This is a genomic window from Streptomyces sp. NPDC058051, assembly GCF_042885475.1.
In the GTDB taxonomy this organism is placed as follows: Bacteria; Actinomycetota; Actinomycetes; order Streptomycetales; family Streptomycetaceae; genus Streptomyces.
In genome coordinates, this window is the sequence record NZ_JBHVRW010000042.1 from 1 (window position 1) to 47,598 (window position 47,598).

The 47,598-nt window shown below is 69.5% G+C and carries 42 protein-coding genes, 1 other RNA gene and 1 pseudogene; 28 read left to right on the plus strand and 16 right to left on the minus strand.

The annotated features are described in order from the left end of the window. Nucleotides 1–155: 155 nt before the first annotated feature. The gene (locus ACFVUT_RS35680; RefSeq protein WP_389656718.1) at nucleotides 156–923 is read left to right on the plus strand and encodes a helix-turn-helix transcriptional regulator; all 768 of its coding nucleotides are present in this window, start codon (nucleotides 156–158) and stop codon (nucleotides 921–923) included. A gap of 290 nt (nucleotides 924–1,213) precedes the next feature. On the opposite strand, the gene ACFVUT_RS35685 is transcribed toward ACFVUT_RS35680, so the two are convergent. Beyond that, nucleotides 1,214–1,969, minus strand: a complete 756-nt coding sequence (locus tag ACFVUT_RS35685) for an ABC transporter ATP-binding protein (protein ID WP_389656715.1) — start codon at nucleotides 1,967–1,969, stop codon at nucleotides 1,214–1,216. A gap of 2 nt (nucleotides 1,970–1,971) precedes the next feature. Next, nucleotides 1,972–2,763 carry an ABC transporter permease gene (locus ACFVUT_RS35690; RefSeq protein ID WP_389656713.1) on the minus strand — a complete coding sequence of 264 codons (792 nt, stop codon included), beginning with the start codon at nucleotides 2,761–2,763 and terminating at the stop codon, nucleotides 1,972–1,974. Between the two features lie 371 nt (nucleotides 2,764–3,134). Here ACFVUT_RS35690 and ACFVUT_RS35695 point away from each other — a divergent pair, with 371 nt between their 5' ends. The 8 genes from ACFVUT_RS35695 (at nucleotide 3,135) to ACFVUT_RS35730 (ending at nucleotide 9,638) form a co-directional block, all read left to right on the plus strand. Further along, entirely contained in the window at nucleotides 3,135–3,461 is a 327-nt protein-coding gene (locus ACFVUT_RS35695; protein ID WP_389656710.1) for a hypothetical protein, read from the plus strand. 110 nt (nucleotides 3,462–3,571) lie between these two features. Further along, a complete protein-coding gene (locus ACFVUT_RS35700; protein ID WP_389656707.1) occupies nucleotides 3,572–3,805 on the plus strand; it encodes a hypothetical protein in 234 nt (77 codons plus the stop codon). 282 nt (nucleotides 3,806–4,087) lie between these two features. Further along, nucleotides 4,088–4,420 carry a hypothetical protein gene (locus ACFVUT_RS35705; protein WP_389652847.1) on the plus strand — a complete coding sequence of 111 codons (333 nt, stop codon included), beginning with the start codon at nucleotides 4,088–4,090 and terminating at the stop codon, nucleotides 4,418–4,420. 21 nt (nucleotides 4,421–4,441) lie between these two features. Then, nucleotides 4,442–4,753, plus strand: a complete 312-nt coding sequence (locus ACFVUT_RS35710; protein WP_389652849.1) for a pore-forming ESAT-6 family protein — start codon at nucleotides 4,442–4,444, stop codon at nucleotides 4,751–4,753. 67 nt (nucleotides 4,754–4,820) lie between these two features. Next, complete coding sequence (locus ACFVUT_RS35715; protein ID WP_389671122.1) at nucleotides 4,821–5,225, plus strand: DUF6507 family protein; 405 nt, start codon at nucleotides 4,821–4,823, stop codon at nucleotides 5,223–5,225. Further along, nucleotides 5,222–7,747 carry a hypothetical protein gene (locus tag ACFVUT_RS35720; RefSeq protein WP_389652854.1) on the plus strand — a complete coding sequence of 842 codons (2,526 nt, stop codon included), beginning with the start codon at nucleotides 5,222–5,224 and terminating at the stop codon, nucleotides 7,745–7,747. Before ACFVUT_RS35715 ends, ACFVUT_RS35720 begins: the two co-directional genes overlap by 4 nt. Beyond that, the gene (locus tag ACFVUT_RS35725) at nucleotides 7,728–8,375 is read left to right on the plus strand and encodes a pentapeptide repeat-containing protein (RefSeq protein ID WP_389652857.1); all 648 of its coding nucleotides are present in this window, start codon (nucleotides 7,728–7,730) and stop codon (nucleotides 8,373–8,375) included. The genes ACFVUT_RS35720 and ACFVUT_RS35725 overlap by 20 nt, the downstream gene beginning before the upstream one ends. A gap of 279 nt (nucleotides 8,376–8,654) precedes the next feature. After that, nucleotides 8,655–9,638, plus strand: a complete 984-nt coding sequence (locus ACFVUT_RS35730; RefSeq protein ID WP_389652860.1) for a hypothetical protein — start codon at nucleotides 8,655–8,657, stop codon at nucleotides 9,636–9,638. A gap of 426 nt (nucleotides 9,639–10,064) precedes the next feature. Here ACFVUT_RS35730 and ACFVUT_RS35735 read toward each other — a convergent pair whose 3' ends face one another. Then, complete coding sequence (locus ACFVUT_RS35735) at nucleotides 10,065–10,550, minus strand: carboxymuconolactone decarboxylase family protein (protein WP_389652863.1); 486 nt, start codon at nucleotides 10,548–10,550, stop codon at nucleotides 10,065–10,067. A gap of 174 nt (nucleotides 10,551–10,724) precedes the next feature. Between ACFVUT_RS35735 and ACFVUT_RS35740 the strand changes: the two genes are divergently transcribed. Further along, entirely contained in the window at nucleotides 10,725–11,672 is a 948-nt protein-coding gene (locus ACFVUT_RS35740; RefSeq protein ID WP_389652867.1) for an RNA polymerase sigma-70 factor, read from the plus strand. A gap of 154 nt (nucleotides 11,673–11,826) precedes the next feature. Here the strand turns inward: ACFVUT_RS35740 and ACFVUT_RS35745 are convergent, their stop codons facing one another. The 3 genes from ACFVUT_RS35745 to ACFVUT_RS35755 all read right to left on the minus strand — a co-directional run bounded on the left by ACFVUT_RS35745 (nucleotide 11,827) and on the right by ACFVUT_RS35755 (nucleotide 17,443). Beyond that, nucleotides 11,827–12,468: a class I SAM-dependent methyltransferase gene (locus ACFVUT_RS35745; protein WP_389652869.1), complete on the minus strand. Its 642-nt coding sequence runs from the start codon at nucleotides 12,466–12,468 to the stop codon at nucleotides 11,827–11,829. A 147-nt stretch (nucleotides 12,469–12,615) separates the two neighbouring features. Beyond that, a complete protein-coding gene (locus ACFVUT_RS35750) occupies nucleotides 12,616–13,482 on the minus strand; it encodes a GyrI-like domain-containing protein (RefSeq protein ID WP_389652872.1) in 867 nt (288 codons plus the stop codon). Between the two features lie 259 nt (nucleotides 13,483–13,741). Then, nucleotides 13,742–17,443 carry an ABC transporter ATP-binding protein gene (locus ACFVUT_RS35755; protein ID WP_389652875.1) on the minus strand — a complete coding sequence of 1,234 codons (3,702 nt, stop codon included), beginning with the start codon at nucleotides 17,441–17,443 and terminating at the stop codon, nucleotides 13,742–13,744. 522 nt (nucleotides 17,444–17,965) lie between these two features. Here ACFVUT_RS35755 and ACFVUT_RS35760 point away from each other — a divergent pair. From ACFVUT_RS35760 to ACFVUT_RS35800, 9 genes are all read left to right on the plus strand, one after another. Next, nucleotides 17,966–19,351, plus strand: a complete 1,386-nt coding sequence (locus ACFVUT_RS35760) for a hypothetical protein (protein ID WP_389652878.1) — start codon at nucleotides 17,966–17,968, stop codon at nucleotides 19,349–19,351. A 112-nt stretch (nucleotides 19,352–19,463) separates the two neighbouring features. After that, entirely contained in the window at nucleotides 19,464–20,729 is a 1,266-nt protein-coding gene (locus tag ACFVUT_RS35765; protein WP_389652881.1) for a DegT/DnrJ/EryC1/StrS family aminotransferase, read from the plus strand. Beyond that, entirely contained in the window at nucleotides 20,726–21,496 is a 771-nt protein-coding gene (locus ACFVUT_RS35770; RefSeq protein WP_389652884.1) for an SDR family NAD(P)-dependent oxidoreductase, read from the plus strand. The genes ACFVUT_RS35765 and ACFVUT_RS35770 overlap by 4 nt, the downstream gene beginning before the upstream one ends. A gap of 63 nt (nucleotides 21,497–21,559) precedes the next feature. Beyond that, on the plus strand, nucleotides 21,560–22,924 hold the full coding sequence (locus ACFVUT_RS35775) for a class II 3-deoxy-7-phosphoheptulonate synthase (RefSeq protein ID WP_389652887.1): 1,365 nt from the start codon (nucleotides 21,560–21,562) through the stop codon (nucleotides 22,922–22,924). Further along, nucleotides 22,917–24,098, plus strand: coding sequence for a hypothetical protein (locus ACFVUT_RS35780; protein ID WP_389652890.1), 1,182 nt, complete (start codon nucleotides 22,917–22,919; stop codon nucleotides 24,096–24,098). Before ACFVUT_RS35775 ends, ACFVUT_RS35780 begins: the two co-directional genes overlap by 8 nt. Continuing rightward, nucleotides 24,095–24,961, plus strand: coding sequence for a hypothetical protein (locus ACFVUT_RS35785; protein ID WP_389652892.1), 867 nt, complete (start codon nucleotides 24,095–24,097; stop codon nucleotides 24,959–24,961). The genes ACFVUT_RS35780 and ACFVUT_RS35785 overlap by 4 nt, the downstream gene beginning before the upstream one ends. Beyond that, nucleotides 24,958–25,746 carry a hypothetical protein gene (locus ACFVUT_RS35790; RefSeq protein ID WP_389652894.1) on the plus strand — a complete coding sequence of 263 codons (789 nt, stop codon included), beginning with the start codon at nucleotides 24,958–24,960 and terminating at the stop codon, nucleotides 25,744–25,746. The genes ACFVUT_RS35785 and ACFVUT_RS35790 overlap by 4 nt, the downstream gene beginning before the upstream one ends. Before the next feature lie 26 nt (nucleotides 25,747–25,772). Continuing rightward, a complete protein-coding gene (locus ACFVUT_RS35795; RefSeq protein WP_389671124.1) occupies nucleotides 25,773–26,717 on the plus strand; it encodes a phosphotransferase family protein in 945 nt (314 codons plus the stop codon). 250 nt (nucleotides 26,718–26,967) lie between these two features. After that, nucleotides 26,968–28,080: a 3-deoxy-7-phosphoheptulonate synthase gene (locus ACFVUT_RS35800; protein WP_389652899.1), complete on the plus strand. Its 1,113-nt coding sequence runs from the start codon at nucleotides 26,968–26,970 to the stop codon at nucleotides 28,078–28,080. A gap of 89 nt (nucleotides 28,081–28,169) precedes the next feature. On the opposite strand, the gene rnpB is transcribed toward ACFVUT_RS35800, so the two are convergent. Further along, an RNA gene (gene rnpB / locus ACFVUT_RS35805) (RNase P RNA component class A) lies at nucleotides 28,170–28,571 on the minus strand. A 207-nt stretch (nucleotides 28,572–28,778) separates the two neighbouring features. Then, the gene (locus tag ACFVUT_RS35810; protein WP_389652901.1) at nucleotides 28,779–30,221 is read right to left on the minus strand and encodes an RNB domain-containing ribonuclease; all 1,443 of its coding nucleotides are present in this window, start codon (nucleotides 30,219–30,221) and stop codon (nucleotides 28,779–28,781) included. A 289-nt stretch (nucleotides 30,222–30,510) separates the two neighbouring features. Here ACFVUT_RS35810 and yaaA point away from each other — a divergent pair, with 289 nt between their 5' ends. Together yaaA and eda are read left to right on the plus strand one after the other, a co-directional pair. Further along, the gene (gene yaaA / locus ACFVUT_RS35815) at nucleotides 30,511–31,311 is read left to right on the plus strand and encodes a peroxide stress protein YaaA (protein WP_389652904.1); all 801 of its coding nucleotides are present in this window, start codon (nucleotides 30,511–30,513) and stop codon (nucleotides 31,309–31,311) included. Nucleotides 31,312–31,384: 73 nt separating this feature from the next. Continuing rightward, nucleotides 31,385–32,020, plus strand: a complete 636-nt coding sequence (gene eda, locus ACFVUT_RS35820; protein WP_389652906.1) for a bifunctional 4-hydroxy-2-oxoglutarate aldolase/2-dehydro-3-deoxy-phosphogluconate aldolase — start codon at nucleotides 31,385–31,387, stop codon at nucleotides 32,018–32,020. 79 nt (nucleotides 32,021–32,099) lie between these two features. Here eda and ACFVUT_RS35825 read toward each other — a convergent pair whose 3' ends face one another. The 4 genes from ACFVUT_RS35825 to ACFVUT_RS35840 all read right to left on the minus strand — a co-directional run bounded on the left by ACFVUT_RS35825 (nucleotide 32,100) and on the right by ACFVUT_RS35840 (nucleotide 36,159). Continuing rightward, the gene (locus ACFVUT_RS35825) at nucleotides 32,100–33,377 is read right to left on the minus strand and encodes a bifunctional RNase H/acid phosphatase (protein ID WP_389652908.1); all 1,278 of its coding nucleotides are present in this window, start codon (nucleotides 33,375–33,377) and stop codon (nucleotides 32,100–32,102) included. After that, a complete protein-coding gene (locus tag ACFVUT_RS35830) occupies nucleotides 33,377–34,120 on the minus strand; it encodes a zinc ribbon domain-containing protein (RefSeq protein ID WP_389652974.1) in 744 nt (247 codons plus the stop codon). The genes ACFVUT_RS35825 and ACFVUT_RS35830 overlap by 1 nt, the downstream gene beginning before the upstream one ends. Then, on the minus strand, nucleotides 34,117–34,959 hold the full coding sequence (locus ACFVUT_RS35835; protein ID WP_389652910.1) for a Nif3-like dinuclear metal center hexameric protein: 843 nt from the start codon (nucleotides 34,957–34,959) through the stop codon (nucleotides 34,117–34,119). Before ACFVUT_RS35835 ends, ACFVUT_RS35830 begins: the two co-directional genes overlap by 4 nt. A 168-nt stretch (nucleotides 34,960–35,127) precedes the next feature. Next, nucleotides 35,128–36,159: an ABC transporter substrate-binding protein gene (locus ACFVUT_RS35840; protein ID WP_389652912.1), complete on the minus strand. Its 1,032-nt coding sequence runs from the start codon at nucleotides 36,157–36,159 to the stop codon at nucleotides 35,128–35,130. 196 nt (nucleotides 36,160–36,355) lie between these two features. On the opposite strand from ACFVUT_RS35840, the gene ACFVUT_RS35845 reads away from it, so the two are divergent. After that, nucleotides 36,356–37,894 carry a hypothetical protein gene (locus tag ACFVUT_RS35845; protein ID WP_389652915.1) on the plus strand — a complete coding sequence of 513 codons (1,539 nt, stop codon included), beginning with the start codon at nucleotides 36,356–36,358 and terminating at the stop codon, nucleotides 37,892–37,894. Between the two features lie 381 nt (nucleotides 37,895–38,275). On the opposite strand, the gene ACFVUT_RS35850 is transcribed toward ACFVUT_RS35845, so the two are convergent. From ACFVUT_RS35850 to ACFVUT_RS35860, 3 genes are all read right to left on the minus strand, one after another. Then, nucleotides 38,276–39,229: a 3-oxoacyl-ACP reductase gene (locus ACFVUT_RS35850; RefSeq protein ID WP_389652918.1), complete on the minus strand. Its 954-nt coding sequence runs from the start codon at nucleotides 39,227–39,229 to the stop codon at nucleotides 38,276–38,278. Between the two features lie 200 nt (nucleotides 39,230–39,429). After that, complete coding sequence (locus tag ACFVUT_RS35855; RefSeq protein WP_389652921.1) at nucleotides 39,430–40,506, minus strand: Zn-dependent alcohol dehydrogenase; 1,077 nt, start codon at nucleotides 40,504–40,506, stop codon at nucleotides 39,430–39,432. A 43-nt stretch (nucleotides 40,507–40,549) separates the two neighbouring features. After that, nucleotides 40,550–41,446, minus strand: a complete 897-nt coding sequence (locus ACFVUT_RS35860; protein ID WP_389652923.1) for a MaoC/PaaZ C-terminal domain-containing protein — start codon at nucleotides 41,444–41,446, stop codon at nucleotides 40,550–40,552. Between the two features lie 369 nt (nucleotides 41,447–41,815). Here ACFVUT_RS35860 and ACFVUT_RS35865 point away from each other — a divergent pair, with 369 nt between their 5' ends. The 6 genes and pseudogenes from ACFVUT_RS35865 (at nucleotide 41,816) to ACFVUT_RS35890 (ending at nucleotide 46,569) form a co-directional block, all read left to right on the plus strand. Then, on the plus strand, nucleotides 41,816–42,904 hold the full coding sequence (locus tag ACFVUT_RS35865) for an ABC transporter ATP-binding protein (protein WP_389652926.1): 1,089 nt from the start codon (nucleotides 41,816–41,818) through the stop codon (nucleotides 42,902–42,904). Further along, complete coding sequence (locus ACFVUT_RS35870; RefSeq protein WP_389652929.1) at nucleotides 42,904–43,626, plus strand: ABC transporter permease; 723 nt, start codon at nucleotides 42,904–42,906, stop codon at nucleotides 43,624–43,626. Before ACFVUT_RS35865 ends, ACFVUT_RS35870 begins: the two co-directional genes overlap by 1 nt. A gap of 173 nt (nucleotides 43,627–43,799) precedes the next feature. Then, on the plus strand, nucleotides 43,800–44,993 hold the full coding sequence (locus ACFVUT_RS35875; protein WP_389652932.1) for a sensor histidine kinase: 1,194 nt from the start codon (nucleotides 43,800–43,802) through the stop codon (nucleotides 44,991–44,993). Between the two features lie 160 nt (nucleotides 44,994–45,153). Beyond that, complete coding sequence (locus ACFVUT_RS35880) at nucleotides 45,154–45,792, plus strand: response regulator (protein ID WP_389652935.1); 639 nt, start codon at nucleotides 45,154–45,156, stop codon at nucleotides 45,790–45,792. 53 nt (nucleotides 45,793–45,845) lie between these two features. After that, nucleotides 45,846–46,121 (plus strand): annotated as a pseudogene (locus ACFVUT_RS35885) (IS701 family transposase); the annotation flags it as partial. 166 nt (nucleotides 46,122–46,287) lie between these two features. Beyond that, nucleotides 46,288–46,569 (plus strand): hypothetical protein, encoded by a 282-nt coding sequence (locus ACFVUT_RS35890; RefSeq protein ID WP_389652938.1) that lies wholly within the window; start codon nucleotides 46,288–46,290, stop codon nucleotides 46,567–46,569. 9 nt (nucleotides 46,570–46,578) lie between these two features. Here the strand turns inward: ACFVUT_RS35890 and ACFVUT_RS35895 are convergent, their stop codons facing one another. Continuing rightward, entirely contained in the window at nucleotides 46,579–47,349 is a 771-nt protein-coding gene (locus tag ACFVUT_RS35895; RefSeq protein WP_389652941.1) for a transposase, read from the minus strand. Nucleotides 47,350–47,598: the final 249 nt, after the last annotated feature.

The following is a 47,598-nucleotide window of genomic DNA, read 5'->3' on the forward strand; positions in this document are numbered from 1 at the left end:
GGCGCGGGCGGCGCGGGCGCGGGCGGCGCGGGCGCGGGCGGCGCGGGCGCGGGCGGCGCGGGCGCGGGCGTGCCATGAGCGTGATCCGACGCCGTGCGTCACCCAGTGACCGCGGGACGACCACCACCGGGATCAACGCTACGGGGAACAGCGCCTTGCACCAACGCGAGCAGCAGCACGCATCGACCGTCACCGAGCTTCATGTCCTGGTTCATTCGGGACTCAAGCCGTACTTCGACCCACCACGGGCCCTGCTCGGCGCGCTCCGCTCCGGCTTGGACCGGGTCGACTTCATCGACCCGGAGGAACTGACGTCACCCTGCGGTGCGCTGGATCTTCCGGTGCTGATGCCGGTCACCGGCGAGTTCCAAACCGAGGAGTTGCAAGCGGTCAGGGTGCGGCATCCGCTGTCTCTGCTCGTCGCGGTCACCCGTGATCTTTCGGGTTACCGGACGTATGACGCGATCCGTTCAGGTGCGAATTTCGTGCTCAATCTCGCCATACCTTGCGAGAGTCAACGTGACGTGCTGTACGCACAGCTTCGGGCGCATCTCGTGGTCACGTCCGGCAACGCCGTGACTGCCGGGCCGCAGGGTATTCCGGCGGGTGAGGTGGTTCGTCAGCGCTGCCGCTACACCGGCGGGGAGACCGCACCCAGTGTGGAGGCCGACCGCGAGGGCGACATATCTGGAGGGCACCCACCGTCCGCTCTCCCTTCGTACGACGCGGAGTTGATGCGGCTGCTCTGTACGTCCATCACGGTTTCCGAGATCGCGCGCCGCTACTACTACTGCTCGGAGCGGTCCATGTACCGGCGAATCCGCAGGCTCTACGACGATGTGGGAGTCGGGGGCCGTGCCGAGCTGATTTCGCTGGCCGCTGTGCTTGGTCCTCGACAGCCGTTGAGCGCACGCGCCTGCTGAGAACGAGCGGCGCACGCGGGAGCCGGCGCGACGCGGCCCAGGTTCGACCCCAGGTTCAGCGGACCGAATTCCGTATGCACGGACGCGCACGTACGGACGCGCACATGGGGACTCCGTAGGGATGGACTCCGCGCGCTCGCACACTCACATGGACGTGCAGGGACGGGCGCGCGTCTCGGGCCGGGTCCGTCCCTGGGTGGTCGCCGTGGCGTGGGGCTTCGGGGCTGTCCGCCATCCGCCATCCGCCTCGGTCATACGTCTCGGTCATCGGTGTGTGGGTGCGGCGCCGGTCAGCGGATGCCTGCATCGGCGGATTCCAGGAGTCGGAAGAAGCCGGCTTCCACGTCTCCGTCGATGGCGAGGTCTGCCAGTGAGCCTTCGTACTGTGTCCGACCGGCCACCAGTACGTGCACTCGGTCGCAGACTTGGGCGACTTCCGCCAGCTGATGACTGGCGATCAGCACCGCCACGCCCTCGTCGGCCAGTGAGCGAATGATGCCGCGCATCTCGCGGATGCCTACGGGGTCGAGGCCGTTGGTGGGCTCGTCGAGGACGAGCAGCCGGGGTTTGGCCAACAGGGCGACGGCGATCCCCAGCCGCCAGCGCATACCGAGGGAGTAGGCGCCGACCTTCCGGCCTCGTGCGTCGGTCATCTTGACCAGGTGCAGTGCCGGCTCGATCCATGCCTGCGGCACGCCTCGCAGCTTGGCGTGTACCTTCAGCGTCTCGTCGGCCGTCAGTGTCGGCCAGAGCCCGGGAACTTCGATCAGGGCGCCGACTTCCGCCAGCGACTCCCGGCCGACCGACCTGCCGAAGATCTCGATGCTGCCCGACGTCGGGCGTTGCAGGCCGAGCAGGGCCTTCATGAGCGTCGTCTTGCCCGCGCCGTTCGGTCCGAGAAGGCCGTACACCTCTCCTGCCCCGACCGTGAGGTCCACGCCGTCCAGGGCGTGGTGCGAACCATAGTGCTTGTGCAGGCTGCGGATCGTGAGCGCCGGTGTCGTCCGGTCCTCTGTTGTGCCGGTCGTGCCTGTTGTCGCGGTCATGGTCAGATCTCCTTACGGCGCATGTGCATGCTGCCGACGAGCAGCAGGACCACGGTCAGCGCCGCGGCGAGGCCCACGGCGAGCGGAATGGCCGACATGTCGGTGACCGGGCTGTCCTTGGGCAGCGGCACCCCGTTGGGTCCGATCCCGGCCAGCGGCAGGACCACCCGCATGGGCCAGGCGAACGGAACGGCGTACCAGAAGACCTTGTCCGAGACGAGCGCCCCGCACAGCAGGCCCGCGACGCCTACCCCGATGCTGGGGCCCATGCCCCACACCACCGCCACCAGTACGGCCAGCGCGGTCATGGACAGGCCCACCAGCCAGGGAAGACAGACGGCCGCGACCACCGTCCCCATGGCCTCGGGGAATCGGCCGCTGATCATCGCGCCGAGGGAGAGCATCACCAGCAGCACGGTGGAGGAGGCCAGGCCCAGCACACCGAGTGCGGCCACCTTGCCGATGAAGTAGCGCCCGCGCGGCACGCCGTAGGAGAGCAGCAGCCGCCAGGCGTCCTGGTCGGCGCGGACCGAGAGCGCCGCGGCCAGGCCCGCGGTCATCGGGACCAGCACACCCCAGAATTCAAGGGTCACGTTGCGGAACACCTCGAAACTCTGGCCCGCCTTGGCCTCGGAGGAGCCGAGGGCACCGAGAAAGAGAGGGACGGTGATGATGACAGGGGCGAGGAGGTGGTACCACAGGATGAACCCTCGCTTGTTGCGCGAGAGTTCGGTGCCCACCACCGTCGCCACCGAGGGGTTGTCGCGTCGCCCCACGAGGGGTGGGGCCGCCATGCCGTACACCATGTGTGCTCCTGATGGGCCGCTGTCGGTTGCACCAGGTACGTAGCGGTGGCCGACGCGGCGGTTCACAGCCGGTGACGCACAGGCCCGGTCCCCACGGTCGTGGGCACCCGGTGACGCACAGGCCCGACCCGCGGTAGGGGGCAGTCGGTGGCGCACAGGCCCGACCCGCAGCCGCGGGCAGCCGGCGGACGACTGACGGACAGCGGGCGGCCGGCTGACAACCGACTGCCAATCGCACCGCCGGGGGCAGCGTCCCGCGGTGCCCGGATGGGAGCGTCGTAAGCAGCACCGGCCTGTCCGCGCCCCGGAATACCCGTCGGCACGGCCGACCGCACCGGCACCATCAGGGAGGAACGCTCATGAAGACACTCCGCCGCACGTTCGCCGTCGGGGTCCTGGCTCTCACGTTAGGGGGTCTCGTCGCCCCGACCGCTTCCGCCGCCCCCACCGCTACCCCCGCCGGCGCGGCACAGGCGGCCGTCACGCACGGGTTCGGCGTCATGAAGACCTGGCACGCCACGGTGCAGTGCCAGATCGTCCGTATCAGCGACAACAACGTCGTGAAGTACGACAGGGCCGACGGCACGGGTAACACCGAGCAGGCGGCCATCAACGACGCGGCACGCAACATCCCCGTCCCCCCGGGCCACTACAAGCGCCATTGCGACGCCAAGCGCACCTGGTAATGTCGACGAGGGGGCGAGTCGTTTCGCCCCCTTTTGCCGCCCCGTCCGCCCTCTCCCTTCCCCCTCTCTCCCCCCCTCTCCTTTCTCTTCGCCGACCTGGGACGTGAGCGATGCCCGAGAACCCGAGTGTCTGGGAAGTCCGGCTGGGTGTGTACGCCACTCGGCAGCAGGCCGAGGAGATCGAGGAACGCATCTCCAGGCTGCTGTGCCCCGACCCCGACCACGCCCCTCCGTGCCCGATTCCGTGGTCGGTCTCCCTCCTTCACGGCTCGGGGCTGGAGGAAGACGGTTCGTACGCGGAACTGATCGAACAGGCCGAGGCGGAGAAGCACCTCCGCCCGTGACCGACCGGATCGACGGGCAGCGGCCGAGGAGCCACCGCCCACGCTTGTGCATATGACGTGAAGATCGGCTGAAGATCCTCGGGATCCCGGTCGCGCCGAGAAGCCCCCTCCCCCTCCTCGACCGGGGCATGTACTCCGTCTGTGCACCTCATTGCCCGTGCGGGGTCGGCCCGCGCCTCTGCCCCGCCCTGTCCACAGCCCCAGGTCCTCGATTGCCTCAGCGCCGGTCGAGTTGATAGGCATGGCACCACATTTGTTTGCCCGGCTCAGCAGGGGGACTGGATGAAGTTCGACATGGGGGCGCAGGTTCTTACGAGTCTGTCGTCGAAGTCGCGTGGTTCGAGTGATGATCTGGGGACGTTGATTCGTCAGTTGGTGCAGGCCGCGCAGCCGTTGGAGGGGAAGTTCAATGGTGCGGGGCGTGCGGCGTTCGATTCGTTCAAGGGGCGGTCGGACGAGATCACGGCGGCGTTGAACGGTTCGTTGTCGGCTCTTCTGGGTGGTCAGTCGGGGATGGAGTCGGCGTTCAGCTCGGGTGATCAGGAGCAGGGTGACAACGCGCGGCAGCAGATGTCGGCGGCGAATTTCGATGCGGCGCGCTTCGGCGGCCGGTGACTTCGGGGGGCTTGGTTTCTGATGGCTGGTGACAGCGACCGTCGTTCGTACGACATGGGTGCGTCCGCGGATGCGCAGGGCAACATCCAGGTGGTGATCGCGCGGCTGGAGGAAGTGATCGCGGCGCGTGACGCGCAGGTGAAGGCGGCGATGGCCGACTTCGCGGCGGATGGTGTGGCGGATGAGTACCACGGCAAGGAACTGCGGTGGAACAGTTCGTCGCAGGAGGTCAAGAACATCATCCAGCTGCTGAAGACGACGCTGGAGAAGAACGACGGCACGGCGCAGCACACGATCACGCGCGCGAAGGCAGCCGTCGACAACATCGGCTGACTCGTCGGGGGGCCCGCCTGACGGCGGGTCCGGGGGCGGGGCGGTAACGGGGAGCATGAGGTAACGCATGACCGGCTGGGATCTGAAGCCGCAGGGTATTTCGGGTGTGCTGAAGACGACGGGTGAGATGGCGGCGAAGATCCAGACGCACGCGACGTCGTACGGGAAGCATCTGTCGTCGGCGGCGTCGAGTGCGGGCACGATCACCGCGGACGACAGCGGCGGTGGAGGTGGCGGTGAGGGTGGTGAGGCGGTCGGTGGTCTGGTCGCGCTGGCCCTCTCGCAGTTCGCGGAGCACACCACCCCTGACCTGAAGTACATCGCGGCGCGGGCCGGGAAGTCCCTGCAGGGCGCGGTGGACGCCACGACCGCCTACCTCGACGGTGATCTGGCGATGGCCGCCGAGGCGCAGCGCAAGGCGTTGGGTGCGGTGGATCTGGATCCGAAGAAGCCTGGGGTGCAGGCGCGGTGATCAAGCCTGAGGCGATTCCGCAGTACACCGGTGATCTGGGTCAGCTGGAGAAGGACCATGCGAGTCTGACGGCGGACGCGGGGCATGTCCGGGACACGGGTTCTTCCGTCCATACCCATTTCCAGGCGTTGTCGGCGTATTACCAGGCGCCGGAGGCGGAGCGGTTGTTCGCGTCGACGAAGCCGGTCCAGGACCGTGCGGACGGGTTCGCGGACGATCTGGAGAAGGTCGCTTCGTCGTTGTCGGACTACGCGACGGAGATCCGTCCGCTGGTCTCGAAGCTGGCCCGGCTCAAGACGGACGCGACGACGTTCGTGAACGAGAACAAGGACGACGAGGACTGGCAGTACGACGGGGACAAGGTCGAGGAGCACAACCAGCTCCGTGACGACATCACCGCGACCGTCGCCGCGTTCTGGGCCGCCGAACGCACCTGCCACAACAAGATCACCGCCCTGTTCGGCGGGACGCAGATGGTCGCCGGGGACGGTTCCGAGCGCAAGGACCAGTACGGGTTCGACGCGGACGACCTGAAGAACGCGAAACTGCCCTGGGGCGACCCCGTCGAGGAGAAACACCACTGGTACGAGGTCGGGCACTGGGTCAAGTCGTTCGTCTGGGACGGGCTGATCGTCGACGGGATCTGGGGCACCATCAAGGGCCTGGGCACCCTCGTCGGGTTCGGCGGCTGGGACGCCATGGGCCAGGCCTGGAAAGGACTCGCCCAGCTCGCCACCGGCCTCGCCATCACCGCCATCCCCGGCGCCGGCGCCCTGTTCTGGACCCTGCCCGACGACAAACTCCCCTCCTGGCTGCGTGACTCACGCACCGCGATGAAAGAGACCGGCAAAGCCCTGGTCGCCTGGGACGAATGGGGCAAGAACCCCGGCCGGGCCGCCGGAGCCGTCACCTTCAACGTCCTGACCACCGTCTTCACCGGCGGTGCCGGCGGCGCCGCCGCCGGAGCCGGAAAAGCCGGAGCCGTCGCCAAGGTCCTCTCCGTCGCCGGAAAGGCAGGCAAGGTCATCGACCCGATGACCTACATCGCCAAAGGCGCCGGCGCCGGCCTCTCCAAGATCGGCGACATCACCAAGGGCCTCAAAGGCATCGGCAACATCGAGATCCCCACCCTCCCCGACAACGCGATCACCCTCCCCGAGGGCTCCTTCAAACTCCCCGACGGCACCGTCCACCTCCCCGACGGCGCAGCCGTCCCCGACGGCGGGATCAAACTCCCCGACGGCAACGTCAAACTCCCCGACGACGTCCCCGTCCTGCCCGAGAACACCACGAAACTCCCCACAGCCACCGACGCACCGGTCCAGTACTTCGACCACGACGGCAACCTCCTCGACCACAACGGCGACATCGTCCAGCACGCCAAGGACGCACCCACCGAAACCACCCCCCACACCCCGGACACCGACACCCCAGGTGCCACCACCCCCCACACCGACACCCCCTCCCCCACCAGGGAACCCGCCCTCGTCGGCGCGGGCGCCCACACCGCGGACAACGCCGCCCACGCCGCCACCCACGCCGACCAACCCCTCCACCTCGGCAACAGCCTCGACACCGACCTCGGCGACATCGGCCGCGTCGGCGACGACGTCCCGGGCAGCACCACCCCGCACGTCGGCGACAACCTCCCCGGCGGACACGCGGGCGACAACCTTCCCGGCGGCCACGCCGGCGACAACCTTCCGGGCAGCCACGCGGACGACCTCGGGAACGGCCCCTCCAACAGCCACGAGCCTCCGTCCGGCCACAACGACGGCCCCACCGGCGGTCAGGGGGACGGCCCCGGCACCGGTGGTGGGCATGACAGCTCCACTCCGGGACACGGTGAAGGCCCCTCCGGTGGCGGCCACGAGACACCTTCGGCCGGTACGGGCGAGCCCGGCGGGTCGGCCGGAGGAGGACACGGGGAGACTCCCGGTCATTCCGACACTGCTTCCGGGGGGCACGAGGCCCCGGGCACCGAGCCGGTCGGCGGTCCTCCCGCGGACCGGGTGAATGAACCCCTTCCGGAACTCACTCCGCAGGAGCGGGCCGATCACTGGAATCACCTCGACGAGGTGGAGCAGCGCAGCCCCGAGGACTTCGATCAGCTGCAGCGCGACCCGGACAAGAACGGCGGCATCTCAGAACCCTCGAAGGACGAAGCACGGGTGGGTCTGGACCTTCGTGAAGAAGCACGGCTTCCCGATGACATCCAGCGTCCGACTCAGGCCGACCGTGGCGAGTTCTACTCTCCGAGCGCGGACAAGTATTACGATATTAAGGGCGTGCACTCCGACTGGCCGCCATTCAACAACGTTCGCGACAAGTCGCTGCCCTTCAAGGGTGCATACAACCCCGCCAACAATGGCAAGTGGGTCACGAAGCTCTCCGAACAGATCGTCGACAAGAACCGCGTTGTTATTCTTGACGTCCGTAATGCAAGTCAGGCAGCGATCGACGATATCAAGTCCGTCGTCGAGAAGAACGGTTGGGAAGACGATGTCATCTGGTACCCGTAAGGGCTGGGCACCGCGCCGGTACCCTGACGACCGAACTGCCGCCGATCGCCTTCGCGAATGGCTGCAAGGCCCGGACGACAGCGGGCTCGATGCTGTGGGCCTCGACTTCAGCGGCGCGGATCTGACGGGCGGCGACTTCTCCGAATCATGGTTCACCGACGCCAGGCTGGCCGGTACGAACCTGACGGGAGCGGAGTTCTACCGTGCGGATCTCGAAGGGGCCGACCTCTCTGGAGCAGACCTGACCAACGCTTCACTGGTACGGGCGAACCTGGACGATGCCACGCTCCGGGGCGCGACTCTCGACGGTGTCGATTTCGTCAAGGCTTCGCTCTACGGCGTCGACGCCTCAGGGGCGAGCTTCCGTGGCGCTCGGTTGATGGGGGCTTCCCTGCTGAACGTCGACCTCCGCGGGGCAGATCTGACGAACGCGGTGACGGACGAGAATTCATTCAAGGTGAAGCTCGACGAGAACACAGTTCTGATCGGCTTCTCCGGAACAATTTTCGGTCCGGTCGGCATCGTCACCGCGGAAGGCATCGAAGAACTGGGCGGTCCGGGTCTCGAAGAATGGATTCGTGACAGAAAAGGAAATGCGAAGGTAATTCCTTCACGATCCGCACGCTGATCAGAAACAGAATGGCGGCACCGGCACGGCCAGATCCTTGCCCCTGCCGGTGCCCCGAGCCACGAACGGTGGAACGGGGCCCGGTCGTGGGACCGACCACAACGACGGTCTCACCGGCGGCGGTCAGGGGACGGCGCATGTGCCCTGGCGGACATGACGACTCCACTCCGGGGCACGAGCCCGTCCGGCGACGGCCACGGAGACGGACCCCGGCGGTGGCGGAAGAGTCCCCAACGGCATGTACTCGCCCAGTTCCAACCCCATGCCAGGAGGACGGCCTTGATCGCCACCACCCCCGTCGCCCGGTGGTCCTGGGGTGACCGCGGGCACGCGACCGACCTGGTCCAGGAAGCCGTTCGCAGGTTTTCGCCGGCGCTCGGCGTCCTCGACCGTCACCGCCCGGGAACCCCGCACGGCGGAACGGTGACCGCCGTGGTTCCGGAGCCGGGGCGACAGAAGTTCGTGCTCCGGACCGATCTCCCGGTCAACGACGCCCTCGTGTCGGAGATCAGGAGAAGGACCACCGACGGCACGGTGGGCGGCGTGGAACTGTCCGCGTCCTGCGACGGCCTCGTCGAGACCGGCGACGGCGCCCACGCGGTCGAAGGGCTGTTCACGCTCGCGGTCGATGTGTCCGAGAGCTTCTTCCATGTGGAACTCACGACGTTCTCGGACGCCTGGATGCCGTTCGATCTTCGCGGACGTGACCAGAAGGACGTCTTCACACGCAACCGCCCGCGCCTGGCCGAGGCCCTGGCGGACATCTCCGAGGCCCTCGACCTGGAGATCGATCCCGAGGACCCGACCTGGTTCGGGATTCCCACCGAGACAGGGGTCGAGAACCACTTCGAGGACGGCGACGGAGCCCCCTCCGACGTGTGGGGACGGTTCGAGATCCCCCACCGCAACGGCATCTTCAGCCAGACCCCGAGCTTCAAGTCCGGCTACCGCCGCGACGCCTCCGGCAGCGTCCAGTACCTGCCGGTGCGCCGCGGGCACGACGTCCTGGGGTATCTCTGGGCATCGGATGCCGAGAACGCGGCAAGTTTTGAGCCGTGTGACGCCGCCGACCTGGACGGTTACCGGGCCGGTCTGATCTGGCTGGACCGGCTGCAAGCCGCGCACGACCGCGGGCTGTCCCCCTCGGCCGCACTCGCCGAACTCGGGAATGCCGCGCAGGACCCCGTGGCGGGACAAGCGGCAGGGGTCGAGCCGGTCGGGGCGGACAGCCTCGCGGTGCTGCGGGAGCTGGCCGGCAGCTGAGGAAGGTCCGGTTCTCACGACCGACGTGACACGCATCGACATCGACGACCCGAGGTCGGTACGGATGGAGGGCAACGCCTGCTGTACGGGGGCGAACTCTTCACCGGTGAGGTCGAGGAGCTGCTGGGAGGCGCCGTCAGCCTGGACTCCTTGTGGCCGGGGGCGGCACGGTCCCGGCCGCGCGGCGTACGAGGACGGCACGCTCCGCTCCGAGGGGACGGCCCGCGGGGGTTCCTCCGCGATCCACCCGCGATCGGTCCGCACGTGATCGGTCGGCACGTGATCGGTCCCACGTGATCGGTCAGCACGTTGGACCGCACGTGATCGGACCGCACGTGATCAGGAAGAAAGGCAGCACCGGCCCGGATCGCATGATCCCGGGCCGGGCCCGATTCCTCCGCTGATCAGTTGGCCTTCGTCCGCCACTCAGTTGAACGCGGCGGCGAACGCCCCGGTCTCGTAGGAACCTCCCCGCTGGTGCACGATCACGGCGAGCCGGTTGGCCGCGTTGATCAGGGCGACCAAGGAGACCAGTGCCGCGGTCTGGTCGTCGTCGTAGTGCTTGCGCACCTGCGCCCAGGTCTCGTCGGACACGCCTTGGTGGGTGTCGGCGAGCCGGGTGCCCTCTTCCGCGAGCGCCAGCGCGGCCTGCTCGGCCTCGGTGAACACGGTGGACTCGCGCCAGGCGGCGACCAGGTTGAGCCGGACCGCGGTTTCACCGGCGGCTGCGGCCTCCTTGGTGTGCATGTCGATGCACCAACCGCAGCCGTTGATCTGGCTGGCGCGCAGCGACACCAGCTCCTGCGTGGACGCCTGCAGCGACGACCGGTGAATCACCAGGGCGGCGTTGGCGAACCGCTTGCCGAACTTGGCGGCGATCTCGTTCTCGAACATGTTGAATCGGGCGTCCATGATGTCGTCCTCACTCGTCGGTGGTGCACATGACGAACACGAGATGCCGGCGCCCCGCTCCCTGTGACGGGACGACCGTGTGACGTGCGCCACCGCTCGCGGGTGTCACAAAGCTGCGGGGAACGGCGTCTTGTGCGCGGGACACCGTACGGAGCGAACAGGCAGGAGCAGCCGGTGAACAGCGAGCACACAGAGCACAGCGAGCACACAGAGGACACGGCCGGGCAGCTCGGCGGCGGACGCGCGGACCCCGCCACCGAGACGTTCGTCGCCCATCGCAACCTGCTGTTCACCGTCGCCTACGAGATGCTCGGCTCGGCCGCCGACGCCGAGGACGTCCTGCAGGAGACCTGGCTGCGGTGGGCGGGGGTCGATCTCGGCATGGTGCGGGATCAGCGTGCCTACCTGGTCCGGATCACCACGCGCCAGGCGCTCGGCCGGCTGCGTACGCTCGGCCGCCGCAAGGAGTCCTACGTCGGCGCCTGGCTGCCCGCGCCGCTGCTCACCGCGCCCGACGTGGCCGAGGACGTCGAGCTGGCCGACAGCGTCTCGATGGCGATGCTGCTGGTGCTGGAGACGCTCGCGCCGACCGAGCGGGCGGTGTTCGTGCTGCGCGAGGTGTTCGACCTCGGGTACGAGGAGATCGCCGAAGCCGTCGACAAGAGCCCGGCGGCGGTCCGGCAGGTCGCGCACCGGGCGCGGGCACACGTCGCGGCGCGCCGGCCGCGCGGGGCCGTCTCCCCGGCCGAGACCCGGGACGCGCTCGACGCGTTCCAGCAGGCGGTCGAAACGGGCGATCTGCAGAGCCTGCTCGACATCCTCGCGCCGGATGTCGTCCTCCTGGGCGACGGTGGCGGAGTCAAGAAGGCCATCCTGCGGCCCGTCGTGGGGGCCGACAAGGTGTCCCGCCTGCTGGCCTCCGGGCTGGGGAGGCTCGCCGACGCGGTGTCACTGCGTCAGGCACAGGTCAATGGCTGCCCGGCGCTGGTCATCCGGCTCGACGGCGCGCTCGACACCGTCATGGCGGTGCGCATCGACGACGGCCTCATCACCGGGCTCTACGCCGTGCGCAATCCCGAGAAGCTGTCGCACATGCGGCAGGAGACCGCCCTGCGCCGCTGAGAGACGGGTCGGCCGGGAGTGACGCGCGCGAGCGGCGTCCCGGCCGATGTCCTGACCCCGTCGGCGCCGGACCGGCCCGCCCGACGGGGCCCGGGTCGGAAGGGTCCGGTCAGGACGAGGCGCGGTGCGTACGCGATGTAGTCGAGATTCGGGTTCAGGGCCCGATCGCGTCGTAGCCCACGAACTCGAACAGTCGGTTGCCCGTACGCAGGGGTAGCGGCGTGCCGACGAACCGGTGCACACCGACCCCGTAGCCCGTGCCCGGTTCCGACAGCCACTGCAGTTCGAAGCCCTGGGCGCCGAACCATGCGCAGATCAGCGGCACCCGGTCGGGGGCGGCGCGGTTCCGGGTCCAGATGACGGTCCCGCCGGTTTTGCACAGTTGGTTGCAGGCACCGATCGTGCGCTCGATGTCGCCGTCGGAGATGTTGCCGAACACGCCGCAGATCAGAACGAGGTCCGCGGGGGCCTGGTCCTGGTACTGGTCGATGAGTGAGGCGTCACCCGTCACCACCTCGACCTGGCCCAGGTCCGCCCGGCGCGCCGCCACCGAGGCCGCGGCGGTGTTGCGTGCGTCCAGCTCGACGAGCTTGGCCCGCACCTCGTGGCGGCGGGGGTGATCGGCGAGGACATGTAGGAGGTCGCGGCCGTCCCCGGCGCACAGGCTGATCACCTTCAGCGGCCCGGCCGGAGCATCGTCCAGGGCGGCGCGCGTCCGTGCTTGGACGGTCCGCAGCCGCCGCGCCATCCACGAGTCGGCCACGTCGTACCGGTCGTGCCAGGTGTTCCAGTCCATTGCCGTACACCCTAGGGGCTGTCCCGACAGCCCTTGGGCGTATTGATCACGAACGCAGACGACCCGGGATTCGCGACGCGCGTCGGTCGGCCCGAAAGACCGACCAACGCGCTCACACGCGCCTCCCCCGAGCTCTTGCTGTTGTGTTCAGCCGTGCTCGGGCTCCACCGGGAGCCACAGTTCGGCGTCGGCCCCGGTCTTGTCCGGCGACAGGCGGGTGCGCAGGATCTCGGGACCGGTGCGGCTGCGGTAGGGGTTCGACGGGAACCACTCGGTGAAGACGTCCCGCCACAGCTCCTGGATGGCCTGCGGCGCCGGCCCGGAGGTGGTGAAGACCGCCCAGGTGCCGGCCGGGACGGCCAACGCGGTCGTGCCCTCGGGCGCGGCCACGGAGGTGATCACGCCGTGGTGATAGTCGAGTTCGGTGCCCTCGGCGCGGCTGGGGTCCAGGTCGTCGCAGACCGCGACGATGCCGTGCGGCTCCTGGTCCGACAGCTCCTCCAGGCGCTCCAGGGTCCCCGGGTCGATTCCGCGGACAAAGTCCATGATCGCCTGGTTCGGCCCCGCATGCACCAGCGGTACCCGGGTCCTGAGCCCGACGACGGTGAAGTCCGCCTTGTCCACAACGCGGTATCGCATGCTGCTACTCCCTTCAATGGTGAGGCGGAAGGCCATCCGGGACTGGGAGCTGAGCTCGGCACCGGTACGTCGGGCGTCGCCCGGTCCGATGCCGTGCATGGCGCGGAACGCCCGCGCGAACGCCTCGCCGGAGCTGTAGCGACAGCGCACCGCGATCTCCAGCAACGTCTCACGCCCCGCGAGTACTTCGGCGCCCGCGAGGGTGAGCCGACGGCGCCGGATGTACTCCGACAGTGGTATGCCCGCGAGCGCGGAGAACATCCGGCGCAGGTGGTACTCCGAGGTGGCCGCGATACGCGCCAGTTCTTCCACCTCGATGTCCTCGTCGAGATGGCGTTCGATGTGCTCCATGGCCTGGTTCAGCCGCTCCAGCATGCCCGGTCTCCTTCCTCTTGACGACCACCACGCTAAGCGGCACCTACCATGCCGGACCCGACATCTTGTGCCCGATCAAGTCGGGTGCACGCGGCAGCCCGGAGGCCCGAGCGGGGCCCGGTGAGTTCCGGCAGCACGGTGAGTTCCGGCAGTCCGGTGAGGTGCGTCGCGTGTGCCGGGGCGCGGTACGGCGCCACGTCGTCGGTGCCTGTCGCGGCGGCGGAATCACTCCGCGGCCACGCCCTGCTGGGCCGACGGCTCAATCCACTGCCTGCATGCCCATGAAGGTGCTCCACAGTTCGGCATACCGCCCTCCCCGTTCCAGGAGTTCTTCATGCGTTCCGTCCTCCGTCGGCCTCCCCTTGCTCAGGACCACGATCCGGTCGGCGCGGGCTGCCGTGGTCAGTCTGTGGGCGACGATCAGTGTGGTGCGTCGACGAGCGAGCCGCTTGGTGGCGGCGTTGACCACGGCCTCGGATCTCAGGTCGAGCGCGGCGGTGGCTTCGTCGAGCAGCAGAATGTCCGGCGCGGCCAGCTCCGCACGGGCCAGCGCTATCAATTGCCGCTGACCGGAAGAGAGGTTGTTGCCGCCCTCGGCGACCTCATGGAGGTAGCCGCCCGGCAGAGCGGCGACCATCTCGTGTGCGCCCACACTGCGTGCGGCCGACTCCACCTCGGCGTCCAGCGCCTGAGGCCGTCCGAACGCGATGGCGTCACGCACAGTGCCCCTGAACAGGTACGGCTCCTGGGGCACGATACCGAGACGCTGCCTGTATCCCGTCAGGTCGAGGTCGCGCAGGTCCATTCCGTCCACGCGCACCGTGCCCGAGCTGGGGTCGTAGAACCGGGCAGCGAGCTTGATCAGTGTGGACTTGCCCGCGCCGGACTCACCGACGAACGCGACGGTCTGGCCTGCCGGCACGACGAGATCGACACCGGTGAGTGCGGTGGTGCCGTCTCCGTAGTGGAAAGCGACATGGTCGAAGGCGAGTTCTCCGCGCAGCGCCTCCACGCACCGGGGCTGTTGCGCGGCAGGTGTGGAGGACTTCTCGTTCAACAGCTCCCGTACCCGACCGAGCGACTCGGAAGCCTGCTGGTAGCCGTCGAAGATCTGCGACAACTGCTGGACAGGGCTGAAGAAGAGGTCGATGTACAGCATGTACGCGACGAGCGCCCCTGCCGTCAGCGTGCCCGCCACCACACGTCCGGAAGCCAGGCTCAGCACTCCGACGGTGGCGAACGAGGCGAGCAACTGCACGTACGGGAAGTAGACGGCTATGAGCCACTGTCCGCGTATCCGGGCCTGCCGGTAGTCGGCGCTGTGCCCGGCGAATCGCTGGGCACGATCCGCCTCGCGTCCGAAGGACTGCAGGATGCGCAGTCCGGCAAGGGACTCCTGGAGATCGCCGTTGAGCACGCCGGCGTGCTCTCTCGCCAGGCGGTACGCCCGCACGCTGTGCCGTCGGAAGAGATACGTGCCGATGGCCAGGGGCGGGAGGACGGCAAGGACGACCAGGGCCAGTTGAGCGTCGATCGTGACGAGGGCCACGAGAATGCCGACGAAGGTGAGAACGGCGACGAGGGCGGACGCCAGCCCCGTCTGGAGGAAGACGGACAGCGCGTCGATATCCGTGGTCATCCGCGTCATGATCTTGCCCGGCAGGTGCCGCTCGTAGTAGTCGAGTCCGAGCCTCTGCAGATGAGCGAAGATCTTCACACGCAGCGCGTAGAGGGCACGCTCGCCGGTACGGCCGGTCAGCTGGACGCCACCCACCTGGGCGGCCCACTGACCCACCACCACCAGGAGGGCCAGGGCGGCAGCCACCCACACAGCACTGACCATCTGCCGTCGTACGCCTTCGTCGATGCCGTGGCGGATCAGGACGGGCAGCAACAGGCCGGCTACGGCGTCGAGGGCGACGCAGGCCACGGCCAGGGTGAAGGGCACCCCGAGGCCGCTCAGCAGTCGGCGCACGCCGAGGGAGGACTCGGACCGCTCTGCGGCTTCCTCATCCATGTGCGGATCAGGAGCGACGGGTGGCTGTGCGGGCGACCCGGCCGCCGGGGCATCACCGCGTGCCGGCCCCTTCAGGAGACCGGCTCGGGCCGCGGGTGTGTCAAGCCTCCCTGGTGCGGTGCGGCTCGCGGGCGTCCTCCACAGTTCGGGAGTGACGCCATCCCCGTGAGGCAGCTCGGTGTCCGCCTCACGCGCGGCCGGTGCTTCGGGGGCGTGTTCGTCGAAGTCGTCGAGCAGCCGCCGGTACTCGGCGCACGTCGCCCGCAGGGTGTCGTGCGTGCCGAGTCCGACCAGCCGACCGCCTTCGAGGACGGCGATCCGGTCGGCCAGTTCCAGAGTGGAGCGCTGGTGCGCGATGAGCAGGACGGTGCGGTCCTCCAGGACGTCGCGCAACGCCTCATGGATCGCCTTTCCGGCGAGGGGGTCGATCGCTGACGTGACGTCGTCGAGCAGCAGAACCGGCGGCAGGCCGACAAGCGCCCGCGCCAGGGCGATGCGCTGGCGCTGCCCACCGGACAGAGTCAGTCCGTGGGGGCCGACAACCGTGTCGTAGCCGTGGGGGAGCTCGGTGACGAATCGGTCTGCCTGGGCGACCCGGCCGACCGACCGGACCTCCTCGTCGGTCCCGTCCGGTGCCCGCAGGACGATGTTCTCGCGCACGGACTCGGAGAACAGGAAGATGTCGCCCGGGGCGACGCCGAGGGCGGCACGCAGCGAACGCAACGTGAGCCGACGGACGTCGTGGCCACCGACGCGTACGGTTCCGTCCTCGACGTCGTAATGGCGCGACACCAGCGACGTCAGCGTGGACTTGCCGGATCCCGACGAACCGACCACCGCCATGGTCTCACCGGGTTCGACCCGCAGGGAGAAGTCCTTGAAGACCGGCGCCCCCTCCGCGTAGCCGAAGGTGATCCGGTCGAACTCGATGTCGGTCGGCGTGCCCGGCGACAGTTCTTGCGCATCCGGTGCCTCGTCGACGTCGGGCTTCATGTCGATGAGCGCGAACACCCGCTCCAGACCGGCTCGGGCCTGCTGCCCGGCCGTCAACGTGGACGCGAGCATCCTCACAGAGCCGACGAGCTGGGCGAAGTAGGTGGAGAAGGCGACGAAGGTGCCGAGCGTGATGTCGCCGCGCGTGGCCAGCCAGCCGCCGAGCGCGAGAACGCAGACCTGCCCGAGTGCGGGAACCGCTTGCAGAGCCGGGGTGTAGCGGGCGTTGAGCCGCACGGTGCGCAGCCGAGCAACGAAGAGGCCGCGGCTGGCAGAGCGCAGTTTCTCGATCTCCTGGCTCTCCTGGCCGAAGCCCTTGACGACGCGGACGCCGTCGATGCTCCCGCCCACGACGGAGGCCACCGCACCGGCCTGTTGCTGAGCGTGCCACGTCGCCCGGAAGAGCTGAGCGTGGCTGCGGCGCGCGACCCAGGGCAGCGTCGGCGCCACGGCGAGCGCGATGACGGTGAGCACCGGCGAGAGCACGAGCATGACCGCGAGCGAGACCACGAACAGCAGGACATTGCCGATCAACGCGGGCAGCAGCCCCAATTGCCTCTGGATCAGCTGGAGATCGGTGGTGCCGCACCCGATGACCTGGCCGGTGGACAGCTCGTCCTGACGCCTGCCGTCCAGCCGCACGAGCGACTCGTACATCTCGGTGCGCAGATCGTGCTGGACCTCCAGCGCCAGCAGGCCCGCGTAGTAGCGGCGGACACACGTGAGCAGGTAGACCACGACGGCGGCAGCGGCCATGAGGGTCAGCCACGGAGTCAACTGCCGTTCGCCGCCGTGGACCAGATCATCGATGACGAGTCTCGGGATCAACGGCGTGAGCGCCGTGACGCACATGGCGACGATCGATGCCGCGAGGGAGAGCAGAAGCCTTCTGCGGTATCGAAGGCAATGCCGCAGCAGGCGTCGCGCCCAACCGTCGGTGCCACTACTCAACAGGATCCTCCGTGGTGTCCGTCCGGATACGCCGACGGTCTGTGCGCAACGATGGGCTAGTAAATCGATAGACCAACTCTGAACACAAGAGCACAGTCGCGATCTCTTCACCAGGCGACAGGATGTGTTGGTTTGATGCAGTCTTGCTCCTCCAAATCCCTTATGCACAGGGCGAATTCATTGATCAACGGGTCATTGACTCGTTCCTGATGTCGGTGCAACGATGCACCGGCTGTCCGAGGGGCAGCCGTTCCGTCCGGTCGTGAATCGTCACGTTCCGGTCGTATCGCCGGGTAGACAGCGAGGGGAGAATGCATGGCGCGACCAGGAGCACTCGGAGACTTGCTGGCCTGGGCCGCCGGCCGCGGAGAGAGGGCCGAGGTCCCACTCTGTGACGAGGAGTCACCGCAAGCCGTACGGGAGGCACTTGTCGCTCATCGGCTCACCGTGCGATTCGCGGAGCGAATGGCGGCGCTGGGTCCGGACAGCGGCCACTCGGAAGTACGGGCGTCCTTAAAGTCGTTGAACAGGACCATCGCCGAACGTGCCGAGCAGCACATCACCCACGTGGTGCGCCTTCAGGGCCTCGGCGCCCCCGAAAGGCCACCTCTTCTGATCAAGGGCTTCACTCCCCACGTCAACACGCGTGGACGTGTACCCCACCACCGCTCCAGCGACATCGACCTGCTGCCGCACGATCCGAAGCAGTTCATGGCGCGCGCTCAGGAGCACGGGTACCGGGAGTTCACTCGCTACACAGGGTTTCACGAAGTCGGATATCTGGTCCTGGGAGACCCCGAGGACCGGAACAGCCGGGTGATGCTCGACATCCACCGAGGATTCCCCGTGTTCTCGTACGGCAGCGGGCGGGAGCCGGAGCTGACCGGTGCCGACCGGTTCGACAGGGATCCCCGGGGAGACGCACCCTCCGCGATCGCCGCACTGATCACCTACGAGGACCTGTCCGACCAGTGGCGATGGGTGGAGCTGCCTCAGGGGCGTGTGGCGGTGCTCCGTTCCGAGGTGGCCGCGATCATCGCCTGCGCGCACCTGTACAAGAACTGCTCCAACCGGGCCTGGCGGTACCCCTTGGCGAATCTGCCGCTGGGAGAGCTCGCCGACACCGTCGACATGATCCGGCAGGAGGACTTCGACACTGCCGCGTTCCGTCGGCTGGTCGACAGGCACCACGCCCAGGAGGCCGTCACGTTCGTGGCGCACGCCAACGGCCGACTGCTCGGCCACCACGTTCCAGGACTCGGCTGGGCCACGAGGCGGCCCCTGCGGAACACGCGAGTGCTGTGGGCCGACTACGCGCACCCGCTGGCGATCGACTGGCCGACGCCGCTGGAGGACTTCGAGAACCTGGTCGTCCGGCACCACGGCATCGACGACTACGTGGCGAGACTCGGGGCAGTCGAGGTGCGCGCCGCGTCCGACTCGCAGGCCGCGCCGTCGTACGAACTCGGCGAGGGCGGCCCTGGGGAGTTCACCCACCGGCGGCAGCTGCGTTCCGTCCGCGCCTCACTGAGCGTGTCCTGGACAGAAGGCGTCGTCACCTTCCGTATCACTCCGGCGCAGCCGGAGGACGGACCGACGGAAACGCGGTTCCTGTTCAACTTCGGAGTGCCGGTCTACGAAGTCGTCCTGGGGCCCGGCGGCGACACGGCGACGATGGACTGCACCCTCGGCCGAGCGGCCGTGGGCGGGCCGCGGTGCGAGGCCCTGCGCGTCGGTCCGTCCAAGGCCGTGACTCTTGTGGCGGAATTCTCGGCCCGGGATCTGGGCGATGCCGTTTCGGACGGATCGTCTGCCACATGCCATGTGATCGTCGGCATCCGGCAGCCCGTTCCCGGCACGTCGGCCAACGCCACGACAGCGGTCCCTCTGCGCGTCCTGCTGGATTGACCGGCCTCCAAGTACCCGCTCCAGTACCCGATGGCTCCGCGAGTCGACACTCCGTGTCTCGGCGCGCACGCGCCTTTGACACGCGCCTTTGAAACGATCGGTGGGATGTGAAATGACAACCTGGACGGCCGACGCTGTGACGACCGATCGGCCCCTGGCCATGTACGGCGGGACGCCCATCCGTACCGCTCCGTGGCCCACATACGACAAGGGCGACGCTTTCATAGGACCTGCCGAGGAGGCGGCCGCTGTCCGTGTGATCCGCAGCAGCAGGCTGTTCCGCTACGACACACGGCCGCACGCCGAGACCGAGGTGGGCAGGTTCGAAAGCCTGGCACAGGACTGTTTCGGAACCTCCCACGCACTGGCCGTATCCAGCGGGACCACCGCACTCGCCCTGAGCCTGATGGCCGCGGGAATCGGTCCCGGATCCCGGGTCGCATGCCCGGTCTTCACCTTCGCGGCCACGCCGAGCGCCATTCTCCTGGCAGGTGCCGAACCGGTCCTTGTGCCGGTGGACGAGCACCTGCACATCGACCTGGAGGCGCTGCGGCAGGCACTGCCGGGCGTCGACGCCCTCATGGTCGTCCACATGCGCGGCTTCGCCGAAGACATGGACGCGATCGTCTCTCTCGCGGACGAGGCCGGCCTTCCGGTCTTCGAGGACGCCGTTCCGGCCATGGGATTGCGACTGCGCGGCAGGTCTCTCGGGACATACGGCCGCGCGGGGGCCTTCAGTACCCAGTCCGACAAGAGCATCAACACCGGCGAGGGCGGCATCCTCGTCAGCGACGATCTCGATCTCATGGCCCGCGCCACGGTGTTGTCGGGGGCGTACGAAGGCCGGGTGCGCAGACACTTCGAAGGGCTCCCGCTCGACGATCTGAGCCTGCCGCTGTTCAGCTTCAGAATGGACGAGATCCGAGGTGCGATAGCCACCGCGCAACTGGAGAGGCTGCCGGACAAGCTGGCAAGGCTGTCTTCCAACTATGCTTGGATCACCGACGCGTTGACTGCGGTCGACGGCATCGAGGTCCGCAAGGCCATCGACTCCGCGGTGCTCGGGGACGCGCTGCTGCTGAAGGTCGGCGGGGCGGACGCCGCCGAGGCGGCCTGGTTCGCGAAGGCTCTGCGCGCGGAGGGAATCGACGCGCGCGCATTCGGTGATCTGGTCGATCGCAATGTCCGCGCCTTCTGGAACTGGCGATTCCTCGACACGTCGGTGCACGAGGACTCGCTGGCCGCGTCCGCGGTCCACGTCGGTCGCATCGTGGACATTCCACTGGCCGCCTCGATGACGGCCCAGGACTGCCGGGAGGTGGTCGCGGCAGTCGAACGCGTCGCACGCCACCTGCGTACCGTGGGGATGACGTCATGACCTCCCACACACTCAGCGAGTCCTTCGCTCTGGACGGACGCGTCGCCGTGGTCACGGGAGGCAATGGGGGACTCGGTCTCGCGATGGCGCGCGCCCTGGGGGCGGCCGGAGCCACGGTGGTGGTCACCGGTCGTGACCGCGCGAAGAACGAGGTCGCCGCCTCCGAGTTCGCCGTCGTACCGCTCGACGTGACCGATGGATCCGCTGTCGACCGGTTCTTCCGGGACATCGAACGCGACTACGGCGGTGCGGACATTCTCGTCAACAACGCCGGGATCTACCTGGACTGCCCCGTCCTGGAAGACGATCTCTCCGCCTGGGATCGGATGATCTCCGTCAATCTCACCGGATCCCTGAGATGCGCCCGTCACGCGGCGCTGCGGATGCGCCGGGCCGGAGCCGGAAAGATCATCAATATCGGATCCGTCTACTCCTCCTTCGGCCATCCCCGGTCGACCGGCTACGCGGCGACGAAGGCCGGGGTCGTGGGATTGACCCGCTCTCTCGCCGCCGAACTGGGCCCCCACAACATCCAGGCGAACGCGATCCTTCCGGGCTGGTTCCCGACCGCCATCAACGGTGATCTCCCGGACCTGCCGAGGGGCGAGGAGATCAGGCGTCGCACTCCCCTCGGCCGCTGGGGTGCGGATGCCGACATCGGGGGCCTCGCCGTCTTTCTCGCCTCCCACGCATCGGACTTCGTCACCGGCGCGGCCATTCCCCTCGACGGCGGATACACGGCGACCGACCGTCCGGTCCACTCCTGAACCCACGTGCTCCGGAGCACCCCCGAAACCGCCACCCCTCGAATCCCGACAACGGAGACAGCAGTGAGCTCTGACCATGCCTTCGGGCCTCCGCCTCCCGGCTGGACCCCCACGTCCTGGCGTGCGTATCCGGTCGAACAGCAGCCCAACTGGCCCGATACGGGCGCCCACGAAGCCGTACTCAAGGAACTCTCCCGTCGGCCGCCGCTTGTCTTCGCAGGAGAGATCCGCGCCCTTCAGGGCCGACTTGCGGAGGTCTGTTCCGGACAGAGCTTTCTTCTGCAGGGCGGCGACTGTGTCGAGACCTTCGAGGCCTTCACCGCGGACAACATCCGCGACAAGCTCAAAGTGCTCCTGCAGATGGCCATCGTGCTCACCTACGGCTCTCAGAGGCCGCTGCTCAAAGTGGGGCGGATAGCGGGGCAATTCGCCAAGCCGCGGTCCCGGGAGACCGAGACCATCGACGGCGTGACGCTTGAGTCGTACCGCGGTCCGGCAGCCAACGGTCTCCCGTTCGACACGGACGCGCGCACCCCTGACCCGAGCAGGCTGCTGCGTGTGTACGAGCAGTCGGCGTCCACGCTCAACCTGATACGGGCCTTCACCCGGGGCGGCTTCGCGAGCCTGCGCCAAGTCCACTCCTGGAACCAGGACTTCGTCCGCTCCAGCCCGCAGGGGCATCGCTACGAGCGGGTGGCCACCGAGATCGACAACGCACTCGCCTTCGCGCGCGCATGCCGCATCGAAACGTCGCCGGCCACCTCCGAAGTCGAGGTCTTCACGTCGCACGACGCGCTCTTCCTCGGCTACGAGGAAGCACTCACCCGAGTCGACTCGCTGACCGGCGCTCACTACGACGTCTCCACCCACTTCCCGTGGATCGGCGAGCGGACCCGGAATCCCGACGGGGCACATGTCCACTTCTTCTCGGGAGTCGGCAACCCGATAGCGTGCAAGATCGGCCCGGGCACCACCCCCGCGGAGATCGACGCACTGGTCGAGAGGCTCAACCCGGACAACGTCCCCGGGCGCCTGACCTTCACGGTCCGCATGGGACACCAGCGGATCGCCGAGCAGCTGCCCCCTCTGGTGCGGCACGTCCGCAACAAGGGCCACCGGGTGATCTGGTCCTGTGACCCCATGCACGGCAATACGTTCACGTCGTCGACCGGGCTGAAGACCCGCCGATGGGCCGACATCATGTCCGAGGTCCGGTCCTTCTTCGCCATCCACCAGCAGGAAGGCACCTATGCCGGAGGTGTCCACATCGAACTGACCGGCGAGCGGGTGACCGAGTGTCTGGGAGGCGCGCGCGGCATCGCCGAATCCGATCTGGAGAGCCGGTACGAGACCGCCTGCGACCCACGGCTCAACAACGAGCAGGCACTCGAACTCGCCTTCTGTCTTGCTGAGTTGCTCCGTGGCTGAGTCGAGAAGCGGACCTCGGCCGGCTGCCCGCCCGCACGAGGCGGCGACGCTCGGGGCCTGGGGGACGGAGGCCGTCGCACGGTTGCGGACCTGTCGCGCCCGCTGTGACGGGTGGCCACCGTCGACGCGTTGGCTGTACCGGCTGGGTGTCCTCATCGCCGTACGGAGCGAGGACGAGACGCTGCTCGGCGCGCTCGCCGACTTCTACCACCCGTACTACTCATTCGCGCAGGGCCTGCCCCCGCGCGAGCCGGACATCACCTTGACGCTGCTGGTCGGCAACGGCCGCGTCCCGACGCCGGTTCCGTCCTCCGACATGCGGATCTTCCGCCGGAGGCCGGCGGAGCACTGTACCGCCGGAGACTGGCGTCTGATGGCACGCGACGACGCCGACATCGTGATCGCCGTCGACGACGAACGCCGCGAGGTGGTGATCCTCGGTTCGTCGGCACACGAAGTCCGTCTTCAGGCCAGAGTGCTGTTGCGCGACCAGATCCTCCAACGCGTCGAACACGCCGCCGGCTCATGGGTGTTCCACGCGGCCGCTGTCGCACGCGGCGGGCACGGTGTGGTGGTGATGGGCGACCGGAACTGCGGCAAGACGACAGCCCTGCTGAACCTTCTCGGTGCCGGAACGCACGACTTCGTCACCGCGGACCGGCTGAGCCTGACGCGCAACGAACACGGCCGGATCGTGATGGAAGGCGTCCCGGCCCGTGCCAATGTTCACGAGGTCGCCTTCGAGCCCGGTGAGCCGCTCCACGGTCTGATCGACGGCGTGGACTGGGATGCCGCGGCTGAGGGAAAGGTGCTGGTGGACGTCCCCGCGCTCACCGCGCACTTCGGAGCTCGCGCGGTGCCGGCAGCCGAGCCGACCACGATCCTCCTCCCCCACATCGACGCCGCCACGGCCGTACCGAAGACCGAGGTGATCGAAGACGTCACCCGCGGCCGAGAGCTCCTCCGGCGGAACCTGCTGGAAGGAGACGTCCCGGGGAACACCCACCGGCCGTGGCTCGCACTTCCGATCACCGACGCTCCTCAGCGACAGCGCGCAACCGTCGACGCGGTCCTCGACGAACTGATCCGGCAATGCCGCCTCCTGGCCTTTCGCGGCACGTACGCCGCCTACACCGACTGGCTCGCCACGATCAACGAGCGGGAGGCGATATGAGGCAGGTATCCGCCGCGCAAGCCTCGCTGCTGCGCGAACGGGTTCCGGACGCCGAGACGGCCGACCGTGTCGACCTGGCGGAACCGGACCGGCTGCCACCGCTGACGGTGGTGGCCGGACCGTGTCGATCCGGGACGACAGCCTTGCTGCGCGCCGCCGCGGCCACCGGGCATCCGGCGTATTTTCAACCGCTGAAGCGCCTGATACGCAAGGCGATGGCAGGCGAGGAAGCCCGGTTCGCGTTACCGCCCGGACCGGGACCGGCCGTGTTGAAGGAGACGTTCGGTCCGTTCGTCATCGGCGAGGCCGCGTTCGATCCTGTCTCCATACTCCGCAGCCGCGGCTATCCGGAATCGAAGCTGAGCCTGATCGTCACGCTGCGCCATCCCGTGGACCTCTACCACTCATGGAAGAGACTCCACGAGGCGAACAGCCGTTTCGACGGGCTGGACACGGGAATCTTCGTCGCCGCGTTCCGTCAAGGGCTTCGCGTCCACCGCCAGGCATGCGACAGCGGGCTCGTCGTGACCGCGTTCGCCACCGACGGACTGGCGGACCGGACGCCGGCCTCGGTGCTCGCCGCGCTGTTCGCACGGCACGGTCTGGAGTACGCCGAGCGCGCCGTCGACTGGAGACACGGCCGGACCGAGACGCTCGACGCGTCGATCGTCCGAGGGACGGACCCGGAGGTCTTCCGAGCCACGGGCTCGCTCGATGGTGTTCGCCGTTCGACGGCCTACCGGCTCAGCGGGCCGACAGCGGTGCCGGACACCACGGACGTGCCCGACCCCGTGGCGGAACTGGTCCCGGCATACGAAACGTTCACGGCCCGGTCACGGGTGGACCTTGGAGGAACGGAATGAACTCCGCAGACAACGGCCGCGCACCCATGGAAGTGAACGGTGCTGTGCACGAGGATGACGTCGCCGAGCGGGACTGCGTCGCCCTGCTCGACGACCAGGAGCCTTTCGACTGGCAGGATCTGCGCACCAGCGGGGAGCGGGCGACGAAGCTCCTGGAACAACTCGCCGGGGATGCACGGCAACTGGGAAGACTCCTGAAGCGCGTCGGCGAGGACGAGACGCTTCTCTCCATGTGTGAGAGCCACCAGCCCTTCGACAAGATCGTGCTCTACAACGGCGACGAGCGAAACTTCCGGATCCGGCTGCACATATGGCGCACCACCGAGTTCGAACGCGCTCATCAGCACCGTTTCTCGTTCACGGCGCACATGGTGCAGGGACAGTACCGCCACGTGCTGTACGACGGACCCGGCGCCGCAGGCGTGGCGAACCGTCCGAAGGACGCGCGCCGGCGCATGGACCCCGATCACGCCGACCACGCTGCGGACCCGGACCTCGCAAGGATCCGGCCGGTCCTGGAGTACGAGATGAAGGCGGGAGACAGCTACACACTGCACCATGACGCCGTCCACGCCACGCTCGTCTCCGCGCAGACGGTCTCGCTCATCCTTCGAGGCCCCGCGGAGAAGGACGTCGCCTTCGTGGCCAATCTGGACGAGGGCGGGGTCTACTGGCGCTTCGGCCGTCGCGATGAGAGCGAGGAGCGCATCCGCGCCAAACAGCTCACCCGTGACACGCTGCACCGCATCATCGCGGACCTGACCGGCCGCGGCATCACCGCCTGATGCGGTTCCCGGAGTCCGTCGCAGTGATGCTTTCGCGGCACGGGCTGGGCGGAGTCGGCTGGCGCCCGCTGTCCCACAACGGCTTCTCCGGCGCACGGCTCCTGGGGAGCGGCGTATCGGCAGGTGGTTCCTGGGTACTGAAACGGACCTGTTGGGAGGACGACTGGATCATGCGGGCCACGGCGGACGTGCACGGCCGCGAGGCAGCCTTCGCCCGGTCGATGCTGATCCGCTCGGACCGAGTCAGGTCGGCCGCAGTCGACTCCGCAGGGGACGGCAGGCACTTCTACACCCTGATGCATGACATTTCCGGCCACCTCGTCCAAGGGCGAGTGGACCGGGCCTCCACCGAGTCGATCGTCAGCGCCATGGCGGAGCTGCACGCGGACCGGTTCAGTGCTCCCGAACACCACTGGTGCCGTCTCGACGACCGGCTTCTGCTGCTGACCAGTGGAACATCCGCATTGCCGGTCGAGCACGATGTGCGTGGACTGACGCGGGAGGTCGCGGCCGGATGGGAGCTGTTCGACAGGCGGGCACCACGGCACGTACGGAGTCTGCTCCACGCTGTCCGGGATGACGTGGGGCTTCTGCTCACTTCACTCGACAAGCTGCCGACGACGTCTCTGCACGGGGACCTCAAGCTCGACAACATGGGGGTGGACCGCACGGGCGTGCTGTGGCTGATCGACTGGGCACTCGCCGTGCGGGGTCCGGCGTGCGTGGAGCTCGGCTGGTTCATGGCGGCCAATGCCGGGCGCCTGGCACTCCACCCTCAACAGGTGGTCGACCTCTACGCGGACGTTGCCGCGATGGAGGTCGGGCTGCGGGATCTGCACGATGCGATGACGGCTCTGTGCGGGTTGCTGCTGCGGGGCTGGCGGATGGCGCTCGACACGGAGACCGGCACCGGCGCGGACGCGTTCGGATGGTGGTGTGAGCTGGCAGGACAGGCCGAGCAGTTCCTGTGACGTCGACGACCGCGAGCAACCGCTGCCATGCGATACACTCCGGCACATGTCTACGAGGTTCGGTTGGTATCAGCGCTTTACGCTGGCTCTGGGTGGAGCCGGCGGTCATATGCGCTGACCGTCGATCGAACATCCGGAGCCAGCAAGGCAGAGACGATTCCGTCTCTGCCTTTCGTCGTTTGAGGCGGCTGGTACACGGAGCACACGTGGCACGGGTCCAAAGCCGCCTCACCAGAGACGGGACCATCCCATGACCACGCCGCCCATTGCCCCGACGCAAGCGCAGACACAGACGCAGACGCAGACGCAGACCAACGATCTACGTGTCACCGGCTTCCAGCCTCTGATTCCGCCCGCCGCGCTGCGCGCCGAACTTCCCTTGACGCCGCACCGCGCAGCTCTCGTACAGAGCAGCCGTGAAGCCGCCAACCGTGTGCTGACCGGTGAGGACGACCGCCTCCTGCTGATCGTGGGGCCGTGCTCCATCCATGATCCGTCGGCGGCACGGGAGTACGCGGAGCGTCTGGCAGCCGCGGCTGCTCCGTTCCGCGACGATCTGTGCGTCGTGATGCGGGTGTACTTCGAGAAGCCGCGTACGACGGTCGGCTGGAAGGGACTCGTCAACGATCCTCACCTGGACGGCTCGCACGATGTCCAGCACGGGCTGCGTATCGCGCGGCAGGTACTGCTCGATGTGCTCGACACCGGCCTGCCGGTCGGGTGCGAGTTCCTGGAACCGATGAGTCCGCAGTACATCTCCGACGCGGTGACGTGGGGTGCGATCGGCGCGCGTACTCCGGAGAGCCAGGTGCATCGCCAGCTCGCCTCGGGGCTCTCCATGCCCGTGGGCTTCAAGAACGCCACTGACGGAGACGTACAGGCGGCTGTGGACGGCTGCCGTGCGGCTGCGGGACGTCATGTCTTCTTCGGAATCGACGGAGAGGGCTCCGGTTCGATCGTCTCGACGAGCGGCAACACGGACTGCCACATCATCCTGCGCGGTGGCCGGGGCGGACCCAACTACGGCCCCGAGGACATGCGCGACGCACTGGCGCTGCTGGCCAAGGCCGGCATGCCTGAACGCCTCGTCGTCGACGCGAGCCACGCGAACAGCGGCAAGGACCACGTTCGCCAGGCGGAAGTGGTCGGCGAAGTCGCCGAGAGGATCGCGGGGGGTGAAACGGGAATTGCCGGCCTGATGGTGGAGAGCTTCCTGCGCGAGGGCCGCCAGGAGCCGGGTCCGCTGTCGACCCTCACCTACGGACAGAGCGTGACCGACGCGTGCATCGGCTGGGAACAGACCGAGACGCTGATCGGTGAGCTGGCCCAGGCCGTACGCCGACGCCGAACTGTTCACGGCTGAAGACACGCCGAGAGCCCCGGTCCAACCGAGCGGCGTTGACCGGCAATTGACCTGAGAACCCGCCCCGACCTGCAGAAGGTCGGGGCGGGCAGACGAGTCGGGCTGTACGCCGGGTTCTGTCGCCCGGTCGCCTCGCGGCGGCCGGGGAGACGGCCATCCATCTAGGACCGGCATTGCTGCCGGTCTCGTGCGGTCTACCCGCGAACTCGGGCGGGCAGCCCTCGGACATTCGCGCAGGGCCGTCTTGCGACGGCCCCTCTTGACCTTGCTCCGGGTGGGGTTTACCTAGCCGCCTGAGTCACCTCAGGCGCTGGTGGTCTCTTACACCACCGTTTCACCCTTACCGAGGACCGAGGTCCCCGGCGGTCTGTTTTCTGTGGCACTGTCCCGCGGGTCACCCCGGGTGGCCGTTAGCCATCACCCTGCCCTGTGGAGCCCGGACGTTCCTCGGGGAGATCCGAGGATCCCCACGCGGCCGTCCGCCCGGCTCGTCTGCCGTGCCGACCATGCTACCCGCCTGGTGGAGGGCGGCCGGACGGGGCGGCTCGGACGAACGGCGTGGCCGAACGGCGTGGACGAACGGCGTAGACGAACGATTCGGGCTCCGGGGGCCGAAGAGACCGATGAGACCGATGAGGCCGGAGGGGAAGGGAGCCGGACGTCCGACGCGGAGGGTCCGGGTGCCGTCGTGGCCGTGCTCAGGCGGGGGCGAAGAGGACCTTCGCCGAACCGGGATCCGCCTGGGCGAGCCTGACCCGCAGCCGCTCCCCCAGCGGGAGCCTCGCGGTGCCGCCCTCGACCCGGGCGACGACGGCCGGGGCGTCGAGGTGGACGGTGCCCATCGTGGGATCCTGCTCCTTCACGTCGACGACGTACGCGTCGAAGACCTCACCGACCCGGTCCTTGAGCAGCGCGGCCTCGACCACGTCGACGCATTCGCGCTCCACCGTGTTGGCGCGCCTGGTGCCGTCCGCCATCTCCTTCGGCAGGCCGGGCAGCGCGGCAAGGGCCCACTCGGGCGGGTCGTGGTCCGCGACGGCGGCGAGGCACAGCTCGGCCGCGTACCGGTCGACGAGGCGGCGCAGCGGGGCGGTGCAGTGCGTGTAGAGGTCGGCGACGGCGGCGTGGACGGCGGGGGTGGGGAGTTCTCCGTGGTCGAAGACGGTGTAGCCGGCGCCTCGCAGCAGGGTGGTGCACTCCTGGAGGAACGCGGCGTGGTTGGCCTTCCTCGGGTCGAGGGAGCGGACGACCCCGGCGTACGGGACGTGGTGCGGCCAGTCGATGTGCAGCGCCTCGGCCGAGCGCCGGAGCCGCGCCACGGCGCCGTCCGGAGCGACCGGCAGGGTCCGCAGGATGCCGGTGCCGGTCTCCGCCATGAGGTGGGCGGCGGCCATGCCGGTCAGGAGGGAGATCTGGGCGTTCCAGCCGTCGGCGGGCCACGGAGCGCGGTATTCCAGGCCGTAGGTCCCGTCGCGTGCGACGATCTCCTGCTCGGGCACGTTGAGGGAGATGCCGCCACGGGCGACCTCCTGTTCCTCACGGAGCCGTCCGATGTCCCTGAGCAGGGCCAGAGACTCTTCGGCGGTGCCCGTGTCGATCTGCCGCTGGACGCCCGCGTAGTCGAGTTTGGCGCGGCTGCGGACCAGGGCCCGGCGTACCGAGGTGGTGGTGGTGCCGCCCTCGGTGTCGAGGTCGATCTGCCAGAGCAGTGCGGGGCGTGTCTGTCCGGGCAAGAGGCTGGCGGCGCCCTCGGAGAGCAGTGCGGGGTGAAGAGGGATCTTCCCGTCGGGGAAGTAGAGGGTGGTCACCCGGCGGTGCGCCTCGGTGTCCAGCGCGCCGCCGGGGCGTACGAAGGCCGCGACATCGGCGATGGCGTAGTGCACGCGGAAGCCCCGGTGCCGGCGTTCGAGGTACATGGCCTGGTCGAGGTCGGTCGACGCGGGTGGGTCGATGGTGAACAGCGGCAGGTCCGTCGCGTCCTTGTGTTCCGCCACCGCCGGTCCCCCGGCCGCCTGCTCCGCCTCGGCGAGGACGTCGGACGGGAAGCCGTCGGGCAGTTCGAGTGCGGTGCGCAGCTTGCACAGGGCCGCCCTCAGCGGCGTATCGGCCGGCCCGGTCATGTGGAGATGGCGGCGGGGCATGGACCGAGCGTATGGCGGGGCGGGCCGGGCGGCATCCCGGGTGGTGACGGTCCCGGCAGTCCCGGCAGTCCCGGCAGTCCCGGCAGTCCTGGCCGTCCCGGCAGGCGCGGTAGGCGCGGTAGGCGCGGCAGGCGCGGCAGGCGCGGTAGGGCCGGCAAGCGCGGTGGGGCCGGGCGGTTCCCGCCCAGACCGTCTGGACGGGCCCCGGTGCGGCAGCGGGATCACCGTACGCTGGTGCGCGGGCCTTCTCGGCCCGCCTGCCTGTGCGTTCGTACGAAGGAGAACCGCCGTGCTCGTGCTGTTGCCGCCCTCCGAGGGAAAGGCCGCGTCGGGGCGCGGAGCACCTCTGAAGCCGGAGTCGCTGTCGCTGCCGGGCCTGGCCGCGGCGCGGGCCGCGGTCCTCGACGAGCTGGTCGAGTTGTGTGCGGCGGACGAGGAGAAGGCCCGCGAGGTGCTCGGGCTGAGCGAGGGACTGCGCGGCGAGATCGCGAAGAACGTCGAGCTGCGGACGGCGGGGACACGTCCGGCCGGGGAGATCTACACCGGGGTGCTGTACGACGCCCTGGACCTGGCCTCCCTGAACGCGGCGGCCAAACGGCGGGCCACAACGTCGTTGCTGGTCTTCTCCGGGCTGTGGGGAGCCGTCCGGGTGGGCGACCGGATTCCCTCGTACCGCTGCTCGATGGGGGTGAAGCTGCCGGGGCTGGGCGCGCTCGGGGCGTACTGGCGCGGCCCGATGGCGCGGGTCATGCCGGAGGCGGCCGGGGACGGGCTCGTCCTGGATCTGCGGTCCTCCGCGTACACCGCGGCCTGGAAGCCGACGGGTGAGGTGGCGGAGCGCACGGCGAGCGTGCGGGTGCTGCACTCCCAGAGGGTCGGCGGGGTCGAGAAGCGGTCCGTGGTCAGCCACTTCAACAAGGCGACGAAGGGGCGCATGGTCCGTGAACTGCTGCTGGCGGGCGCACGCCCGAAGGGGCCCGCGGAGCTGGTGGAGACCTTGCGGGACCTCGGATACACGGTGGAGGCCGAGAGCCCCGCACGGGCCGGGCGGGCGTGGTCGCTCGACGTCGTGGTGACCGAGATCCACTGACCCGGCAGAGCAGCCCATTGCAACATGCGCAACGCTCGTTGCGTACTGTGAGTTCGAGGGGCAGGATGAGCGCATGACCTCCTCCGTGCTGGATCTTGCTCCCGTCGTCCCCGTTGTCGTCCTGGAGGACGCGGCCGACGCGGTGCCGCTGGCCCGGGCCCTGGTCGCGGGCGGGCTCCCGGCCATCGAGGTGACGCTGCGCACCGCCGCGGCACTGGACGCGATCAGGGCGATCGCGGCCGAGGTACCGGAGGCGGTGGTCGGGGCAGGCACCGTGATATCCGTACGCCATGTGTCCGACACCGTGGCGGCGGGTGCCCGGTTCCTGGTCAGCCCCGGCTGGACGGACACGCTGCTGGACGCGATGAAGGCTTCGGGGGTGCCGTTCCTGCCGGGCGTCTCGACGACGTCCGAGGTGGTCGCCCTGCTGGAGCGCGGAGTGAACGAGATGAAGTTCTTCCCGGCCGAGGCGGCGGGCGGCACCGCGTATCTGAAGGCGCTCTCCGCTCCGCTGCCGCAGGCCCGGTTCTGTCCGACGGGCGGCATCTCGCTCGCCTCCGCGCCGTCCTATCTGGCACTGCCCAACGTCGGCTGCGTGGGCGGAAGCTGGATGGTTCCGGCGGACGCCGTGGCGGCGAAGGACTGGGCGCGCGTGGAGCGGCTGGCGGCCGAGGCGTCGGCGCTGCGCGGACCCTCGCCCCGACCGTAGGTGCGACCACCGCAGATGCGGCAGGTACGACAGGTGCGACCACCACAGGTGCGACAGGTACGACCACCGCAGGGTGCGACTACCGCAGGTGCGACGTGTCGTTCAGCAGCCTGAGTGACGCGTTCCCGTCCGCGTAGTACGCCACCACGGAGACCGAGGCCGCCGAGAGTTCCATACGGAACATCGCTTCCGGCGGGGCGCCCAGCGCCAGCCGGGCCAGGGTCTTGATCGGCGTCACATGGGTGACCAGGAGGACCGTGCGCCCCGCATAACGGGCGGTGAGGCGGTCGCGGGTGGCCGCGACGCGGCGGGAGACCTCCGCGAAGCTCTCTCCGCCCCCGGTGGGTGCGGCCTTCGCGGAGGCGAGCCAGGCGTCCAGGTCGGGGCCGTAACGCTCACGGACCTCGGCGAACGTCAGCCCCTCCCAGGCACCGAAGTCCGTCTCGCGCAACCCCTCCTCGACCCGGACCTCCAGGCCGAGCCGGCCCGCCACCGCAGCCGCCGTCTCGCGGCAACGGCGCAGCGGCGAGCTGACGATCTCCTCGATCGTGCCCCGGTCGGCCAGCGACTGTGCGATGCGTTCGGCCTGGTGGCGGCCGGTCGCCGAGAGTTCGGGGTCGCTGCCGCCGCTGCCCGAGAACCGCTTCTCGGGGGTGAGGGCCGTCTCGCCGTGTCGCAGCAGTACGAAGGTGGCGGGTGCGCCGAGATCGGGCGCCGCGCCCCAGCCGACCTGGGGTGCGGCCGGGGCTGCGGCAGCCGTGGCCGGGGCTGCGGCTCCCGGCCGGGAGGCCAGGGCCGCGCGGGCCCTGGCCGCGCCCGCTGCCGCGTCCCCGGGCGGGCCCGAGACCGGCGGCAGGCCGACGGCCGAGGGCCGGGGGGTGTCGAGGGCGGCCGTCGACGACGACGGCTCCCACTGCCTGCCGTGCCTGCCCGCGTCCATCGCCTCGTTGGCGAGACGGTCCGCGTGCTTGTTCTTCTCGCGCGGGATCCACTCGTACGTGACGGTGGAGGCCGGCAGGATCGCGGCGGCCTGTGCCGCGAGCGGCTTCATGTCGGGGTGCTTGATCTTCCAGCGGCCCGACATCTGTTCCACGACCAGCTTGGAGTCCATCCGGACCCGCACCCGGAGCGTGCCGTCCGCCAAGGCGTCCGGCACCAGCGCCTTCGCCGCCTTCAGGCCCGCGATGAGGCCCTTGTACTCGGCGACGTTGTTCGTCGCGACGCCGATGTACTCGGCGGCCTCGGCCAGGGTCTCGCCCGTCGCCGGGTCGATGACGACCGCGCCGTAACCGGCGGGGCCGGGGTTGCCCCGGGATCCGCCGTCGGCCTCGACGACGAGCTGGCGCGGTCGGCTCATTACAGGCCCGACTCCGCCGTGCGGACCAGGATGCGGCGGCAGTTCTCGCAGCGCAGCACGGTGTCCGGGGAGGCCGCCTTCACGTCGTTGACCTCGGTGATGTTCAGTTCGAGACGGCAGCCCTCGCAACGGCGCTGGTAGAGGCGGGCGGCGCCGACCCCGCCCTGCTGGACGCGGAGCTTCTCGTACAGCTTCAGCAGGTCCGCGGGGACGGAAGCGGCGACGACTTCGCGTTCCTTGGTGACGGTCGCGATCTCCCCGTCGACCTCCCCGGTCGCGGCGTCACGACGCGCGGTCGCGTCGTCGGCCTTGGCCTGGACGGCGGACACTCGGTCGGACAGCTCCGTGACGCGCTCCTGGGCGGACTCACGGCGCTCCATCACTTCGAGGACCACGTCCTCCAGGTCGCCCTGTCGCTTGGCCAGCGAGGCGATCTCGCGCTGCAGGCTCTCCAGGTCCTTGGGCGAGGTGATCGCGCCCGAGTCGAGGCGCTGCTGGTCGCGGGCGGCGCGCTGACGGACCTGGTCGACGTCCTGTTCCGCCTTGGTCTGCTCGCGGGCGGTGTCGCTCTCCTCGGTCTGCGCGGCGACCAGCAGGTCACGCAGTTGCGCGAGGTCGCTGGTGAGCGACTCGATCTCGGCGTGCTCGGGCAGCGACTTGCGCCGGTGCGCGAGCTGCGACAGGCGTACGTCGAGAGCCTGGACGTCGAGGAGACGGATCTGATCGGCGGGCGCGGCGTTCAGTTGGGGGCTCCAGAAGAGTGGTGGGTGGTGGTGGTCCAGGGATCGGTGACCTGCTTCGAGACATGGACCCGCAGGTCCCATCCGTGGCGGTCGGAAATCGCGTCGAGCTGCGCCGCGGCCTGTTCGCACCAGGGCCATTCGGTGGCCCAGTGCGCGGCGTCGATCAGGCCGATCGGGGAGTGCTGCACGGCCTCGGAGGCCGGGTGGTGGCGCAGGTCGGCGGTGAGGAAGGCGTCGACGCCTGCGGCGCGCACCGCGTCGAAGAGGCTGTCGCCGGAGCCGCCGCTGACCGCGACGGTGCGCACCGTCGCCGCGGGGTCGCCCGCGAGCCGGATGCCCTGAGCGGTGGCGGGCAGCCGGGCGGCGGCGCGGGCGGCGAAGTCGGCCAGGTTCTCCGGGTGGTCGAGGACGCAGATCCTGCCGAGGCCGCGACGGCCCTTGGGGTCGGTCGGATCCGGCACGAGGGGCGCCTCGACGCGCAGGTCGAGCGCACCGGCGAGGGCGTCGGAGACACCGGGGTCGGCGGTGTCGGCGTTGGTGTGGGCGACGTGCAGCGCGATGTCGTGCCGGATGAGGGTGTGCACGACCCGGCCCTTGAAGGTGTCGGCCGCGACCGTCGTCGTACCCCGCAGGTAGAGCGGGTGGTGGGTGACGATCAGCTGCGCGCCGAGCCCGAGCGCCTCGTCGACGATCCCCTGGACGGGGTCGACGGCGAAGAGCACACGGTCGACCCGCGAGTCGGGATCCCCGCACACGGTGCCGACCGCGTCCCAGCCTTCGGCCCACTCGGGCGGCCAGAGAGCGTCGAGCTCGGCGAGGACTTCAGACAGACGGGGCACAAGGAAAAGGCTACCTGCCCTCCGTGCCCCGTCGTCCATGACTTCGACGACCCGTGCGAACGGGCCGACACCCTGCGAGGGAATCGTTACTTCACGCAGTCGGCGCGGGGGCCGTACTACACGCAGTCGGCGCGGGGGCCGTACTACACGCAGTCGGCGCGTAGGCCGTCACTTCACGAGGTCGGCGCGGAGGTCGTCGAGGACCAGATTCGCGGCCGTGACACCGAGGCCGAGGTACCAGGTCTCGTCGGAGACGTCCTTGGCCTGACCGTTCTTGACCGCCTTGAGGTTCTTCCACAGCGGGTTGGACTGGGTGGTGTCCCGCTTGGTGGCCTTCACGTCACCGTAGACACCGGTGAAGATCCAGTCGGCGTCGGCCTCGTCGATCTTCTCCGGGCTGACCTCCGCGGCGAGGTCGTTGATCTGCTGGTTCTTGGGCCGCGGCAGACCGGCGTCGTCGAGGATGGTGCCGATGAAGGACGCCTTGGCGTAGAGGCGGATCCGGTCCGGCATGTAGCGGACCATGGAGATGGTCGGCTTGTCCGGCCCGATGTCCTCGCCGAGCTTCTCGGCCTTCGCCTGATAGGCGTCGAGTGCGCTCTCGGCCTTGGCGGTCTTGTCCAGGGCCGCGGCGTTGAGGAGGTAGTTCTCCTTCCAGGTGAAGCCCGGGCGGATGGAGAAGACGGTCGGCGCGATCTTGGAGAGCGCGTCGTACTTGTCGGCGGCGCGCAGCTGGCTGCCGAGGATCAGGTCGGGCTTCAGGCCGGCGATCGCCTCAAGGTTGAGGTTGTTGATCGTGCCCACGTTCTTCGGGTCGCCCGCCGCCTTCTTCAGGTAGGAGGGGATGGCCGCGTCACCCTCGGAGGGGGCGTAGCCGACCGGCTTCACGCCCAGCGAGACGACGTTGTCGAACTCGCCGACGTCCAGCACGACGACGCGCTTGGGGGCGGACTTGATCTCGGTCTTGCCCATGGCGTGGGTGAGGGTCCGGGGGAACTGCCCGGCCTCGGCGTCGGTCCCGTACTCCGCCGTCTTCTTCGCGGCGTCGGCGAAGTCCTTGCCGCCCGTCGCGACAGCGGCCTTCTTGTCACCGCCGGCCGGCTTGGCCGCGTCCGCGTCGTCGCTCCCGCAGGCGGAAAGGGAAAGGGCGGCGGCCACCGCCAGGCCGACTGCGGCGGTACCGCGACGACGAAGGGACATCACTTCTCCAGTTGAAGATTACACAGGTTTCGCTTAGGGCTGCCTTACCTTACTCATTCACCCCAGATCGAGCACAAGCACCCCCTTGCGCTCAGGCAAACCCAGGCATCACCACCCTTATGTGTGAAGCGGTGAGGGTCGTGTTGTTCGGCAGGAAGTGCGAAAACTAGCTTCGGTTGCCGGAGGTGACCAGTCCATGACTGCCTGTGCCATCGAAAACGGGACCGCGGGGGCGGCCGGGGCCTCCGGGAACGCCGAAGAGGCGGTCCCGGAGGACGACGTGCCGGACGAGCCGGACGAGCGCGCGAGATTCCGCCTGCCCGACGGGGACGGCCGGAACGGGAACAACAGGGGCGACGCGGACGACGCGGACGACGCGGCAGGCGGCGGCCCGCCCGACCGGGACGGCGGCAATGGAGAAGGCCGCAGAAACGGCGAAGACCGCGGGAAGGGCGAAGACCGCGGGGACGGCTGGACGGGTGGCGGCCTGCCCGAGTGGGCCGGGGCGCCGGGCGGACCCGGCCTACCCGCCGCGGCAGCCCTGTCCCCGGCCCCGAAGCCGCCCCCGGCCACGGCCGCTGCCCCACCCCCGCCGTCGTTCACGATCGCCGCGGACGGTTCGTACGCGGCCCGGCTCGCCCTGCGTACCGTCGCCCTGGAGGCGCCCGCCGAGGCCGTGCGGGCCTGGTGCGTGGAGCGCTGGACGCTCGACGGGCACGAGCCGTACGCCGTGCCGCTCCCCCTCGACCAGCCGGAGGAGCCGGACTCCCAGGTGCTGCCGCTGACCGACGGGCGGGTGCTGATCCGCCGCCGGGTCGCGGACCGGCACACGTTCTCGCTGCTCTATCCGACCGGTCCCGGTACCGGTGAACTGCCGCTCGGCGCCGTCGGATGCGCGGATCTGACCCTGCTGCCGCCGTCACCGGACGGTACGAGCGCGTACGCGCTGTCGGTCGGCGCGCGCTCCACCTCTGTCTGGCTGGTGGCGGGCGGCGCCGCCGCCGGCCCGGAGCTGGTGGCCCGGGTGCCGGGGCGCTGCTCCGGCGGGGTCTGGCTGGACCGGGCGGGGCGGATGCTGGCCCTGGACCGGGAGATGCCGGGCGGCGGGCCGGTCAAGGCGGTGGCCGTGGACCTGGGCCGCGGCGGTGAGGTGACACCGCTGCTGCAGATCACGCCGGAGAGCGACGACCGGCTGGTGCTCGCCTGCGCGGACAGCGGTCTCCTGCTGATCCGTTCGAACGCGCCGGGGCACGACCGGCTCGGATGGGGGGTGCTGGGCAGCTGTCTGCCGGTGCGCTTCCCGGAGTGCCTGTGCCCGGCGGATGTGGCGGTGACGCCGTTCGCCGTACAGCCGGGGCAGATGCTGATGCCGGAGAGCTGCGCGGTGGCCCTGCGGATCGACGGGGCGGCGGGCAGCTGGCTCGGGGTGTGGCGCCCGTCGGGACGTCGGCTGCATCAACTCGCCGCCCCCGAGGGGTGGCAGGCCGGTCGCGGGGTGTGGACCCGCGACGGCGTACTCAGACTTCCGTACGCCAACGAGAGCGTGGCGTGCGGGGTGGCACTGCTGGAGGCCCCGGCGGACGGGGAACACGGCGCGCGACCGGCGTCGCGACGGGCGGCGGAAGCGGCTGAGGAAAGTGGTAGGCAACCCTCCGCCGCTCTCACGACTCTTCCGATGTGCAGACCGGTTCCACTGGGGCAGGCGCCTCTCACGGGGCGCATGGCGCCTGGTTAAAATCCTGGGCCGGGGCTACGCAGCCGTATCCCTCGGTCGCCGACGGTGACCGTGTTGTGGTGGCGTGACCGGCCCTGGTGACACACAAGTAAACGATCACAACGGGGTGACTTCCCACATGTCTGAGGCCCGCACCGACACGACCCAGACGCGTACGCCGGGGGCGGACGCGGAGTCGGGTGAAGCCGGCGGCTCCGGAAAGCACCGAGGAGGTGTGTCGGTGGACGACGCGTCAGCACAACCGCACGGCCGTCACCGCCGCCCCTCCGAGGGGGACAGCAGAGCGGCCTGACCGCGCGGAACATCAACGAGGGACGGGTGGGCCCCGGCAGCCGATCGGACAGCTGCCGGGGCCCACCCCTGTTCGCCGTGCCGTTGCCGTCAGCCCCGTTTCAGGCCGAGCACCTCCGCCGCGGCGAAGGTCTCGCCCGCCGGGCGGTCCTCGTAGTACGGCGATATCAGCTTGTCCAGCTCGTCGAAGGAGAACGTCTCCTTCGACGAGTCGAACTTCGCCGCCACCCTGGGGCGTTCGACGATCGCGACCATGCCGCCGTGCACGACGAGCAGTTGGCCGTTGACCTTGGCGGCTGCCGGCGAGGCCAGGTAGCCGACCAGCGGCGCGACGTGCTCGGGCGCGAGCGCGTCGAGCCGGCCGTCCGCCGGTTCCTGGAAGCCCGCGAAGACGTCCTCGGTCATCCGGGTGCGGGCCCGCGGGCAGATGGCGTTGGCGGTGACGCCGTACTTGGCCAGGGCCAGGGCCGTCGAGGTGGTGAGGCCGACGATGCCGCCCTTGGCCGCCGCGTAGTTCGGCTGGCCCGCCGAACCGGCCAGGAACGCCTCCGAGGAGGTGTTGACGATCCGGCCATGGACCGGGCCGCCGGACTCCTTGGCGCGGGCGCGCCAGTGGGACGCGGCGAAGTGCGTGGTGTTGAAGTGGCCCTTGAGGTGGACTCTGATGACGGAGTCCCATTCGTCCTCCGTCATCGAGAAGACCATCCGGTCGCGCAGGATGCCCGCGTTGTTGACCAGGATGTCGAGCTTTCCGTAGGTGCCGACGGCGAGTTCCACCAGGACGCGGGCCCGGTCGTGGTCGGAGACGTCGCCGAGGTGGGCGATCGCCGAGCCGCCCGCCGCCCGGATCTCCTCGACGACGTCCTCGGCGGGGGCCGCGGACGCCTCGCCGGAGCCGTCGCGGCCCGGCTGCCCGTAGTCGTTGACGACGACGGACGCGCCGAGCCGCGCCAGTTCCAGCGCTTCGGCGCGTCCGAGGCCGCGGCCCGCGCCCGTGACGATCGCCGACATGCCGTGCAGGGGAAGAGACGGGGGAAGTGACATCGGAGCCTCGAAGCCTCTCGGGTGGGAACGAACAGGGCGGGGTGGGAGTGCGATGCAGGTGCGATGCAGGTGCGCGGCGCGTCGCCGGTTCTCGCCGGGCCGAGGACCGTCGGAGCCCGAGGGCGACGTACGCAGCGACTCCCCGGCCCTCGTCCGGCTCTCGTCGTGCTCTCGTCCGGCTCTCGTCCGGCCAGGGACCGTCAGAGCTCGATGCACGTACGCAGCGACTCGCCGGTCCTCATCTGGTCGAGGGCGTCGTTGATGCCGTCGAGCCGCACCCGGTGGGTGATCATCGATGCGAGGTCGATGCGGCCGGCCCTCCAGAGCGCGATGGCCCGCTCGTACGACCGGAGCACGTCCCCTCCGCCGTACATGGAGGGCAGGATCCGCTTCTCGTCGAAGAACAGCTCGAACATGTTGACCTGGAAGTTGTCGTCCATCGCGCCCGCGCCGACCACGCAGAGGGTGCCGCCCCGCCGGGTGTTCTCGTACGCCGTGCGGGCGGTGGCCGACTTGCCGACGACCTCGAAGACGTAGTCGAAGCCCTCGCCCGCGGTGATCCGCTGCTTGGCGTCGGCGAGTTCGTCCGGGGACACCGCTTCGGTCGCGCCGAACCGCAGGGCCGCCTCGCGGCGGGACGCGACCGGGTCCACGGCCACGATCTGGGCGGCGCCCCGCACCCTGGCGCCCTGGATCGCGGAGATGCCGACCCCGCCGCAGCCGATGACGGCGACCGACGAACCGGCCTCCACCTGCGCGGTGTTGATGGCCGCGCCGAGCCCCGTGGTCACCCCGCAACCGATCAGCGCGGCGATCTCGAACGGTACGTCGTCGGGGATCGGCACCGCACAGCCCGCGCCGACGACGACCTCCTCGGTGAAGGTCCCGGTGCCCGCGAAACCGAAGACGTCTCCTCCGGGGCGCTTGAAGTTCGGCGTTCCCGCGTTCATGAAACCGGCCAGGCAGAGCTGGGTCTGGCCGCGTCTGCAAGAGGGACACGTCCCGCACGCGGGCAGCCAGCAGACCAGCACCCGGTCCCCCACGCTCAGCCCGGTGACGCCGTCGCCGACGTCGACGACCTCGCCCGCGCCCTCGTGGCCCGGGATGAATGGGGCGGGCTGCGGCAGCACTCCGCTCATCGCGGAGACATCGGAGTGGCACAGTCCGGTGGCCCGGATGCGGAGCCTGACCTTGCCGGGGCCGAAGCCCACCGCCTCGACGTCGTCGAGGACTTCCAGTTTGTCCTGACCGATCTCGTGCAGTACGGCTGCGCGCATGGTGCGGCTCCCCTCATGGGCCCGTGGACCTCTTGGAGTTGGATCAGGTGTGTGCGACGAAGGTGTCGCCGAGGACCGGGGCGTCGTCCCGCTCGACGGCGCGCACCTCGACCCGGACGTGGTCCTTGCCGGTCCACATCAGGACGCGGAGGGTCTCGCCGGGGAAGACGACCCCGGCGAATCGGGTGCGGTAGGAGCGGATACGGGTCACGTCGCCGCCGAGCACCGTGTCGGTGACGGCCTTGAGCGTCATGCCGTAGGTGCACAGACCGTGCAGGATCGGCCGGTCGAATCCGGCGAGGGCGGCAAATTCGGGGTCGGCGTGGAGCGGGTTCCAGTCGCCGGAGAGACGGTAGAGCAGCGCCTGGTCCGGGCGGATCGGCCGCTCCACGACGTGGTCGGGGGCGACTGCGGGGTACGCGATCCGTTCGGAGGGACCGCGCTCGCCGCCGAAACCGCCCTCGCCCCGGACGTAGATCTGGGCGTCGTTGGTCCACAGCGGGCCCTGGTCGTCGGCGGCCTCGGTGCGCAGCACCAGCACGGCCGCCTTGCCTTTGTCGTACACGGCGGCGACCTTCGAGGTCTGTACCGCGCCGCCCTTCACCGGAATCGGCCGGTGCACGCGTACGCTCTGCCCGCCGTGCAGGACGGCGGCGAGGTCGACATCGATGCCGGGCGCGGAGAGTCCGCCGACGACGCCCATGCCCGCGCCCGCGACGGTGGCGAAGGAGGGCAGCACCTGGAGCCGGGACTCCAGGGTGTAGCGCAGCTCGGCGGGGTCGGTGGCAGGGTCGGTGGCACAGTCGGTGGTGGGGCCGGCCGGGCCGGGACCGGATCCCGCGCCGATCCCGAGGTGGTAGAGCTGGACGTCCTTGTGGTCCCAGTTGATCCGGGTGGACCGGGGTTCGGCGGCGACCGCCTTTTCGGCATCAATGGGCATGGGACACCTGCTCCTTGACGGTGGAAAGACCTCGGTGCGGCCGTCCGCACCGTCGGCCGCACCGAGGTCGTGCGGGACCGGCTGCCACGCCCGTTCTAGAACGCGTTCTAGCCGATGACCCCCATGTATAACGCAGCGCCCAGCCGTTGTGAAGACTGTTGCTGACGTAGCGTCAGACATGGTTCGGCAGTCGGGTCGGACATGGTTCGGTGGCGGGGTCGGACATGGTTCGGTGGCGGGGTCGGACATGGTTCGGTGGCGGGGTCGGACATGGCGCGGCGGCCGGCCGGGCATCATGACATTTGTCATCGCGAATTCCGTACGCACGCCTCTGCCGGGGCACCGGGCACCGTCCGTAGCGTCGGGGTCATGAAGCGGACAACGGGGAGTTCGGCCGCGGTGGACATCACCGCGGCGGTCAAGACATTCGGCCGGGCGGGGCGGACCGTACGGGCCGTGGACGGCATCGATCTGTCCATCGGCCGCGGCGAGACCGTCGCGCTGCTCGGCCGCAACGGCGCGGGAAAGTCCACCGCCATCAGCCTGCTGCTGGGCCTGGACGAGCCGGACTCCGGCCAGGTGCGGGTGCTGGGCCGGACCGCCGGGCAGGCGGTGCGGGCCGGCCTGGTCGGCGCCATGCTCCAGGACGGGCGGCCCATCCAGCGGGTCACGGTCCGCGAACTGATCGCCTTCGTCGCCTCGGCCTATCCGCAGCCGATGCCGGTGGCCGAGGCGCTCTCCCTGGCGGGCGTCCAGGAGTACGCGAACCGGCGCATCGACAAACTGTCCGGCGGCCAGATCCAGCGCGTCCGCTTCGCCGTCGCGCTGGCAGGCAACCCGGAGCTGATCGTTCTGGACGAACCGACCGCCGCCCTGGACGTGGAGGCGCGCCGGACGTTCTGGGAATCGATGCGTGCCTACGCCCGGCGCGGCAACACCGTCCTCTTCTCCACCCACTATCTGGAGGAGGCCGACGAGAACGCCGACCGGATCGTCGTCATCGACCGGGGACGGATCGTCGCGGACGGCAGCGGCGAGACGATCAGGGGCGCGGCCGGCGGCGGCCTCGTCTCCTTCGACCTGGCGGGCCGGCCGGCCGAGGGCCTGGAGCTGCTGCCCGGTGTCATCGCCGTCGAGGTGTCCGGGGACCGGGCGCTGCTGCGTACCGACGACTCGGACGCCACCGTGGTGGAGCTGGCCCGACGCAGCGCGATCCGCGGCCTCCGGGTCTCCGGGGCCACGCTGGAGGACGCGTTCCTCGCCCTCACCGCACCTGCTTCCGTAGCGACTGCCGCACCGGCTGCGGCACCGGCGTCCGGACTGACTGGCGCACCGGCTTCCGTAGCGACTGCCGCGCGGGCTGCCGTACCCACTTTCGTACCGAATTCCGGACCGGCTGCGACACCGGCTGCCGCACCGTCCGCGACCACGACCGACTCCGACAGGAAGACCGTGTGATGTTCCGCTACATCGTGCTGGAAGTGCGCAGGACCTTGCGCGACGGCTTCTTCCTGATCTTCGGGACCGGGATGCCGGTGATGATGTATCTGCTCTTCACCAACATCGGGGGCGGCGGGAACGTCGATGGCTGGAAGACGGCCTCGATGGTCGGCATGGCCGCATACGGTGCGCTGGGTTCCGCCATGTCGATCGGTACGGGGGTCGCCTCCGACAAGACGCTCGGCTGGCTGCAGCAGCTGCGGGTCACCCCGCTCGCCCCGTCGCGGGCGGTCGTGGGCCGGGCGATCAGCGGTTCGGTGACCGTCCTGCCGACGGTCCTGACGGTGCTGCTGGCCGGCGGGCTGGTCAACGGGGTGCGGCTGGAGGTCTGGCAGTGGATCACACTGGCGCTGCTGCTGTGGATCGGCGCGCTGCCGTTCACGTTGCTCGGCCTCGGCAACGGCTACCGGCTCACCCCGCAGGGCACCGGGGCCGTCAATGTGGCCTGTCTGATGGGCTTCGCGATCGTCGGCGGGCTCTGGTTCCCGCTGGAGGTGCTTCCCGGGTGGCTGCGTTCCCTCGGCCGGTTCACCCCCGCCCACCGGTTCGCCGACCTGGGCTGGGCGACCACCGACGGGCACGCGCCCGGCATCGGCACGGTCGCCGTGCTCTGCGCGTGGCTCCTGCTGTTCGGCGCGTATGCGGTGATCTCATACCGTCGGTCCGCGAGGACCATGTGACATGCAAGGACCATGCGACACGCAAGGACCGTGTGACGCGCAAGGACCCTCCGACATGCAAGGACCATGTGACACACGAGGACCGCGTGACATGTGAGGACGGTCTGACACACGAGAACCGCGTGACACGTGAGGAATGTCTGACACACGAGAACCGCGTGACGGGAGCGGAGATGTCCAGGAACCGAACGAGCGCGGGAGAGGGCTGGCGTACCTGGAAGGGACCGCGCGCACGGCGCGGCAACCGCCGCCCCGGCCCGCCCGGACCGTACGCCCTGCTGCCCTGGCTGCTGATGGGTCTGGGCAGTTTCTCCAACCTCTTCCAGGGCGAGGCCGCCAACCCCTGGCTCGGTGGTCTCGGGCTGTTCACCTTCAACTCCCTCTACATCTCCGTGGTGTTCCGCGGCTTCGACCGGAGGAAGCGCGAGAGCCCGGTGTCGTACGGGCTGCTCGCCGCGATGGCCGCCGTCACGTTCGCGCTCGCGATCGGCTACGGCGGGAGCTGGCTGCTGTTCTTCCCGTTGCTCTCGCTGGCCTGCGGCGCGATCCTGCGCCGGCGGTACCTGGTCGTCGGTCTGCTCTCCCTGGCCGTGGTCGCCACCCTCGTCGCCGTCTGGCGGGGGAACGGCGGCTCGGACCCATGGACCATCGGCTACGGCACCTTCATCTCCGGCGCCGTGACCGCCGCGATCCTCACGCTTGCGGAGACGGTGAAGGAACTGCGCGCCACCCGGCAGGAGTTGGCCCGTACCGCCGTCGAGAAGGAACGGCTGCGGTTCTCCCGCGATCTGCACGATCTGCTGGGCCACACGCTCTCCGTGATCGTCGTCAAGTCGGAGGCCGCGCGCCGGCTCGCGCCGCACGACATGGACGCCGCGCTCCGCCAGGTCACGGACATCGAGTCCGTGGGCCGCCAGGCCCTCACCGAGATCCGCGAGGCGGTCACCGGCTACCGCGAGGGGAGCCTCGCCACCGAACTGGACCGGGCCAGGTCCGCGCTGGCCGCCGCCGGAATCGAGCCGGTACTCCGCCGCTCGGGGCCACCGCTCGCCCCGCAGACGGAGGCACTGCTGGGCTGGGTGGTGCGGGAGGCCGTCACCAACGTCGTACGCCACAGCAACGCCGCCACCTGCACCTTCGTCGTCGACGGCACCCCCGACCGCGTCCGGTTGACGATCACGGACAACGGCCGCGGTCCGTCCGCCTCCGCCGCACCGCCCACGCCGGGCATCGGCGGCACCGGCCTGAAGGGGCTCACCGAACGTCTCGCCGCGGCGGGCGGCTCCCTGAAGGCGGGCGCGGGAGCGGACGGCGGGTTCGTGGTCACCGCGGAACTGCCCGTGGACGCGATGGAGTCGACGGGGTGACCCGACGCCTCGACCTCGGCCCACACGGCGGGGCGGGGACCGGTTCGTCGAAGCGGTGATGCGTCCACCGGCGTCTTTCCTGCGCCTTTCCTACGCCTTTCACCCGCCTCCGCCCCGCCGGGGCGGGTTCGCGCGGCGGCTCCCTGGCTACGCTGGCGGCATGACTGACATGCCCGACGAGCGGCCCGCGAAGTGTGTACGAGTCCTGCTCGCCGAGGACCAGGGCATGATGCGCGGCGCGCTCGCCCTGCTGCTCGGTCTGGAGCCGGACATCGAGGTCGTGGCCCAGGTCGCCGCCGGGGACGAGATCGTGGCCGCCGCGCTGAACTCCCGCCCCGATGTGGCACTTCTGGACATCGAGCTTCCCGGCCGCAGCGGACTGGACGCCGCCGCCGATCTGCGCGAGGAGGTGCCGGACTGCCGGGTGCTGATCCTCACCACGTTCGGCAGGCCCGGCTATCTGCGCCGAGCGATGGAGGCCGGGGCGGCCGGCTTCCTGGTCAAGGACGGTCCGGTCGAGGAACTCGCGACGGCGATCCGCCGGGTGCTGGCCGGGGAGACGGTCATCGACCCCGCGCTGGCCGCCGCCGCGCTCAGCGCCGGACCGAGCCCACTCACCGCGCGGGAACGGGACGCGCTGAACGCCTCCGTGGACGGGGCGACGGTCGCCGACATCGCGGCGAAGCTGCATCTGTCCGAGTCGACGGTACGGAACTATCTGTCGTCGGCCATCGGCAAGACAGGCACACGCAACCGGATGGAGGCGGTACGGGCGGCGCGTCAGCAGGGGTGGCTGTAGCGCCGACCGGGGACGACACGGCACCGAGGACCGGGCAGCCGCCGCGCCCGGGGCAGGTCCGCCGCCACACGTCCTGGTCCCGCTGGGTCACCCTGGCCATGCTCGCCCATGCCTTCCTCGCTGTCGTCCGGGCCGACGAACACGCCCGCCGGCCGGTACCGAGCGACCTCACACCGCTCACCTGCAACAAGATCCAGCGGCTGTTCATCACCCTCGCCGCCCGACCCACCCACGACGACACCCACCGGCTCAGTTGATCCGACTGGCGACATCGACACCAGGCCCTCTCCAAGGCTGGCCACTATCGGAGGCAAGTCGCCGAATCATGAAGATCGCGATCTACAGCCGGAGTACTAAAGGCTGTCCCGCAAAGGACCGGTGGGACGAGTGCCACCTGAAGGCGCCGAAGCCAGCTGGGTGGATAGCGTGTAGAGGTTCATGGAGGCAGCGGTCTTTGGGGGACAATTGGGACGCAGCAGGTTGCCTGTGGAGAATGTGGGCGACGGCGACCTCTGGCTCTTCGTCGAGCCGTACGGTGAGGACTACTGGCTGAAGCCCGGGGAGGTCTTCACGGTCGCTCCGGAGGTTGAGGGGATCGATGTCTGGTTCTCTACCGCTGTCTGCCAGGAGGGCATCACGGTGTGGCTCTACGAGGATGGTGACCCGACCAAGGTCGTCCTGGAGTACACAGTGAGTGACGCGGACGGCACACGGCTGGAGTGCGGGCACCAGAGACCCTCGAAACCGGCGGGCTCCAGCGCGGCGGAACCGGGCTGAACCCCTCGCTCATCGGGTTAGCGCAAGATTGTGCAGCTGGGCAATGCCCAGCATGGCGTGGTGGACGCCGTTGCCTTTCAGACGGCAGTCGCGGAGGATCTTCCAGGTCTTCATGCGGGCGAAGGTGTGCTCAACTCGGGCGCGGACTTTGCGGTGGGAGGCGTTGTGGGCTTCCTTCCAGGCCGGTAGCTCGGTCTGGCCGGGGTCTCGGCGGTGCGGGATGATCAGACCGGTGCCGCGGTAGCCACCATCGGCGATCACGGTGGTGTTGCCGACCGAGCTCTTGGCTCCGGACAGTTCCCATGCCTTGCAGTCGTTGCGGTTGCCAGGCACAGGCCGGCCGACGCAGACAACAAGACGTGAGTCGGCATCGATGACGACCTGGTGGTTGGTCGAGTAGCGGTAGTTCCTGGACTGCTCCGCCACGCCGTGGTCCCGCGTCGGCACCAGGGTGCCGTCCACGATCAGCACCGTGTCTCTGCGGAAGCGGCTCCGCGGCCGCAGCGCGAGCAAGGGGCCGAGCTGGCTCACGATCCGGCCCGCGGCCGACTTCGAGATCCCGAACAAGGGAGCCAACTGCCGCAAGGTCAGGTTCGTCCGCCAGTACGCGGCAACCAGCAACACCCGGTCTTCCAGCCGAAGACTCCACGGACGGCCCCTGCAAACAAGGGGCGGACCTCCGCGCCGCAGCATGGCGATCAGCTTCCCGAACTGCTTGGGACTCAGCCCGGAGTACGGCGCTATCCATGACGGCTTCGACGCCGTGATCACAGCCCCCACATGAAGATCATCTCAGTCGTGGGCCTTGAGTCCATACACGGTCCAGACCTACGCGCCCTGGCTCCGCCGGCCGAGGTCGGTAGGCCAGCGGTCCAGGTTCCGGGCCAGAGAAACCCCTCAGGTCACGGCACGACCGTACTTGCGGGACAGCCCTTAGAGCTCGTAACACGATCATGAGCGGGCTTTCTTGAGGCGTCTGTAGCAGATGAGGCTGCAGGCGAGGGAGACGAAGGCGTCGTGGAGTTCGGT

Coding starts and splice junctions, on each gene's coding strand:
- ACFVUT_RS35685 (WP_389656715.1), bottom strand. CDS start 1,969: ATGACCGCGACAACAGGCACGACCGGCACAACAGAGGACCGGACGACA.
- ACFVUT_RS35690 (WP_389656713.1), bottom strand. CDS start 2,763: ATGGCGGCCCCACCCCTCGTGGGGCGACGCGACAACCCCTCGGTGGCG.
- ACFVUT_RS35695 (WP_389656710.1), top strand. CDS start 3,135: ATGAAGACACTCCGCCGCACGTTCGCCGTCGGGGTCCTGGCTCTCACG.
- ACFVUT_RS35700 (WP_389656707.1), top strand. CDS start 3,572: ATGCCCGAGAACCCGAGTGTCTGGGAAGTCCGGCTGGGTGTGTACGCC.
- ACFVUT_RS35705 (WP_389652847.1), top strand. CDS start 4,088: ATGAAGTTCGACATGGGGGCGCAGGTTCTTACGAGTCTGTCGTCGAAG.
- ACFVUT_RS35710 (WP_389652849.1), top strand. CDS start 4,442: ATGGCTGGTGACAGCGACCGTCGTTCGTACGACATGGGTGCGTCCGCG.
- ACFVUT_RS35715 (WP_389671122.1), top strand. CDS start 4,821: ATGACCGGCTGGGATCTGAAGCCGCAGGGTATTTCGGGTGTGCTGAAG.
- ACFVUT_RS35725 (WP_389652857.1), top strand. CDS start 7,728: ATGTCATCTGGTACCCGTAAGGGCTGGGCACCGCGCCGGTACCCTGAC.
- ACFVUT_RS35735 (WP_389652863.1), bottom strand. CDS start 10,550: ATGGACGCCCGATTCAACATGTTCGAGAACGAGATCGCCGCCAAGTTC.
- ACFVUT_RS35745 (WP_389652869.1), bottom strand. CDS start 12,468: ATGGACTGGAACACCTGGCACGACCGGTACGACGTGGCCGACTCGTGG.
- ACFVUT_RS35750 (WP_389652872.1), bottom strand. CDS start 13,482: ATGCTGGAGCGGCTGAACCAGGCCATGGAGCACATCGAACGCCATCTC.
- ACFVUT_RS35765 (WP_389652881.1), top strand. CDS start 19,464: ATGACAACCTGGACGGCCGACGCTGTGACGACCGATCGGCCCCTGGCC.
- ACFVUT_RS35770 (WP_389652884.1), top strand. CDS start 20,726: ATGACCTCCCACACACTCAGCGAGTCCTTCGCTCTGGACGGACGCGTC.
- ACFVUT_RS35785 (WP_389652892.1), top strand. CDS start 24,095: ATGAGGCAGGTATCCGCCGCGCAAGCCTCGCTGCTGCGCGAACGGGTT.
- ACFVUT_RS35790 (WP_389652894.1), top strand. CDS start 24,958: ATGAACTCCGCAGACAACGGCCGCGCACCCATGGAAGTGAACGGTGCT.
- ACFVUT_RS35795 (WP_389671124.1), top strand. CDS start 25,773: ATGCTTTCGCGGCACGGGCTGGGCGGAGTCGGCTGGCGCCCGCTGTCC.
- ACFVUT_RS35800 (WP_389652899.1), top strand. CDS start 26,968: ATGACCACGCCGCCCATTGCCCCGACGCAAGCGCAGACACAGACGCAG.
- ACFVUT_RS35810 (WP_389652901.1), bottom strand. CDS start 30,221: ATGCCCCGCCGCCATCTCCACATGACCGGGCCGGCCGATACGCCGCTG.
- eda (WP_389652906.1), top strand. CDS start 31,385: ATGACCTCCTCCGTGCTGGATCTTGCTCCCGTCGTCCCCGTTGTCGTC.
- ACFVUT_RS35825 (WP_389652908.1), bottom strand. CDS start 33,377: ATGAGCCGACCGCGCCAGCTCGTCGTCGAGGCCGACGGCGGATCCCGG.
- ACFVUT_RS35840 (WP_389652912.1), bottom strand. CDS start 36,159: ATGTCCCTTCGTCGTCGCGGTACCGCCGCAGTCGGCCTGGCGGTGGCC.
- ACFVUT_RS35845 (WP_389652915.1), top strand. CDS start 36,356: ATGACTGCCTGTGCCATCGAAAACGGGACCGCGGGGGCGGCCGGGGCC.
- ACFVUT_RS35850 (WP_389652918.1), bottom strand. CDS start 39,229: ATGTCACTTCCCCCGTCTCTTCCCCTGCACGGCATGTCGGCGATCGTC.
- ACFVUT_RS35855 (WP_389652921.1), bottom strand. CDS start 40,506: ATGCGCGCAGCCGTACTGCACGAGATCGGTCAGGACAAACTGGAAGTC.
- ACFVUT_RS35860 (WP_389652923.1), bottom strand. CDS start 41,446: ATGCCCATTGATGCCGAAAAGGCGGTCGCCGCCGAACCCCGGTCCACC.
- ACFVUT_RS35865 (WP_389652926.1), top strand. CDS start 41,816: ATGAAGCGGACAACGGGGAGTTCGGCCGCGGTGGACATCACCGCGGCG.
- ACFVUT_RS35870 (WP_389652929.1), top strand. CDS start 42,904: ATGTTCCGCTACATCGTGCTGGAAGTGCGCAGGACCTTGCGCGACGGC.
- ACFVUT_RS35875 (WP_389652932.1), top strand. CDS start 43,800: ATGTCCAGGAACCGAACGAGCGCGGGAGAGGGCTGGCGTACCTGGAAG.
- ACFVUT_RS35880 (WP_389652935.1), top strand. CDS start 45,154: ATGACTGACATGCCCGACGAGCGGCCCGCGAAGTGTGTACGAGTCCTG.